A 42,909-nucleotide genomic window follows, 5' to 3' on the forward strand; every position below is an offset into this window, starting at 1 on the left:
GTGCACAGCCGTGAACAGCACCGCTGCCTCAGCGAGGCCTACGACAGGGCCACGTTCGCCCGCCTCGCGGAGACCGGCGTCACGGGCGGTTGGCGCTGTCTGGAGATCGGCTCGGGCGGTGGCAGCGTCGCCCGCTGGCTCGCCGAACGCGTCGCACCGGACGGCGAGGTCGTCGCCACCGACCTCAAACCACACCACATCACCGAACGGCCCGGCCTGGTCACCGTCCAGCACGATGTGGTCAACGACCCGCTTCCCGAGGCCGCGTTCGACCTCGTCGTCGCCCGTCTCGTGCTTCAGCACCTGCCCGAACGCCTCGCGGTCCTGGACAAACTGGTGCGGGCGCTCAGGCCGGGCGGCTGGCTGCAGATCGAGGAGTTCGACACCTCCTACGAACCGCCGCTGCTCGTCCCTGACGAGGAATCGGCCCGGCTTTACCGGACGTTCCTCGCCACCAAGTGCGCCGTCATGCGCGCCGGTGGCGGTGACCCCGAGTGGGGGCGACGCGCTCCGGCCGCGATGCGGGCCGCGGGTCTGGTCGACGTGGACCCCAGGCCCCGTGTCGAACTGCGCACCGCCGACTCGCCCGGTCTGTGGCTGCAGCTCCACCACACCCACCACCTGAGGGAGAAGCTGCTGGCCGCCGGCATGACGGAGGCACAACTCGACCGCGTCCGTGCGGTGATGAGCGACCCCTCCTTCCGTGCCGCCTCCAGCGTGATGTACTCGGTACAGGGCCGCAGGCCACCGGTGAACGGTGCCCCCGCCGACGGCGCGCGGTCCGGGAAAGTGATCCGATGACGCTCGCGGCACCGGTCCCCGCGCTCGCCGGCCCCCCCGTCGCCACCCAGGTCGCCACGCGCCTGCTCAGTCTGGTCGACGACCCCGACGTGCACACCGTCGCCTGCGACATCGACTGGGCCGGCCCCCTTGCGCTTGCGCTGTCCGAGGAACGAGCCGTGCAGGCCGCCTGCGGCATCATGCACGTTCACGGCCGGGCCCTCGGCCGCCCCACACCACTCGCCGTCGACTTCGCGTCCACCATCGCCGGTGTTCTGGCCGCCCAGGGCGTCAGCGCGGCCCTGATCGCACGCGCCCGGGGCGGCCGGGTGAGCGGCGTGCGCACCTCCGTGAGCCAGGCCGCGCTGCTCGCCCTCACCCAGTACCTCGCCGCCGCGACCGCGCCGGAAGAAGACACCGATCCCGGCGCGGAAGCCTTCCCCGGCGACTGCGCGTTCGTCTCCGCCGACGGCGTACGCGTCGAGTTGGAAGCCCTCGACGCCGGGCAGTGGCTCGGCTTCTGGCAGATCCTGGGTGCGCCTCGCGACGCCGTCCGGCGGGGTTGGCGGCCGTTCCAGGCGCGGTTCGGCACCGCCGTGTGCCCGCTGCCGGCCGCGCTGGCCGGGACCGTCCGCAGCGTTCCGTTGACTGTGCTGTGCGCGGCGGCGGAGTCCTCCGGGGCGAGCCTGCTGCCCGTACGGCAAGAGCCCGCGCAGCCTGCCGGGGTACGGCCGTGGACGCTCACGGCGCTGCCGGCGGCGGCGTCCGCCCTCCCCGGTGGCGGCGCCCCGAGTACCCGGCTGCCCCTCGCGGGGCTGCGCGTCGTGGAGTCGGCACGGCGTGTCCAGGGCCCCCTCGCCGGGCACGTACTGCGGCTGCTCGGCGCGGACGTCGTACGCATCGAGCCGCCCGGCGGTGAGCCGATGCGCGGCATCCCGCCCCTGGCGCGAGGCTGTTCGGCACGGTTCAGCGCCCTCAACGCCGGCAAGTCCGTCATCGAGATCGACATCACCACCGCACCGGGCCGACAGGCCGTGCGCGAAGCAGTCTCGGAAGCCGATGTCTTCCTGCACAACTGGGCGCCGGGCAAGGCAGCCCGGCTGGGCCTGGACGCCGACGACCTGAGCCGGGTACGGCCGGGGCTGGTGTACGCCTGGGCGTCCGGCTGGGGCACGGCGCTCGGCCCACGGCCTCCGGTGGGCACCGACTACCTGGTCCAGGCGCACTGCGGCCTCGCCGCCGCCATCCGGCCCGCGGACGAACCCCCCGCCCCCTCCCTGATGACCCTCACCGACGTCCTGGGCGGACTGGTCAGCGCGCAGGCCGTGCTCGCGGCGCTGCTGGCCCGTCTGCGCACCGGACAGGGCCGGCGTGCGGACTCCTCACTGCACTCCGCCGCCGCGACCGTCCCGCGCCGCCGGCAGCGCGCGCGGTGGGGCGTGCTCGACAGACCGTTGCCCACGTTCGACGGACACCTGTGGCTGGGTCCCGAGGCCCGCGCCCGCCCGGAGCGGATCGCCCGTGCACTGGGAGCCGGGTCGACGGCGAGCCCGGCCACGCTCCCTGCACTGGCACGCACCCGCCCCAGCGCCGAACTGCTCCCCCTGCTGACGGCGACCGGAACGACGGTGACACCGGTGTGCGCCAACCTCGCCGGTCTGGCCCGCGATCCGCGCTTCGCTCACGCGATCGGTACCGGCGCATACGCCTACCCGCACACTCCCTGGGAGTTCAGATGACGCGCGTGTGGACCTCGTCCGCCGGTGTCGAGATCCGGGACCTGGTACCCGCTGCGCTCCGCCGCTCCTGGGTTGCGCGGGGACACTGCCCGGACCGCGACCTCTACACGCTCTTCTCCGGCCATGTACGGGCCCACCCCACACGTACGGCCGTCATCGACTCGGCAGGCGCCATCGACTACGCCCGACTGGACGCCGACGTACGGCACATCGCCGCCCGACTGTCCGAGAGCGGCCTCGGCGCACGGGACATCATCGCCGTCCGGCTGCCCAACGGGCGCCGGGCGGTGGCGGCGGAACTGGCCGTGGCGGCACTCGGCGCCGTCGCCCTGCCCTATCCACCGGGGCACGGCAGCCGTGGCCCGGCAAGCCTCCTGGGCCGTTCCCGGGCCCGGGCAGTCATCGTCGAGCGGGCGTCGGACGCGCTGCCGGATGCCTGTCTTCCCCACCTCGACGCGGTGTTCAGCTGGGGCGAACCGGCGCACCCGGCCGGGCAGTCCCTCGCCGCCCCCGCACGGCAGCCCTTCGCACCAGAGCCGATCGACCCGGAGGCACCTGCGCGCATTCTGGTGTCCTCCGGCTCGGAGGCCGAGCCCAAGATGGTCGCCTACTCCCACAACGCGATGGCCGGCGGCCGCGCCAACTACGTGCGAGCCCTGGCCGGCGGGGACCCGGGCGCGATGCGCAACCTTGTCCTCGTTCCGCTCGCCTCCTCCTTCGGCTCTCTGGGTACCTCCGTGACGGTCGCCGCCCTGGGTGGCACGCTGCTCGTCCAGCACATGTTCGACCCGCACGAGGCCCTCCGGATGATCACCGAGCACCGGCCGACACACGTCTTCGGCGTGCCCACGATGCTGCGACGGCTCGTCGAACTGCCCCCGCGGCCCGACGAGGACCTGAGCGGGCTGCGGGCCGTGGTGTCCAGCGGAGCGGCACTGCCCGAGGCCACGGCCGCGGCCTGTGGACGGCGCTTCGGGCGTCGGGTCATCACCGTCTACGGCTCCTCCGACGGCGTCAATTGCCACACGGCCGCCACCGGGCTGTCCCCGGAGACGGGCACCGGCCTGCCCGACCCCGCCGTCGTGGACATCCGCATCAGCGCCCGTACCGGCGAAATTTGCGCACGCGGCCCGATGACGCCCCTGTGTCATGTGGCGACCCCGGACCTCGACGCGCGGTACCGCACCCCGGACGGCTGGGTCCGTACCGGCGACTTCGGCCGCCTGGACGTGCACGGCCGGCTCCATGTGCTCGGACGCCTCAAGCAGATCGTCGTACGCGGCGGCTACAACATCAGCCCCGCCGAGGTCGAACAGGCCCTTACCGCCCACCCGTGGGTGGCCGAAGTGGTCTGCGTCGGTGTACCGGACGACGAACTGGGTGAGCGCCTGTGCGCCTGCGTTCGCGAGGTGCCGGCAGCCATGCCGGTCACCCTGGAGGACCTCACCGGCTTCCTGGAGACCGAGTGCGGGCTGGAACGCCGCAAGCTGCCGGAACTGCTGCTGCGGGTGTCCGAGATGCCGCTCGGTCCCACTGGCAAGATCTGCCGCACCACACTCGCCCGGCTCGCACATGATCACCGCGCAGGAGACGCGGCCCTGCCGGCTCATGGCCGGTGACGGTGGGCAGGCACAGCCTCCCAGGCGTCGGACCAGCCGATGAGGTGGCTCCCCGACGGACACGGCGGCGGTCAGCGCGGCCTGGCGGTACATCCGCCGTAGGGGCGTTCGATCATGTGCAGGTCTCGGCCGAGGTCTCGCGGGAGCCGACGGCCGCGGGATCACCCCGCTGTACTCTCGGTCCAGCGCACGATGCCCTCGAAGGCGTCGAGTGTCTTCCGGCCATGTGGACCGAACCAACTGCAGCAGTCCTGACCGAGTCCGCCGCAAAGTTGCGCCGTACCACGCGCATGGCCTGGGCGACCCGTCAGCTCATCCAGCTCCATGCGTGCCGCGATGGCCTCCGGATGCGTGGACCGTGCTGGATCCGGTACTCCCCCGCAGGCTGCTCCTTCGTCCGGCTACGGAGCCCGGCTGCTCAGCGGCTTGCTGTCCCGGCTTGCTGTCCCGGCCCGCCGCTCGGCGGTGCTGGACGGCCTGGTCGCCGCCACCATGCTCACGATGGGCCGGCTGCCGCCGGCGGCGCCCGACCGCCCCGCGTTCCGCACCGCTTTGCGCTCGTCGAGCTCCATCGCACGCCGGGCGCGCATCATCGAAGGAGGGCAGACCATCGACGAGGAGTGGCGATGAGGTTGTCGTTCCTTGATCCCCTCTACGCGGAGCCGGGCCCGATCGCCTCCGTGTACCTGGACACCTCCCGGAACGTCGAGCACCCCGATCGGGCGATCGCTCTGCGCTGGGCGCGGCTGCGCGAGAGTCTGTCCCGTCAGGGCTCGGACCGGGCGCTGCTGAACGTACTGGAGAAGGTGGTCGGCGCCGACGCAGCGGTGCCGGGGGTACATGGTCAGGCCATCTTCGCCGCCCACGGAACGCTCGTCATGGACGGGGAGCTACCCAGGCCGCCCGAGCACGACTCCGCGTGCTACAGCACCCTGCCGGACGCGATGCCCCTGGTCACCCAGCACGTTCCGGAAATCCCCTACATGGCCGTGGTCGTCCACTACGGCGGTCTTCCGACCGCCGAGACCCACGGCTGGGTGACTCTGGAGGCGGAGACCGGCACCTGGCCCGCGTCCACCGTCACCCCGGGTGAGCGGCTGCACCGCAGGGTCGCGGTGGCGACCTGGCACCGCACCTCCCTCCAGCTCGGCCACCGGCTGGACGAACAGGCGCGGCGCGCCCACGTGGACGCCGTCGTCGTGGGCGGGGACGAGTGGGCGTGCAACGTACTGATCCGCCGCCTGCCGCACACCCTGCGGGACAAGGTCGTACGCGTGGGCGACCGGACCCCCACCGACACCGGACGCGCCCTGTTGGAGCCGCAGCTCGACGGTGTCTTCCGCGGCCGCATGGCCAAGCACGACCGGGAACTGGTGGACATCTTCATCGGCCGACGTGCCCTGGCCGGGCCCGTGACGGAGGGGCTGGCCGCCACCGTCGCCGCCCTCCAGCGCGGCCAGGTCGCAGCGCTGCTGCTGAACCGGCCGCCAGGGTCTTCGCTGCGGCTTTGGACGGGCTCCCAGCCCACTCAGCTCGCCCTGACCGAGGCGGAGCTGATGTCCTTCGGCGTGCGGGCCCCGCGCGAGGAACGCGCCGACGAGGCCCTCGTCCGGGCCCTCGTCGGCACCCGTGCCGAGCTGGTCGTCGTACCGGAGAGCGAGCTGAGGCTGTACGAGGGCGTGGGCGCCCTGCTGCGGTACACCGACCCGGGGACCCCGTCCTGACGCCGGCGCGCTGCGCCTCGCGGATCACGGGTCGCCCCTTGCGCCCGACCGCCCCGGATCGCGCCGCGTGCGGAACGTGCCGGCACTGGGCCGGAGCGGCAACGCGGCGGATGAGCGGCGGATGGGGCGCGTGGACAGGAGCGGGAACGGCGCGGAGGAGACGGACGTCTCGACCACCCCGCCCAAGGTCGGGACCGGATACGGCCGGCAGACCGCGCTGCCGGCCCGCTTGGCCGCGTACGTCGCCAGCGTCGAGGGCTGGCCCGACCTGGTCGACGAGGCCCGCCTGCGGCCGGCCGGGCAGGGCGTCGGCAATGCCGAGGTCGGACTCGGCGACGGAACCCTCGGGATGCCGACCCGTGCCCCGTACGACGCGGTCATCGTCCGCGCGGCCTTCCCGTGAGTGCCTGAGCCACTCGTGGATCAGCTCCGCACCGGTGGCCGGCTCGTCCAGCCGATCGGGCAGGGCGGGCGGGAGCGCGTCGAGCAGTACGAGCGGCGTGCCCGCGGCCTGGTGCACCACAGGACGGTCACCACGGCCCGGTTCGTCCGGCTGTAGGGCGCCCACGGCTACGACCAGCGGTGACGCGCTCAGCGCTGATAGGTCCCCACCAGGGTGGTCGTGCAGCGGCAGCGGCTCGGACCGGGCGTACAGCCGGAAGAAGTAGCGGTGCGGCCGGTGCCCCGTGGAGGCGTCGGCCCTCCCCAGCCCACGCGGCCGAAGCCGTTGGGCCACGGCAGGCCACCCTGGGGCTTCTGGCCCTCCGCCACCCGGTGGACCCCGGATCGATGCCGGCCACCAGCCGGTGCAGGAAGGTCGTTCCCTGCGCGTCCGGGTCCTCGGACAGGAACACCAGCTCCGTGGCCTTGTGGGACACCCCCGACCATGTCGAGGGCGGTGAGACGATCTCCCCTCCCCGCTGTGTCGACGGGGGATCACCGTTTTGTCGTCGAACGCGGTGCTGCTGAGTTCAATTCCGCCCATGCGCGCCGCCATACCCGCAACGACGGCACCGGCACCGGTCGGCACCCCAAGACCCCCGCTCGGCCGAGCCCACCCGGACCGCCTCCGGAAGCGGGGGTGAAGATGGCAGTGTGCCGACAAGGATCCTGCTCGAGAGCCGCCCTGGCGCGGGCAAGACGACCGCCCTCCGTCGGCTGGCCGCGCTGCTGCCCGCCCACGTGGCCACCGGCTTCACCACCGAGGAGATCCGGCAATCCGGCGCCCGCGTCGGTTTCGCCCTCGAGACCCTGGCAGGCCGGCGCGGGGTGCTCGCCCATGTCGACCTGCCCGGTCCGCCACGGGTAGGGAAATACGGCGTCGACCTGGGCGTCATGGAACGGCTGGCGCTGCCGTCGCTTCGGCCGCCAGCAACCGGAGAGGTTGCAGGGCGGCTGGTGCTCATCGACGAACTGGGGCGGATGGAACTGGCGTGCACGGCGTTCCGGCACGCGGTCGACGCGCTGTTCGCCGCAGAGGTCGACGTCGTCGCCACGGTCCACACGCACCGCGATCCGTTCACCGACGCCCTCAAGCGGCGCGCCGACATCGAGGTCGTCCAGCTCACTCAGGCAAACCGGGACCTCCTGCCGGGCGAGCTCGCGGCCCGGCTGCAGCAGCCCCGGACGCATGGAGGGCCCCCCTCTCACGGATGAGGGACCGGCCTCCGACCTGCTGAAAGCAGACTAGGGGAAACAAATGGCTTCCGCCAGCTACTCAAGGTGTTCCCCCCGAGCGCTCGTCAGCCCACAATACTTCCTTCGCAACCATCGACATCGGGATGGATGTGCCATTGATTTTCGGGCAGCTGTTGCTGAGTCACGGTGCCTGGATCCTGTGCCACGGTGACTGCGCTACACCATTTCCTGTAAAGATTTTCCCCGCTTCCTTGGGACCAGTTAATCCAGTTGTTAGGCGCGTTCGGGATGTAGACAATCTTCTGACAGTAGGTGACGGGATGCAGTTCGTTCCAGCCACTGTGCCCGCTGTCGTATACCCAACGCCCCTTGACGAGCAGGACGTCAGCAGCCTCATTGAAGACCGTGGATTTTGGTTCGGGGTGCAGCGGATGCAGCTCGACGAGCGTTGCGTTGACGTCCGTCGGACGCGCTTTGTCGGAGAGCGCGGTGGCGAATCCGGCGATGGTGATGACAGCAGCGATGATTCCCAGAATCAAGCAAGCAAGGGATCCGATTATAGAGATCGCACAGGCCGCCGAGGCAGCAAGAGCAAAAGGTAGGGCTGCCAGGCATCCTGATAAAGGTCCCAGATTCCGCTGCCTTCGAATTCAACGTGGAGTGCGCCTGGAACGTCCTCGTATCCGGTGAAATCGAAGCTGGACAGTGCAGGTTGTCGCGTGACGAGTCGACCTCGCAGTGGACTGTTCTCGGCATCCTGTTGTGTCACTCCGTCGAGGTTGGGCGCGAGGATGATATTCATGCTGAAGTCGGTATCGAAGACTTCCGGGAATGACTTCGCCTCGGGAGGTTCCACCGAGTGGAGAAATCCCACCGCGCACTCGATGTCGCCGACGCAGACAAGGCGGTCGTAGAGCCACCAACGGCAGTAGGCGACGACCAGCATCAGGGCAGCGGCCCCGACAGCTGGCGCGATAGCTCCACCCACCATGATCAGGGCAATGGCGATTGCCACACCGGCGAAACCCGCACCTCCTACGTACCACCCGAGACCGAGATGGGAACTGGGTGTGACGCACTTGGTGTATTGCTTGTATCTCATCTCGGGGCCTCCTGGTTGTGGGCCGACGACTGCCGTGTGCTTATGCCCCGCCCTGAACTACGAGCGTCACTCCGCCAGCGAGGCCGTGCTGTTGGAATGCGTGCACGTTGATGGGCTGCTGTCCTTCGAACTCTCCAGGCGCAGTGATGACGGCGGATACGTTGACTTCCTCGCCGGGCCGGAGGTGTGGCTCGGATGGCGCCAGAACGATTGACCACCCGACTGGAAGGGGGAATCGGGACCTATCGTGCCGCTCACGGATCCAATGCAGTTCAAGGCCCTGGCTCTTCACCTCGTCGCAGCGGCGCCGCTCAGGAATCTGGTAGGTGTCGATCTCGAACCAGTAATCAGCCTCCCTGTCCGTGTCGTTACGCAACCGGAATTCGAACTGCACAGGTGACTGTGCGGTACCGATCAGCACATTGCACTGCCCCAAAGTTGTTGTCAGGATTGGCATCGTCATCCCAGTCCAGGCGCACCTGGATGCAGAAGTGCCCGGTTGTGCGGGGAGTAGTCCATTCCATCGTCGCGAAGGCTGGACAGTTTGGACCGCCTTTTACCCCCAGATCAGTCTTGGTGTCTCCAATTCACGACGCCGTCGGAATCCGTGCTGAGCCGGTCGCGGGAGAAGCAGGCGAAGGTCTCATCCACCGTCGCATGCAGTCGGTCGGCGCCCAGGCGGGCGCAGTGGCCGAAGACGCAGGAGCAGCCCCGGCAGACGCTGCCGTCTTCCTCGGGTGGTCCGCAGGCCACGTCCGAATGCAGCAGCCCGGCCAATGACTGCCAGTGCGCGCCTTCGACGGCTCTGCGTAGGCGGGCGGTCATGGTGCTCGGGCTGGAGGACATTGGGACTTCTCCGGGTCGCGGGCGGGCGGCACCCCGGACGTGTTCACGGTCTGCGTGGTCTTGCTCCCTCCTGGACGGCGCCGGAGCCACGGTTCTCGGTCACCCATGACGGAATCGAGGCGAGTCGGCGCAGGGGCGGCCCCTGCCTCCCCATGAGTGAGATGCCTGCGAGGCGAGCCGCACCGGGCAGGTTGGAGAGCCGCAGGGCGGTGCGGCGGACCTGCAGGTGTCGTGGTGATTCGGGTACGAACCAGCGGGCCACGCGCCTGGCGGCGCGCTGCTTGTGCGTGATGACGGGTCGCCAGAGCTGTTCGTAGCCGTGCAGTGCGTTCTCGATGCGGGAGGTGTGGGCGAGTTGGTCGGCCAGGACGTATGCGGCGCCCATCGCCAGGGAGGCGCCTTGCGCGGCGAGGAGGGAGACCGCCTGGCAGGCGTCACCCACCAGGACGACCCGGCCGCGGCTCCAGGCCGGGAGGTTCGCCTGAGCGACGCGGTCGTAGTAAATGCGCTCTGACGGCGGGCAGTCGGCGAGCACTTGGGGCACGAGCCAGCCGAGCGTGCCGTACTCGTGGCGCAGCGCCGCCCGTACGTCGACGGGTAGGCGGGCGTCGGTGGCGCGGTGCACGGCGAACACGGCGACCGTGCCGTCGCGCAGCGCGTACAGGCCCATCTGCCGGCCGATGGTGTCGGTGAGGCAGAACCGGTCGCCCACTTCCGCGTGCACCTCGGGATCGTTGAAGGTGAACGCGGCGGTGTGGTAGCCGAGGTGGTGGACGTACCGCGTCTCCTCGCCGAAGACCAGGGCGCGCACGGTGGAGTGGATGCCGTCGGCACCGACGAGCAGGTCGGCGTCGATGCTGTCGCCGTCGGTGAGGGTGACGCGCACTCCGTCCGGTCTGGCGTCGACGCGGGCCGGGCCCACGCCGAAGCGCAGACGCACCGCGAGGGACAGCCGCTCCCGCAGGGCGAGTTCAAGGTCGGGCCGCATGATGCTCAGCAGGCGCCCGTTCAGGAAACGCGCGAAACGGTCGTAGCGGAGCCCGACCCGACACTCGCCGTGCTCGTCCACGAGGGCCGCCTCAGAAACCTGATAGCTCAGCTCCTCCAGGGAGAGCAGCACGCCCATGGCCTCGGCCGCATCGTATCCGGGCCCGAAGAAGTCGAGCATGTAACCGTCGGTGCGGGGTCTCGGCTCCTTCTCCAGGACGACGACGTCCCAGCCGAGCACGTTGTGCAGCCGGCCGGCCAGCGCGAGTCCCGCGATCCCGGCCCCACAGATGACGACCCTCATCGGCGTGCACCGCCTTTCTCCGACACTCCTTTTTTGCACTATGCAAGGCTCACGCGTCAAGAAGGCCCGTGGACTGTCAACACGCACCGGAGCGGACCGACGACCGGGTAAAGGCCGGCTGTCGTCGACACGGACGGCGAAGGCCGGGCAGAGGACATGCCGCACGCAGTGCTGGCTGACCGAACCAAGGAAAGCGCCGCCCGTGCGGGCGGTGAGCGGGCACCAGGGGTCGGCCAGTCCCGAGGGGCGGACAGGAGGCACGCACCCTTGACATCTTTTGCATAATGCAAAAGTAAGGAAGGGGAATCGATGAGTGGCATACGGGCCGCAACCGACAGCGAGCAAGGAGCCGACGCGACGGCAAGGAGCCACACGCCGCCGCCGGCGATCGCGGGTCTGCGGAACGCACCGTGGGGCGTCATGGCACTGGCCGTTGTGGTCGGCGCCGGAGCGGGCGCCGGCTCGGTCGTCTTCCGCTGGTGCATCAAGACCTTCACCCGCCTGTTGTCCGGCCACACCGACTACTCGGCCGCCCCTGGCGCGAGCAATCCGCACGTGCCGTGGCTGGGCCCGTACTTCGTGCTCCTCGCCCCGGTGATCGGCGGTCTGCTCTACGGGCCGCTCGTCAACCGATTCGCCAAGGAGGCCCGTGGGCACGGCGTGCCCGAGGTGATGCTGGCCGTCGCCCAGCGCGGCGGGCGGATCAGCCCCAAGGTCGCGGTCGTCAAGACGCTCGCCTCCGCCCTGACCATCGGCTCCGGCGGCTCGGTCGGTCGCGAGGGCCCGATCGTGCAGATCGGCTCGGCACTCGGCTCCACCCTCGGCCGCGTGACCAAGGCGACCGAGAACCGTACGAAGCTCCTGGTCGCCTGCGGCGCGGCAGGCGGCATCGCGGCCACCTTCAACGCGCCCCTGGCCGGTGTCTTCTTCGCCATGGAGCTGATCCTCGGCACCTTCTCGGCGGAGGCATTCGGTGCCACGGTGCTGGCCAGCGTCACCGCGAGCATCATCGGCCGCGCCTCCTTCGGCGACGTCGACTTCCTGAACCTGCCCGCCTTCCACGTCGACCACCTCGCCCAGTACGGCCTGTTCGCCCTGCTCGGCGTCGTCGCGGCCGTGGTCGGCATGGGCTTCGCCCGCTTCCTCTACCTGGTCGAGGACGCCTGCGACTGGCTCTGGCGCGGCCCGGAGTGGCTGCGCCCCGCGGTCGGCGGACTGACCCTCGGCATGGTGCTGCTGGCACTCCCCGAGATGTACGGTGTCGGCTACCCCGTGCTGGAGAGAGCCACGGAGGGCGGCTACGCGGTCGGCTTCCTGCTTCTGCTCCTGGCCGGCAAGATGCTCGCGACCAGCCTCACCATCGGCATCGGCGGCTCGGGCGGCGTCTTCGCGCCCAGCCTGTTCATCGGCGCGATGCTCGGGTCGACGTACGGCATCGGCGTCCACCAGCTGATACCAGGCACCGCCGGAGCGGTGGGCGCGTACGCCCTGATCGGCATGGGCGCCACCTTCGCCGGCGCGGCCCGGGCACCGATCACGGCCGTGGTCATCCTCTTCGAGCTGACCGGCGAGTACTCGATCATCCTGCCCCTGATGCTGGCCATCGTCCTGGCGACCGCCACCAGCCGCCTGCTCTCCCGCGACACCATCTACACCCTCAAGCTCCGTCGCCGGGGCATCGCCCTCGAAGGCCCCGCCCCCGGGGCACGGATCGGCACCCAGCACGTCGGCGCCGTCATGGAACCGCTGCCCTCCCTGCTACCCGCCACCACAGCGCTCGCGGACGCCGCAGACCTGCTGAGCCTCTCCGGCCACGGGGCGCTCCCAGTCGTCGACGAGAGTGGCCGGTACGTCGGCGTCGTCACCGCGCAGGCGGTGGCCGAGGCCCTCGCTGAACAGCCGGACGCGGCGCCTGCCACGGTCGAGCAGCTCACCCTGCACCCGCCGGCGCCCGTCACTCCGGAGCAGCCCCTCGCGCAGGCCCTGCACACCCTGGTGTCAGCTGCCGGAACCGGGGTGCCCGTCCTCGACACCGAACAGGGCGAGCCCGTCGGATGGCTCAGCCACCAGAGCGCCCTGCGCGCTGTCCACGCCACCGCCTGAGCGCGCTCCCTGAGGCCGCGGTCCACAACCGGAATCTCATGTGCACCGCGCAAAACCGGGGTCCGAAGAGCGCCGTGCCTACGATCGCCGTGGTGGCGACGATCCCCGCACAGACCGTGCTGCGCAGATGCGCCATGCGGTGCGACTTGGCAAGGTATGCAGGCTGACGCCTTCGGAGCATGGGCGTCACGCTCCCGCGCCCCTCCACACCTACCGAAAGTCCCGATCCACAACTCCCTTGCCCTTCGCAGAACCCGGGCCGTGCGGAGAAGGGCCGCCCGGACAGCATGTGTGCAGCCGACCCGGAAAGCGTCACACCTCGTGCGCTATCGCTCCGTCCACGATCCAGCCGAGCGGGTGCGGCTCCGGATCGTCCGCTCCGGGAGCCGGCGGCTCTCCACCCACCTCGTTGAAGGCATTGAGGGCCTCGACGAGTGCCAGCCGCTCGGTCGGGCGGAGCCGTTCGACGATGGCGGCGATCTCGGCGCGGCGCCGGGCGGTGACGTCCTCGACGGTGCGCCGGCCCTCCTCGGTCAGCTGCAGCAGAGTCTCACGACGGTTGGCGGGGTTGGTCTGCCGCTCCGCGAGCCCGGCGGCGATGAGCCGGTCGACCATGCGCATGGCGGTCGAGGGCGCCACCCTCAGCAGTTCGGCAAGCGCGACCAGCTTGGTCGTTCCCCGAGTGGACAGCACTACGAGCATCCGGAACTGGGCGAGGGTCACCCGCTCCTCCACAGCGGCGAGCGAACGGGCGGAGACTGCCACCAGCAGGCGGGACGCGGTCAGCACCGCCCGGGTGACCGCGTCGACATCATCCAAGGCGCCCGTGGGGTTCTCTCGCTCCGGCATAGGTCCTTTCTACCGTGCCGAAGTCACCGCGTTCTCATTCGATCCGAACAGGCTTTCCTTGTGAACGGCCGTGGCATCGGAGCAGGAGGGGACGGAACGAGCCGCCAAGATCCCAGGCTCAGGTGGCACCGTCCATGTACAGCAGCAGCTGATCACCGGGCGCGAAGCCCACACGACAGGGCTTCGGCCTTGCCCTGCACGTCATACACGATCACCCGGATACCGTGCGGCCAGGCCACATCCCGTACAGGTCGCCTCCGAAACGCGCCTCGCCACCGCCGAGGTGTACGGCACCGGCGCCTGAAGACGGCCCGCAGCCCGCGGCACAGGCCGCAGCATCACCCGCTGGTCCACCTCCGCGATCGACCGCACACTGGCCAGCTCCGCCTTCCTCGTGCGAGCGCATTGTGCAGCGGCCGCGATGGCTGCTGCGGTGGCCCCGGCGACCGACGCCATCGCGGTGAATCCCCGTCGTTGCTTGAACAGCCCGTCGCACAAACTGAGACCTCACGCACCAGCAGCCACACCGCACCCGTCAGCGCCGTACGCCGCCACCGGCAGCCATGACGACGACACGGAACCGGATGTCGGCCTGTGCACGGTCACGACGTCCTCCAACGGACCAGCAGCTGCTGAGAACCGCCTGGTTTCTTCCGCCCCAGAGGCTCACACCCTTAGACTGTGCAAGGGTTCTGGCGGCCGGTGCTTCCTGCCTCGGCGCTTTACCCAAGCACGGCCGAGAGCCGATGTGTCCGACTCTCCGGAAGGCGAAGATGCCCCGCAGACAGACCGCATCGGAGCGGCCTCGACTTCCCGTCGGCTGGCGACGCTTCGCCGCACGGCTGCCGATCGTCGTCTTCCGCACGGGGCTGGGATGGATCTTCGGCAGGCGACTCCTCCTGCTGCACCACACAGGCCGGGTCACCGGACTGGATCGCCGAGTGGTCCTGGAAGTGGTCGAGCATGAGCCCGCAAGCGGCAGCTGGACCGTCGCCTCCGGCTTCGGCACGAGGGCAGCCTGGTACCGCAACCTGCGCACACGGCCGAAGACCGTCATCCAGGTGGGCAACCGTCACCACGCCGTCACGGCGCAGTTCCTCGCCCCGGACGACGGCGCCGAGATCATGGCGCGCTACGCCCGCAGGCACCCCCGGACCGCACGCCGCCTGTGCGCGTTCATGGGCTTGCCGTCGGACGGCGGCGAAGCCGCGTTCCGGGAGGCCGGCAGGCTCATTCCGTTCGTGCGGCTGGGCATCGGCACTGGTACCCGGGCGCCATAACCCGTGCGAGAAGCGCACCGTCCGGGCCTTGCACCTGCGGGGAACACGAGAGGTCGCCGCAGGTCAGGGGGATGTGACCTCCTGGGAAGTCGCCACGCCGAGGTTCTGCCGGCTCACACGACGGGCGGCGCCGAAGCCTCGCTTGAGCAGGCAGCGTGGTCACCCGGGGGGCTCTGGGCCGTCGGCCTTCCCGAACTTGCGATGCCAGCGCCGGGCGTCCAGGTTATGCCACAACTCCCCGAGTTGGATCTGAGCCTGGGTGAGCCCGGTCTCCCCGGCCAGTTCCTTCGGGCCGATCCTCCCTCGGCGGGCCTCAACCGCACGACCGATCTTGCCTGCCCACAGCTCGGCATCCACGAACGGCCGCTGTTCGTACACGTCGACCAGCCCAGCCAAATGTTCGCGGGAACACGCGGTCAGCCACCGTGTCCCGTCCTTTTTCGGGTCATGACCATGAATCACCGATGAATCCGGCACCAGCGCATGGACCTCGGTCCGACCCGAGATCTTTGTCCCGCACAGACCACATAGCTCCGGCGGGACCTCACCCTCGCCCGATCCACCGTCATCGGCCATCTGTCCTTCCTACCTCTCCACCACGACGGCTGAGCGCTACGACGCTCTGACCTGGACAGACGAACCGCGGAGTTCGAAATGGACACCGCCCCCGTGGGCGACTTTCATCGAGCATGAGGTCTGCTGCTGCCGAAGGTGACGGTGGTGCCGTCGAGCAGAAGGACGCCTGCGGCGAACAGCGACCCTTTTTTACGGACCCACCAGCTTTGCCCTGTGCAAAGATGGTGTCAGAACCTCGACGGACGGACCACCTCCAGGAGGTCGGCCATGGACGCAGAGCACGCCCGTTGCGTCCCTTGCTCGTTTCTCTGCCTCGACTGCGGGCACGGCTGGGACAGTACGTACGACATCGACATGACGGTGGACGAACACGACCGGATCACCCCCGTCTACCACCTGGACGGCAGACAGTCCCCCCGCTGTCCCGCCTGCAAGAACCACGAGGTCCGCATCGTTCGGCAGAGGCGCGTTCCGTAGACACGTCCCCGGTGAGCCATGACGAGGGTGAAAGCGGCTCGTGCCGCCGCGCCCCCGGCAGAAGCGCCGGGAAGCAGCGAAGTCTGAACGCGAAGGCCACTGTGGTGGCATCGAAGAGCACGCCATCGTTCGTCGGCCATCGGCCGAGGTGGACGCTGTCGGACAGCCCGGTCAGCGGAGCCGACAGGAAGGCGGGGACGCGCGGGTAGGAGATCCACGGCAGCGTCGGCGGCGCGGTGCCGCAATCATCGGGTCGGTGGTGGTCGAATGTTCGGTGCGGGGAAGCGAAGATGAGGGGATGACCGCCAGCGCACGCGCCCAGTCGTTCGATCTAGCCACGGCCCAGTACGCGGCGAGCCGGCCTTCTTACCCAGCCGCGCTCTTCGACTCCATTGAGGAGTTCGCAGGCTGTCGCCTCGCGGGTTCTCGGGTTGCCGACGTCGGCGCCGGCACCGGAATCGCGACCGCGCTGTTGCGGGAGCGGGGTGCCGATGTGATCGCCGTCGAGCCGGGTGAGGCCATGGCTGGTGAGTTCCACCAGGCGCTCCCGGACGTGCCGGTCGTGAGGGGTGACGGTAACGCTCTGCCCCTGGCCGAGGCTTCCTCCGACCTGATCACGTATGCGCAGTCCTGGCAGTGGACCGACACCGGCCGGTCCGTCCCGGAGGCGTTGCGTGTCCTGCGAGCGGGCGGTGCGCTGGCGATCTGGTGGAACACCACGGCCTTCGACGTACCGTGGATCCGCGAGCAGCACGAGCGCATCGCGCGCCACTGCGGGGTGAAGCCAAGGTCTGCGGTGCGCCCTTCGGACAGCGACGCCATCCGGCTGGCGGGCCTGACAGGTCTGCGGGTTGCGCGCCGTCAAGTGCGCTGGAGCCGCACCGTCTCTCTGGACGTGCACCTCGCCAACATCGGCAGCCGCTCGGCATTCCTCGTCCTTGAAGAGGCCGCACGTCATGCGTTTTTCGCCGACGAGCGTGAGCGGCTCAGCAAGGATTTCTCCGACGAGAAGGTGGAAGAAACCTACGTCGTCGACCTCCTGGTGGCCCTGCGCCCCTGACCGAATCCGACGGCCGCACGCGACGTGCGTTCGGCATGTCGCTACCGGTGCTCGGGGTTCTCGTAGTCGCGGCGACAGCCGGCGTCCCACGCGGCGCGCTGGTTGCCGTAGGCGGGGATGCCACCGATGTCCTTCAGCGCCCGGGCCAGGTGGAGCTCCGGGCCGCCCGAGCCGGGGTCGAGATACGAGGGGCCCGGGCCCGCCTCGCCGATCCACCCGGCGTCCGCCTGGGGCGGGATCGTGTAGCCCAGGTGCTGCAGGCTGTAGAGGACGTTCATGGCGCAGTGCTTGACGCCGTCCTCGTTGCCGGTGACCAGGCAGCCGCCGACGCGGCCGTAATAGGCGTACTGTCCGGCTTCGTTGAGCAGGCTGGAGCAGGCATAGAGGCGTTCGATCACCTGCTTCATGACGGAGCTGTTGTCGCCCAGCCAGATGGGGCCGGCCAGCACGAGGATGTCGGCCGCCAGGACCTGCTGGTACAGGTCCGGCCAGGCGTCCGTCTGCCAGCCGTGCTCCCTCATGTCGGGCCACACCCCGGTGGCGATGTCGTGGTCCACCGCCCGTACGACGTCGACGTGCACTCCTTGGGCGTCCAGGATGTTGGTGCTGCGTTCGATCAGGCCCTTGGTGTTGCTCGTCTCCGGCGATCGTTTGAGGGTGCAGATGATCAGCAGGGCACGCAGGTCGTCGTACCGCGCCGGCGGTGCGTCGGTGTCAGGCGGCGTAGCGGTCACACGGTCCTCCCAGAGCTCTGCCGCCGACCACCTGCGCACGGCGACTCGTCCACTTCGCCCAGCCTGCGGGCCGACCCTGGCAGCCGCCACCACGACGCCTCCGAACGGCCGCTGCCCTCACTGCACCGCGCCCTCGACAGCGCGGGCGTCTCTGTGATCGCCTATCCCGTCGCCCACCCCGAGAACCTGCGCCTGACCGACCGCCGAGGCACCCTCAGTGACCCGTTCTGACCTGCCGGCCAAGGGAGCGAACGACGCCCGATCCGCCCGGACGGCATCCGGCGACGCCCCGCCGAGCGCGCGCCCGGCACCGATCACGGCCATCCTGGATCCAGCGGCGGGACGGGCGGTCTGGAAGCCCGGCCGGGACGACGACGAGACGGCGGCGCTATGGCGACCGACGTGACAGTGCGGCGTGTGATCCCGCTGCCACCCGAGCAGGTGGCGGCATACGCCATGGACTGGCGTCACGTCGCCGAGTGGACCCAGGGCATCCGCACAGCGGAACTGACCCGGCGGGCCGACAGCGGCGGGTTCGGGAGGGGCGCCGACGTGACCCGCACGGCGCACTTCCTGGGCTGGCTCTGTTTTCACGGGATTCGACAGCGCTTGTTCACGCCGTTGGGCGGCGTCCGACTGGTGCCCTGTTCGATGTTCATGAGGAGCGAAAGCACCCTCGGTGGACAGGCCGTCGGCCGGTGCCCACCCACCTCCCGTCCCGGGTCGAGGGCGCAGAAGATTCTCATTGCTGCGCCGAGGCGCGCTCGCTGCCTGTGAGGTTCAGCTGCGGGTGAGGATTGTGCAGATGTCGGCTTCGGTGCAGGTGCTGGGGTCGGTGTCGGCGGCCCGGTCGGCGAGGGCGAGCAGGGCGGTGCGGGTCTTTCGGAGGTCGGCGAGGCGCTGGTCGATGTCGGCGAGGTGGTGCTGGATGAGGTCGGCGACGTGGGTGCAGGGGGCCTGGCCGCTGTCGCGCAGGTCGAGGATGCCGCGGATCTCCGCGAGGGTGAGTCCGGCGGCCTGGGCATCGCGGATGAACCCGAGTCGGGAGGCGGTCTCGGTCGGGTAGTCGCGGTAGCCGCCGGGGGTGCGCGGTGGCGCGGTGAGCAGGCCGAACTGCTCGTAGAACCGGATGGTCTTGGCGGTCAGGCCGCTGGTGGCCGCGAGGTCGCCGATGCGCATGCTCCCAGGCTAACGCTTGACCTTCCAGTGCGCTGGAAGGTCTACGGTCGGTGACAGCAGACCTGGAAGGGAAGGAACGGCCTGATGCGGATCACGGTGTTGACGGTGCCGGACTGCCCGAATGCACCGGTGGTGCGGGAGCGGATCGAGGCCGCGCTCGCCGGCCGCCCGGTCCCGGTCGAGCTGGTCGAGGTGAGCGACCAGGAGCAGGCCGCGCGGAGGGGCATGACCGGCTCGCCGACCGTCCTGGTCGACGGCATCGACCCGTTCGCGGTGGCGGGGGCCGCGCCGAGTGTGTCATGTCGCCTGTATCGCGGCGCGGACGGCTCCGTCGACGGAGCCCCGAGCGTGGCGGACCTGCGCCGGGCCCTGGACTGGGCGGGCGCTGCGCCCGCCGCCGGGGACGGGCGCAGCGGCGACGTGGACTGGCTGGACCCGGTCGGACGCGGTGGGCGAGGTCGGCTCGCTCCGGCCGAGCGGGGGCTGCGCGCGGTGCAGCAGCAGGTGCTGCGGCATTTCGCCGCCACCGGCCACGCCCCGGAGGCCGGGGTACTGGAGCCCGTTGTGGGCCGGTTCGGGCGTGCTGCCGGCGAGGTGCTGGCCGAGCTGGCCGCGCAGGACTTCCTCACGCTGGACGACGAGGGCCGGATCCGGGCCGCCTACCCGTTCTCGGCGGTGCCGACCGCGCACCGCGTCACGGTCGCGGGCGGGACCCAGGTGTGGTCGATGTGCGCGATCGACGCGCTGGGCATCCCCGCCATGCTGGCCCAGGACGCGGTGATCACCTCCGCCGACCCGGTCACCGGCGAACCGGTCGCCGTCACCACGACCGGCGGACGGACGCGGTGGCAGCCGGAAAGCGCGGTGGTGTTCGTGGGTCGCCGCTGCTGCGCGGGACCGGCCGCCGACGTGTGCTGCGACGCGCTGAACTTCTTCACTGGCAGCGCCACCGCCCAACGGTGGGCCGCCGAGCACCCGGACGTCGTCGGCCAGATCCTGGACCGGGCCGACGCCGAGCAGCTTGGTGCGCAGATCTTCGGCCACCTGCTCGCCGACGACTGCTGCCCTCCCGCCCGAGCCAGGACCGCATCATGAAGCCCCCGCCAAAGCGCCCAACCGGGCCGGCGACCACCCGGACCACAGCTGCGGCCATCGCCAGGACGGACGCGGTGGCCGCCCTGGTCGTGTGCTGCGCCGGGCCAGGGCTGCTCGCCGCCGGGGTGCTGGGCGCGATCGGGGCCCTGCTCTCGAATCCCTGGATGATCGCCGCCGCGCTGCTGCTCGCCGCCGGCACGGTTGCCTGGCGGCTCCGCCGCCACCGGGCCTGCGATCGCAAGAACCACCCTCGACCCGGAGACCGGTGACGTCGGGCCTCGCGTTCCCGATCGTGGTCAGGCCGGCGAGGCAGTGGTGTCGGCGACGGCGAGGGCTTCCTCGCGGGTCGGATAGCCGCGGATGTCGATGATCAGTCCGTCGGCGAGGCGGAAGGTCTGGAACACCTGGTCGGGCCGCTCGCCGTCCGACCCCTGCCCGGGGCCGGTCAGGGCCAGGCCCAGGACGACGGGGCGCTCGCGCACCAAAGTCTCGGTCACCTGCGCGCGCACCCCGGCCGCCTGGGCGCGGCCGTACCAGGCCAGCACGTCGCCGCGGGAGTGGCAGGTCTGTGGCGTCTCGTCCTCGCCGCCCCAGCGCACCCACGGGTCCAACAGCGACGCGAACAGCACGGGGTCCCCCGCGGTGAACGCGGCACGCAACCGGGTGGCGACCTCGTGCGGTTCAGGCATCGTATGTTCTCCTTCTCCGCGGTCAGGCTGTCGCGGCCAGGGCCTGCTCCCGGGTGCGGTACTGGCGCATCCGCACGATCCTTCCCGCGCGCACCGTCACCAGCGTGGCCCGCGCAGCGTCGTCAGGACAGACCCGCTCCTGCGGTCGGGCCTGTCGAATCCCGTGAACAGTTCGAATCTCTGGTGTCCTACCACTGCTGCCCAAAGCCGTGAACAAGTGCTGTCCGTTCTCGTGAACAGAGCCAACGTCGAACTGGCCGGGTGGATCGACGAGGGCCGTGCCTTCGCGGCGAGTCTGCCACCCAAGTGACGGCGCCCGTCGATCCGTGCTGCGCGGTGTCACGCGGCCAGGACTCGGTATCGCTTCCCTGCAAGCGGGCGGTTCGGCGACTGCGCGAAGCAGAACCCGGGCATCCGTGAAATCGGCCGGGCTGTACGGTGTTTGGGTATCACACGGCGGCCGACCGGCCGATTGATGCCAAGGCCACGGTCACGGTGTTGCTCAGCGTTTTCGCATCGGCGCCCGCGCGTGAGCGCAGGTTGACGCCGTAGGCGAGCAGGGCAAGCAGGTCGGCCGCCGCGCCCGGATCGGTGCCGTCGGCCAACTGCCCCTCGGTCTGGGCCGTGACGAGTGCCGTGTACATCGCCTCTCGCAGCTCCCCGTGGTGCTGGTCGAGGATGGCACGTACGCGAGCGTCGCCGTTCTCCACACCGGCGTGCGCGTTGGAGACCAGGCAGCCCCAGCGGGCGTACTCGCCCGAACACCGGGCGTTGATCAGGCCGTCGAAGAACTCCGCGATGGCGGGCAGTCCCCGTTCGTCCTCCGCGAGCCGGCGGAACATCGGCTGGGACCGCTGTTCGAGATAGCGGCGCAGTGCGGCGAGGTGGAGCTCCTGCTTTCCGCCGAACGTTGCGTACAGGCTGGAGCGGTTGAGGCCGGTCGCGGCCACGATGTCCTGGACACCGGTTGTGGCCACGCCCTGCTGCCAGAACAGCCGCACCACCGTGTCCAGGGCCGCGTCCGGATCGAAGTGCTTGATGTCTGGCATGTGCCTCACCCGCCATCTTGAAATGATGATTCCAAGATACTCCGCACGGGCCGCTACGCCCGGCCGCATTTCTCCTGGCGCGCAGACATATCCTGGCGTTATCTTGGAACGACCGTTTCAAGTTTGGAGCGGGGCGTCAGCCTCGCACCGCCCATCAATCGGGAGGAAGGGCACACCATGACCAGCCTCAACGCCGAACTGCGCGCCTTCTACGAATCCCGCCAGCAGCACATCCCCGCCGAGGTACGGCAGGTCATGCAGCGGGCCGGCCGGGAACTGGCCGACTCCGAGCCGGCCGACCGCGCCCTCACCGTCGGTGACCAGGCCCCCCTCTTCCGCCTGCCCTCCGCGACCGGACAGACGGTGGCGCTGGACGACCTGCTCGCCGAGGGGCCGGTGGTACTGACCTTCTACCGCGGCGCCTGGTGCCCCTACTGCAACATCGCCCTGCGCGGCCTGCAGCAGCGCCACACCGACATCACCGCACGCGGCGCACGCCTCGTCGCCGTCTCGCCCCAGATCCCCGACGAGTCCCTGTCCCTCACCGAGAAGCACAGCCTGGCCTTCGACGTCCTCAGTGATGTCGGCTCCGACACGGCCAAGCAGTACGGCCTCGCCTTCGACCTGCCCGACGACCTCGCCACTGTCTACGACAAGCTCGGCTTCGACCTGCAGCGCGTGAACGACGGCCACCCGCGCACCCTGCCGCTGCCCGCCACTTACGTCATCGACCGCGATGGCGTCATCCGCTGGGCCTTCGTCAACACCGACTACACCACCCGCGCCGAACCGTCCGACATCATCGCTGCCCTGGACGCACTGAGCTGAGGCACAGTAAAGGTGCGGTTCGCTGTCCGAACCCCAGGCGGACAGCAAGGGCGGGTCATCGTCCACCATCGGACAGCAGGCGATGACTTGCACCGCGCAGTGGGTAATCGCGCATCCGACAAGCTGCCGTCAACAGCGAGCGCTTGGATGTCTCGCGCCGCCCTCAGCCGCTGCGAGTGGCCCACACTTCGGCGAAGGCACCCCGGTCCACCTGCTCGATCGTGAACCCGGCACCAGCGACAACGCGAGCAAAGTCTTCCGGATCCCAGACGGAGTACCAACGCCTGCCGTCGGGCTCGTCGAGCCAGCCCGTTTGCCCTTCGGACTTCAGGCACACGTACAGCCTGCCACCCCGTCGCAACAGCCGAGCGAACTGGTCCAAGACGACCACGGTCTCGTCCCTGAGGAGATGAACGAGGGACGCGGACGCCCAGATCCCGTCGAACATACCGGCGGGATACCGGCTCCCGATCCCGCGGAGATCACCCTCGGTGGTCGGCGCATGGGCATTGGCCATCGCGACGAACGCAGGATTGAGATCGATGCCGCGGGCGACGTGCCCGTGCTCGACGAACCGAGCCAGATCGCGCCCCGGACCGCACCCAGCATCCAGGATCAGCGACGGCGCCGGGAGCCAGCCCGCGAACCGCTCGACCGGTCGGCCATCTTCGCGATGTGCGCGGCCTCATAGTCAGCCGCGTGCTCCGTGTAAACGGCGACGGACTGAGCGGCCGGATCGAGCATCCGGTCCTTGTCCCGCGACGTCATGGTCCTCCGATCCCCACCAGCAAGCCGCCTTCCCCAGCGGCTGACCTCCGCCGATCACATACTGCCGGCTTCGCTGGTCCGGCAGCTGCGCACGACCGCAGTCGCTTGAGCGGGATCGGGACCCTGAGTGGTTCCGGGGGCAGCCGCTCCCCCCTTCTCCAAGTGCTCCTGCAATGGCGCCCTTCCGGCCAGCTCGCGCTTCCAGGCATCTCCTGCCTTTCAGCCACCCGGAGGAGCGCTCGCACCTCCGAGCCGACAGCGTGCGCATAGCGTGCCCATAAGACCGGTAAACCACGGTCAACAGCGGTGCGATCACGCGCCCTCGCACTCCACGCCAGAGCGCACAAGCCCAGGTCAGACTCTGTCCAACTCCCCAAGCGCCGTCGCTTCCCAAGCTGATGGCTCGGTGCCTGCCTTGACTCGATCGGTAGGCGCTGATCGGCTTGACCCATGGCCGTGGACCCGAGCGAGTACGACAAGGCAATGCCGATCGTGGCAGCCCACCTCGCAAAGATCGAGCGGGCGGTTACCCGGACCCGCGCCTCACATGCGGGACAGCCGTTCGCAGCGGTCCATCAGGCATTGGCCGAAGCGCTGCAAGACGAGGGCGCCCAACGCGTCGTGGCCCAGGTCGTTGAGGAGTTGGCGCGCCAGATCTCTGGGGCAGTTACCGGCCCCTCAGGAACTGTGGGGTGAGTGTCCAACTGCGTGACAACGCCCGCGCACAGCGGTGGACACCCACGGATGCACATGGACCGTCGCCGCAGGTGAGCAGTGCCCTGGCCCAAGGTCGAGCGCCTGCTCAAGTCACTTCGGGGCGAAGAGGCCGCACGTCCAAAGCCCGGCACCCGACCTGAGCCAGGAAGATGCAGCTCACGGGGTGATCCCGGGCAGGCCAAGGGGCATTGGGCGCGGTCGGGATTCGACCCTACAGTTCCGGAACATGCATCAACTGAGGAAGCTCAGCCGTACCTGACGGTTGGGATTATCCCTGTTCGTATCCGCCAACCTCCGTTGAGGCAACCCCGCTGCCACCGGCACGCCCGGCGGCAGCGGCCAACCTGTCGAGGATTGCCCGCTGCCTCTCCTGCCGTGTGGTGCGCAGGGGCGGGCGTGGTGCAGGGCCCGCCCCTGCGTTCGTCCGCGCCGGCAGGTCAGGGCAGGTGCCACACCTGGGTGGACAGCCCGTTGCAGTCGTAGAGCTGGACCTTGCTGAAGTCAGCCGTGGCGTTCTTGTCGATGTCGAGGCACTTGCCGGTGGTGCCCGGACCCGTGACGGCGGCCGCCGTGCGAACGGTGATGTCGCTCCAGGACGTGGTAGTGCCGCAGTCGCGCAGTGCGACGGAACCGTGGGAGAAGGCGCAGCCGCTCAGGCTGGGGCAGGCGGGGTTGCTCCAGGAGCCGGACGGCGCTCCCTGGACGGAGACGACGCAGCCGGAAAGAACCGCACAGCACATCCGTGGACCTACCTGACCGAGCACGTGGTACGCCCAGGGCGCGCCCCGTTGTGCGTGCGGTCGACCGACGTACTGTTTGCCTGACCAACGTTGTCAAAGGGGTGGGGATGCCTGAGTTCCAGGGCGAGTTGGTGCGTGCGCTGCCCGGCACGTTGCGGAGGCACTCGGCCCGGCTGGGAGGCAAGACCGCCTACCGCGATGCCCGTCGGTCCGTCACCTACCGGGAGCTCGAAGAACGCACGGGCCGGCTGGCCGGGCATCTCGCACGGCTCGGGGTTCGGCGCGGGGACCGCGTCGCCCTCGCCCTCGGCAATCGCGTGGAGCTGGTGGAGGCATGTCTCGGCGTCCTTCGCGCCGCGGCGGTAGGCGTGATGCTCAACCCCGGTGCTTCCGACGCGGAGTTGGCCCACTTCCTTGACGACAGCGGCGCGACCGTCGTCCTCACCGAGGAGGAACTGCTGCCACGCGTCACCCCGCTGGCATCCACCCGGCCCGGGACGCGAGTGGTCGCCGTCGGCCAGGGCGGCGTGCCGCACCATGCGCTCGGGTTCGAGGACCTGGTCGGCACGGATCCGGGCCGCCCACCCCGCGACGACCTCGGCCTCGACGACCCCGCCTGGATCCTGTACACCTCGGGCACCACCGGGGAGAGCAAGGGCGTCGTCTCCACACAGCGCTCCGCGCTCTGGTCGGTGGCGGCGGCCTACGTGCCGGCATACGGGCTGGCGGAGAGTGACCGGCTGCTGTGGCCCCTGCCGATGTTCCACTGCTACGCCCACTCGCTGTGCCTGCTCGGGGTGGTCTCGGTCGGTGCCAGCGCCTATCTGCTGGAGCGGGGCGGGAACGTCACCGAGGCGCTCACCACCGAGCCGTTCACCATGGTGGCCGGGGTCCCGGCCACCTACCGTCTGTTGCTGGACTCGCTGCGACGGACACCGGCCGCCGTGCCCTCCTCCCTGCGGGTGTGCGTCACAGCGGGCGCACCCTGTCCTCCCGAGCTGAAGGCCGAGGTCGCCGGCGTACTCGCCGCCCCGCTGCTCGACGGCTACGGCTCCACCGAGACCTGCGGCAAGATCGCCGTCAACCGGCTCGACGGGCCCCGCGACGACGACTCCAGCGGTCCTCCGCTGGAGGGGCTCACCGTCCGGCTGGCCGACCCGCACACCAGTGCCGAGCTCGGCGACGGGGACGAGGGGGAGATCTGGGTCCGCGGTCCCAGCCTGATGACCGGCTACCACAACCGTCCCGACGCCACGGCCGAGGTGTTCACCGACGGCTGGTACCGCACCGGAGACCTCGGCCGACGCCTGCCGCACGGCTCTCTCCGCGTCACCGGCCGGGTCAAGGAGCTGATCATCCGGGGCGGTCAGAACGTCAACCCGTCCGAGGTGGAGCAGGCGTTGCTCCTCTGCCCGGACATCACTGACGCTGCCGTGGTCGGCAGACCGCACGACGTCCTGGGCGAGGTACCGGTCGCCTTCGTCGTCCCGGGACCCGATGGCATCGACACGGCGCGGGCGCTCGAGGTCTGCCGGGAGCGGCTGTCCGGGTTCAAGGTGCCGGACGAGGTCTACGAGACCGAGTCCGTACCCCGCACCCCCTCCGGCAAGATCGTCCGGGCGGCGCTCGCCGAGCAGCTGGCGCAGCGGCTCGCGGCGGAGCGGCAGACCGCCTCGGCCGAACTCCGCGCGCGGCTGTCGGCGGTGCCCGACGCCGTCCTCGACCTGGTGCTCGAGCACACGGCGCGGACAGCCGACGTGCCCGCGCAGGACCTGGATCCCGACCGGCCGTTCACCGCGCTCGGGCTCACCTCGCTCGGCGGTGTGCTGCTGCGCGACCGGCTGGGCACCGCGGCCGGTCTCGATCTGCCCGCGACGCTCGTGTTCGACCACCCCACACCCGCCGCCGTGGCACGACTCGTGCACGACGCGCTGCGCGGCGAACACCGCGCCGTGGCGACCGGCACGTCCAGCGGCGGAACGGGCACCGAGCCCGGGGAGCCGATCGCCGTCGTATCCATGGCCTGCAGATATCCGGGCGGCGTGGAGTCCCCGGAGGATCTGTGGCGGCTACTCGCGGACGGCATCGACGCGACCTCCGACTTCCCCGCGGACCGCGGCTGGGACGTGGCCGGGCTGTACGACCCCGATCCCGACAGTCCCGGCACCTCCGTCACCCGCCGGGGCGGCTTCCTGCACCGGGCCGCCGAATTCGACGCCGCGTTCTTCGGCATGTCGCCCCGTGAGGCACTGGCCACCGATCCTCAGCAGCGGTTGCTGCTGGAGACCGGCTGGGAGCTCCTGGAGCGGGCGGGCCTCGACCCGTCGGGGCTGCGCGACAGCGACACCGGTGTGTTCGTCGGTGTCATGCACAGCGACTACGCGGGGCGTCTGCTGCACCAGGCGGGGCACGAGCTGGAGGCCCATCTCGCCCTCGGATCGGCGGGCAGCGTGGCCTCCGGCCGGATCGCGTACACCCTGGGCCTGCGCGGGCCGGCCGTGACCGTGGACACGGCGTGCTCGTCCTCGCTGGTGGCGATCCACTCGGCCGCGCGGGCCCTGCGCGGCGGCGAGTGTTCGCTGGCCGTCGCCGGCGGGGTGACCGTGATGGCCACGCCCGCGCCGTTCCTGGCGTTCAGCAGGTTGCGCGGACTGGCCCCGGACGGCCGGTGCAAGCCGTTCTCCGCGGCAGCGGACGGCACCGCCTGGGGCGAGGGCGTCGGCCTGGTACTGCTGGAGCGGCTGTCCGACGCACGGCGCAACGGGCATCCCGTGCTGGCCGTCCTGCGCGGTTCGGCTGTCAACTCCGACGGCGCCTCCAACGGTCTGACCGCGCCCAACGGGCCCGCTCAGCAACGGGTGATCCGGGCGGCACTCGCCGACGCGGGGCTGTCCCCGGCGGATGTCGACGCCGTCGAGGCCCACGGCACCGGCACCGCGCTCGGGGACCCGATCGAGGCACAGGCGCTGCTGGCCGCATACGGTCCGGACCGGCCCGCCCAACGCCCCCTGTGGCTGGGCTCGTTGAAGTCCAACCTCGGTCACACGCAGGCCGCGGCCGGAGTCGGCGGCGTCATCAAGACGGTCCTGGCGATGCGGCACGGCATCCTCCCGCGCACCCTGCACGCAGACGAGCCGTCGCCCCGGGTGGACTGGTCGTCGGGCAGCGTACGGCTGCTGACCGGACAGGAGGAGTGGCGGCCGGAGGCCGGGCGTCCCCGCCGGGCCGCCGTGTCGGCGTTCGGGATCGGCGGAACCAATGCGCACGTGATCCTGGAGGAGCCCGAGCCGGCGCGGGCCGCCGTGCAGACGCGCCGTGGCCGGGCGGCCACACCTCCGCTGCTGCTTTCCGGCGCGAGCCCGGCCGCCTTGCGCGCTCAGGCCGAACGGACCGCCGCCGCCCTGCGCGAGCGTCCCGGACTCGACCCGCTCGACGTGGCGTTCACCCACGCCACCGCCCGGGCCGCACTCCCCCACCGGTCCGCGCTCGCCGCCGACGACCGCGCGAGCCTGCTGAGTGCCCTGGACGCCCTGGCCGAGTCAGCCGGGCCGCACGCGGGCGCCGCCGGCCGACTCACCCTGCTGTTCACCGGCCAGGGTGCCCAACACACGGGTATGGGCCGGGAGTTGTACGTGGCCTTCCCGGTCTTCGCCGCCGCCTTCGACGCCCTGTGCGAGCGCTTCGACGCCCATCTGGACCGCCCGCTGCGCCCGGTGCTCTGGGAAGCCGACGAGGGCCGCTTGCTGGATCGTACGGACTTCGCCCAGGCCGCGCTGTTCGTCTTCGAAGTGGCCGCGTTCCGGCTGCTGGAGTCCTGGGGTGTGCGGCCGGACTTCCTGGCCGGGCACTCCGTCGGCGAACTGGCCGCGGCTCACGCGGCGGGCATCTTGTCCGAGCAGGACGCCGTGCACCTGGTCGCCGCCCGGGGACGGTTGATGCGGGAGCTGCCCGGGGGCGGCGCAATGGTGGCGCTGGACGCCACCGAGGCGGAGGTGGCACGCAGGCTCACCGACGGCGTCGGGATCGCGGCCGTGAACGGCCCGCGCGCGGTCGTCGTCTCCGGCGCAGAAGAGCCCGTCCTCGCGCTCGCGCATGAGTTCGCCGCGTGCGGACGCCGTACCACCCGACTTCGGGTCAGCCACGCCTTCCACTCCGCGCTGATGGAGCCCATGCTCGCCGAATTCGGCCGTGTCGCAGGAGAGTTGACCTACCACACGCCTCGCATACCGGTGCTCTCGGGCCTGACCGGCCGACCGGCTACCACCGATGAGCTGCTCTGCGCCCACTACTGGGTACGGCACGCCCGGGAATCCGTGCGCTTCGGGGACACCGTGCGGTGGCTGGCGGACGAGGGCCGGGTGACGGCCTTCGCCGAGATCGGTCCGGATACACAGCTCACGGCCCAGACCATGACGAACCTCGCCGGCTCCGGCGACGGCCTCCTGTGCACGGCCATCGCCCGCCGCCCCGCCGCCGGGCCCGAGCCGCGGACGCTGTTCGCCGCGCTGGGCCGGCTCCATGTTCACGGCCTGCCGGTGGACTGGCGGCGCGTGTACGCGGACAGCGGCGCCCGCCACGTCGCCCTGCCGACCTACCCCTTCCAACGGCAGCGCTACTGGCTGCCCGGCACCACCACCGACGCCGGCGCCGCTCACGGCCACCCGGTGCTCACCCAGTCGACCACCGTGCCGGGCACGGACCGCCTGCTGTGCGGTGGGCTGCTGTCCGGTGCGGCCCAGCCGTGGCTGCGTGACCATGTCGTCGCCGGACACACTCTCGTGCCCGGCGCCGCGTTCGCGGACATGGTGCTGCAAGCAGGCGACGCGTGCGGTCTCGACGTACTGGAGGACCTCGTCCTCCTGGCCCCGCTGCCGCTGCCCGCCGCCGACCGGGACCGGATCCAGGTCCAGGTGGTCGTGGGAGAACCGGACGGCACCGGTCGCCGTACCGCTGACGTGTACAGTCGGCCTGAGGACTCCGGCGCACTCGGCGCCTGGACCCACCACGCGAGCGGGCGGCTCGGCCCCGCCGTCGAGACCCGGGACCAAGCGGCGGCCGCGCCGGCCGCATGGCCGCCGCCGGACGCCACGGCCGTCGATCTCACCGGCGCCTACGAGCGGCTGGCCGCCGCCGGCCATGCGTACGGGCCGACGTTCCGGGGCGTCAAGGCCCTCTGGCGGCGCGGCGAGGAACTGTTCGCCGAGGTCGGCCCGGTGCCGGGGGCGGAGGCCCGGCGCCACGCCATCCATCCGGCGCTGCTCGACGCCGCCCTGCACGCCGCGCTGCTCATCGACCCGCCCGACGGCCAGGTCCGGATGCCGTTCGCCTGGCGAGGGATGGCGTTGTACGCCGGCGGGGCCACGGAGTTGCGCGTACGGATCAGGACGGCCGGTCCCGACACGGTCGGCGTGGACCTCGCCACACCCTCCGGTGCGCCGGTTGCCCTTCTGGAATCGCTGACCACGCGCCCGGTCCCGCACACGGGCGCCGCACCGGTCAGAGACCTGTACCGGCTGCGCTGGACGGGTCTGCCGGTCCCGGCGCAAGCAACCCGCCTGTCGGTGACGGACCCCGACGACCTGGGCCTGGCCGGGGTGCTCTCACCGGAGGGTGTGGCGGGCACGGGGGCGGCGTCCCGCGCCGAGGACGTACCGGAGGTCGGCGTGGCGGCCCGGGCGGCAGACGAACCGGATGTCGTCGTAGCCTCCCTGTCCACCGGCGCCCCCGAGGGCGAGGACCCCGCCGCCGCTGCGCAGGCGCTCGCGCTGCGGGCCTTGGAACTGGCGCGGACGCGACTCACCGGCTCCGGACGGCTGGTAGTGGTGACGCGGGGTGCCGCCGACGAGGCACCGGACCTGCCCGCGGCCACGGTCTGGGGACTGCTGCGGACCGCACAGGCGGAGTATCCCGGGCGCCTCACACTCGTGGACGTGAACGGCAGCCCCGAGTCGCTGCGGCTGGTGCCCGCTGCCGTGGCCACGGGCGAACCGCAACTGTCCATCCGTGAGGGCCGTTTCGGCGTCCCGCGGCTGACGGCCGCCGACCCGCCCGCAGCCGGGGCGTCGTTCGGCCGGGGCGCCGTCCTGATCACCGGGGGCACCGGGTCCCTGGGCGCACTGCTGGCCCGGCACCTGGTCGGCCGGCACGGGGTGCGGCGTCTGCTGCTCGTCAGCAGGCGTGGACCGGGGGCGCCCGGTGCGCCGGCCCTGCGGGCCGAACTGGAGCGGACGGGCGCACAGGTGGACCTGGTGGCCTGCGACACCGCCGAGCGCACCCAACTGAAGGAGCTGATCAAGGAGTTCGGGCCCGACCTCACCGCCGTGGTGCACACGGCCGGAGTCCTGGACGACGGTGTGCTGGAGGCGCTGACGCCCGAACGACTGGCCGCCGTCCTGAGGCCGAAGGTCGACGCGGCCTGGCACCTCCACGAGCTGACGAAGGACCTGCCCCTGACGCACTTCGTCCTGTTCTCCTCGGCAGCCGGTCTGCTGGGCAACCCAGGCCAGGCCAACTACGCCGCGGCGAACTCCTTCCTGGACGCGCTCGCCGCGCACCGCGCCGCGCTCGGCCTGCCCGCCCTGTCGCTGCTCTGGGGACCGTGGGCCGACGCGGACGGCATGGCGGCCCGCACCGGCCGGGTCCACGGCGGTGCGGTACGCCCGGTCTCCCCGGAACAGGCCCTGGCGTTCTTCGACGCCGCGCTGGCCGGCGCCGAGCCGGTTCTGGCGCCGCTGCCGCTGGACCGTACGCCCGGAGCGCTCGCCGCCGGAACACCCGTACCACCGCCGCTGCGCGGGCTACTGCGTCCGGCCCGGCCCACGGCGTCGTCCGATCCGGCCGGGGACGACGCCCCGGGCGGAACCGAGGGCGCCTGGCGTGACCGGCTGGCTGGTCTGCCCGTCTCCGAGCGGATGACGACGCTTCAGGAGCTGATCCGCGCCGAGGCCGCCGTGGTGCTCGGTCACACGGACGCGAGCGCCGTCGACCGCGGCTTTCTCGAACTAGGCCTCGACTCGCTGATGAGCGTGCTGCTGCGCAACCGGGTGAGCCTGCTGGCCGGGGTGCCACTGGCGGCCACCGTCGTGTACGACAGGCCGAGCGTGGAGGAGCTCGCCGCCCATGTGTACGAGGAGTTGAGCGATGCCCTCCCCGAACGGGCGCCGGACGGGCCGGACAGGGACGTGCCCGCCGCGGCACAGCCCATCGGCGGCCCCGCCTCCTCGCCGCTCGTTGCGCCTCCGGCACCGGCTGTGGCGAGTGCAGCCACTTCACAGGCCCCGCGCCCATTCCCCTCGCCCGCCCGGCGCGCTACGCGCGACCCTCGCGCCGGTCAGTCCCTGCCGACCCTCTACCGGAAGGTCTGCGAGACGGGCGAGGTGGTCTCGGCCATGCACCTGCTGGTGACCGCCTCCCTCGGTGCGCCCTCCTTCGGCAGCGACGACGCCGGCCGGCACGAGCTGCCGCCGCTGCGCCCGGCCACCGGCGCGGGCGGCCCGGCGCTCGTCTGTGTCCCGGGCTTCGCCCCCAACCTGGGGCGGCCCTGGCACGCGGGGCTCGCCGCCTGCTTCGACGGTGAGCGGGACGTGTTCGAGCTGCGGCACCCCGGTGTCGACGACGGGGACGCCGTGGCCAGGGATCTGGAGACACTGGCCGGGCTGCACGCGGCCACGGTGCGGCGTCACCTTGGCGGCCGCCCGTACGTCGTCGTGGGCCACTCCATGGGCGGTACGGTGGCGCACGCGGTCACCGAACGGCTGGCGGCCGACGGCGATCCGCCGGCCGGGCTTGTTCTGGTGGACACCTACCACATCACGCCGGCCCGGGAAGCCGAACCCTGGTTGCTGGCCCTGCCCGCGCGGATGCCTCTGGCCATGGGCGAGCGGTTCGACGGCGCGGTGGACGACCTGACGCTGCTGTCGCTGGGCGCGTACACCCGGATGTTCCGCGGCTGGCGGCCACAGCCGACGGGCGTGCCCATCCTGTTCGTACGGGCCACACAGCCGTTGCCGGACATGCCGGAGCGGTGGCGGTCCGTCTGGCCGGGTGCCCATGACACGGCGGACGTCCCCGGCAGCCATCTGAGCATGCTCGAGGAAGACGCGCGCACGACGGCCGCGGCGGTACGCGACTGGATCGGAGCACTCGGCTCGACGGCCGACTGACTGACGCCTGCCGCGATGCCGCCGTGTTACGTCCCCGCAGCCCGGCGCACCGCCCGTACTGCCGCCGCTCGAGCCGGAGGCGGCCGAGGCTGTGGCGCCCTGCCGCCCGCCCGTGGCGTCACGCCCGTTGACGGCGGAGGAGGCAGAGAAGACCGCCCGCGTGTTCAAGACGCTGAGCGATCCGGTGCGGCTGCGGTTGTTCTCAGCGGTGGCGTCGCACGAGTGACCGCCTCGAAACTACCCGAGGAACGACAGACGCACCTGACGGTTGGCATTGTCCCGGTTCGTATCCGCCAACCTCCGTTGAGGCAACCCTCAGCGTAGTGACCGATCCCGTAATCCGGCACGCGTCGTGGCTGACGTTCGCCTGATGGCTGTCGCATCATCGGGGTCGGCAACGCGCCGCTACGGCAGTGCCAGGGCTACACAGTGTCGGTCGCTGCGGCGCTCGGGGCCTGCGTGCCCATGCTGCCGAACCGAACGCCCTTGGCCTCCTTACCGACAGCGCTCAGCACGATGACCATGGCCAAGGCGGGAGCTACGGTCCACGCCATCGCCGCCGGATAACCGTGATGCCCGGCGAGTGACTCCTGGACCGGCAGGTTGAGGGCCGCGATCAGGTTGCCGAGCTGGTAGGTGACGCCCGGGTAGAAGCCCCGGATCGCATCCGGGCTCACCTCGGTCAGGTGCGCCGGGATGACGCCCCAGGCTCCCTGTACACACACCTGCATCAGGAAGGAAGAGACCATCAGCCAGCCCACAGTGGTGGACAGCACGAAGAAGGGCACCACGACCAGCCCCGCAGCCGCGGCGATCATGATCGTACGACGGCGGCCCAGCCTCTCGGAGTAGGCGCCGAGCAGCACGCCTCCGATGATGGCCCCGAGGTTGTAGACCACAGCGATGGCGATCGACGTGTCCGCGGTCAGCCCCAGACCCTTCTTCACGAAGGTCGGGTAGATGTCCTGGGTGCCGTGCGACATCCAGTTGAAGGCGGTCATCAGCGCCACCAGGTACACGAAGCGCCGCAGCACCGTCGGGTTCTTGAACACCTGGTAGGCGGGGGTGCGGTTGAGCCGGACGCTCTTCTCCCACACCTCGCTCTCCCCCACCCGGGTGCGCACCCACAGCGCGACCAGCGCGGGCACCAGGCTGAAAGCGAACAGCCCACGCCACCCGAAGGCAGGCTCGATGACGAAGAATGCCACCGCGGCGAGGAGGTAGCCCAACGAGTAGCCGCTCTGCAGCAAGCCCGACCAGAAGCCGCGCCTGGCAGCGGGGATCTTCTCCATGGCCAGCGCCGCGCCCAGGCCCCACTCGCCGCCCATTCCAATGCCGTACAGCAGGCGCAGCACCAGCAGCACGGTGTAGTTCGGCGCGAAGGCGCAGGCGAACCCGACCACCGAGTAGAAGAGCACGTCGGTCATGAGCGGGAGACGGCGACCCCGGCGGTCCGCCCACACACCGAAAAGCAAGGCACCGACCGGCCGCATGACCAAGGTGGCAGTCGTGAGGAAGGCCATGTCGGTGAGGGAGACATGGAAGTCGTCGGCTATCTCGCTGTAGACGAGTACCACCAGGAAGTAGTCGAAGGCGTCCATCGCCCAGCCCAAGTAGGCGGCGACGAAGGCATTGCGCTGGTCCTTGGTGAGACCCGCTGCCTGCTCTCGGACGGTCCTCAGCATGCCGGCCCTCCCACGGTCCGCAGGTGAAGGTTGGGTTCGATCAGCCAAGCGGACATCGCAAGGGCAAGCAAAGTCCGGGCTCACAATTACACAGAACCGCCGCCCAGTTCACAGACCGCCCTCCGGCGTGGCAGAAGGTCACTCGCCTGTGGGTGGACCCAAACGCGCCCTACGAGTGGGTGATGCCGGAGGATGAGATGGTCACCGCGGGCGCGAGAAGCCGACTCTTCAGCAGACGCGTCGCAAGGGCCCGTCGGCATTCACCATTCGAAGGTCTTCCACTCCTGTTGAGGGACGCGGCCTTCGAGCGGTCGTCTCGCATTCCAGGGCGGATTCCGGCACCCGCTCGGTGAGCATCTGCCGAACCAGCCCTCGGCCGTGCCCCTACACCTCCCCAGGGGCAAGGGCACGTTTCGGTATCCCCGGGCACACCCCCAGGTCATGCCGACCGGACGGTACTAGCCTCTGCGCACAACTTCCCCGTCCGGACACAGAGACCCCGGAGTCCGGTCCACCCAGCCGAACAGTGCTCGTGCCCGCCGCACCGCAGGGCGTGCACTGTCCGCACCCACCGCACCGGGCCCCGAGCCCGACCCCAGGAGCCGCCGCATGATTGTGCTGGTGGCCACCCCGGCACTGATCCGGGACTTCTCTCCACAGCTCGGCCGAGCCACCGCGATGGGCTACTGGACCATGGGCCCGGTCATCGGGAGCCCGGTCGTCACCGTCGTCACCAGCAGCACCCTCCCCGGCGCATCCGCACCCCCGGTTCACCGCATGGGCGGCCGGGAAGATCACGGTTCCGGGCCGTCCCACGCTCGACTGTGCCCTCGCCCGACGCGGTGAACGTGGCCCTCTCCTGCGCCCATGACACCGTTGCGGTCCCCTGTCTCGGCCCCCTCGGCTTGCCCCCGTGGCCGTCAAAGGGCGTTACGGGTTCTGCGGGACGGGTTCCTGCTGCGCAGCGAGGCACAGCTCGTCCCGGGCCGGCCCCAGCCCCAGTCACCGGCCCTGCAGGCTTCGGACGGCGCGCTCGATCTCGGCAACCCGGACGGCGAGCCCGGCGGCGTCGGCGTCCGCGCAGCGACGCAGCAGCACTTCGGTTCTGTTGAGCAGCTCAGCGGCCTGCCCGAGGCGGTCTTCGGACGGTGCCGAGTCGGTCCACAGCCGCCGCAGTTCCCCTGCCTGCTGGGCGAGACGGCGGTTCTTGCGGTGGAGTTCCAGGAAGACATCGACCTTCGTGCGCAACACCCAGGGGTCGATGGGTTTGGTCAGGAAGTCGGCGACGCCGATCGCGTATCCCCGGTAGGCGAAGTCGGAGTCGGCATCGGTTCCCGTCAGCAGGATGATGGGGACGTCCTTGGTCTGGTCGAGGCGCTTGATGTTCGCTGCGGTCTCAAAGCCGTCCATGCCTGGCATCAGGACATCGAGCAGGACGACGGCGAAGTTCTGCCGCAGCATCGCCTTCAACGCTTCTTCGCCGGAGCGGGCCCGCGTGATCTGCTGGTCGAGCGGGCCCAGGACGGCCTCCAGCGCGACCAGGTTCTCCTCCATGTCGTCGACGATCAGGATGCCGCCTTTGTCGGACGCGCCGGAGCTCATGCCGTCCCCTGTTCCGATGAGCCTGTGCCCTTGCCTCCTGATGAGCCTGTGTCCTCGCCATTGCCGGCGGTGTCTGCACTCCCGCCGTCCGTCTCCGTCCCTTCCTCGGTGGTGTCCGCCCGGCCGGCCGGATCGAGCAGGCCGCAGATGGAGGACAGCAGATCGTCGACGTCCACGGGCTTGGGTACGTAGTCGTCGGCACCGCTGTCCAGCGCCTTCTCGCGGTCGCCCGGCATGGCCTTGGCGGTCAGCGCGATGATGGGGAGTGAGGCGAGGCGTGGTGTGTTCCTGATGGCCCGGATGGTCTCGTAGCCGTCCATCTCCGGCATCATCACGTCCATCAGGACCAGCGACACGTCAGGGTTGCTTTGCAGGGTCTCCAGGCCTTCCCGGCCGTTCTCCGCGTACTTGACCGTCATGCCGACGCGGCCCAGCACATGGGTGAGCGCGAAGACGTTACGGATGTCGTCGTCGACGATGAGGATGCAGCGCCCGGCCAGCACGCGGCGGGCCCGTCCGGACTGCCAGTCGTCCAGCCGCGTGAGCTGCGGCCAGCCGTCGTCGTGGCCCTCGGGGCTGTGCCGGCGTGCGGCTCTGACAAGGTCCTCCCTGCCGCCGAACACGCTGCTCTGCGCGTCATCGGTGGAGTCCGGCAGGGCCCCGTCCGGCATGGGGGGTGCGGTCGGTACGACGGCTTCGGCGGCCTGGAGGCCGGAAGGGGCGGGCACGGGGGCGACACCCTTGTAGCGCAAGGGAAGGTAGAGGGTGAAGCATGACCCGACGCCGACTTCGCTCTCGGCTACGATCCGGCCGCCGAGCATTCCGGCGATCTCCCGGCTGATGGACAGGCCGAGCCCGGTGCCGCCGTACTTGCGGCTGGTGGTGCCGTCGGACTGCTGGAACGCCTCGAAAATCACGGACAGTTTCTCCGGGGGTATGCCTATCCCGGTGTCCGTCACGGAGAACGCGATGACGGCGTGCGCCTCGCGCAGCGTCTCCTCGGTGAACTCCACTCCTGACGCCTGCTCGACCTTCAGCTTGACACCGCCCGACGAGGTGAACTTGAGAGCGTTGGAGAGCAGATTTCGCAGGATCTGCTGGACGCGCTGCTCGTCGGAGAACAGTTCGCGCGACACGTCCTCGTCGATGGCTATCTCGAAGGACAGACCGCGGTCGATGGCGAGCGGCCGGAAGGTCGCATCGACATAGTCGAGCAGCTTCATCATCGGCAACGTCCGCGGCCGTACGTCCATCCGGCCCGCCTCGATCTTCGACAGGTCGAGGATGTCGTTGATCAGCTGGAGCAGGTCGGATCCGGAACGGTGGATGGTGGTGGCGAAGTGCACCTCCTGGGCGGACAGCCGGTTGTCGGGGTTGTCGGCGAGCAGCCGGGCCAGGATGAGCAGCGAGTTGAGGGGCGTGCGCAGCTCGTGCGACATGTTGGCCAGGAATTCCGACTTGTACTGCGAAGCCGTCGCCAGCAGGGCGGCCTTTTCCTCCAGCGCCGCGTTGGAACGCTGGAGTTCGTTCGAACGCTGGCGCAACTCGGTAGTGAGCCGCTGGGATTCGGAGAGCAGCGACTCGGTACGTGCGTTGGCGATGATGGTGTTGATGGAGACACCGATGGTGTTGACGAACTGGTCGATGAAGGCGAGGTGAACCTCGCTGAACCCACTGAACGACGCCAACTCAATGACTCCGAGTACCTGGTCCTCATAGAGGATCGGCAGGATGACGACGCTTGCCGGAGGGGCGGCACCCAGCCCGGAGTTGATGGTGATGTAGTCCCGCGGGACGTCGTTGATGAGGATGCGTTTCTGTTCCAGGGCCGCCTGGGCTATCAGGCCGCGGCCGCAGGTCCCCGACCCCGGCAGCGGCTGGCCGTCCTCCGGGGCGGTGCCGTATCCGGCGATGAGTTTGAGGCCTTCTCCCGGCCGGGCGCCGGGAGCGGCGAGGAAGAAGGCGCCGAACTGCGCGTTGACCAGCGGAGTGAGCTCGCGCAGGATCAGATCTGCGACCTCGACCAGGTCACGGTGACCCTGCATGAGGGAGGCGATGCGCGCCAGGTTGGACTCCAGCCAGTCCTTCGCGCGCGTGGTCTCCCGCAGGTTGGTCACCATGAAGTTGACGTTGTTCTTCAGCTCGGCGACCTCGCCCTGTGCCTCGACCGAGACCGAACCGGTCAGGTCACCCTGGGCAACGGCGGACGCCACCTCGGCGATGGCCCGCACCTGCGTGGTCAGGTTCAGGGCGAGTTCGTTGACGCTGGTGGTCAGCCGCTTCCACGTGCCGTACACCCCCTCGACCCGTGCCTGGCCGCCCAGTTGCCCCTCGCTGCCGACCTCGCGGGCGACGCGGGTCACCTCGGAGGAGAACGAGGAGAGGGTGTCTACCATCGTGTTGATGGTGGTCTTCAGCTCCAGGATCTCGCCCCGGGCGTCCACGTCGATCTTCTTCGACAGATCGCCCTGGGCGACGGCGGTGGCGACCTGGGCGATGTTGCGCACCTGAGACGTCAGGTTGTATGCCATGAAGTTGACGTTCTCCGTCAGGTCCTTCCATACCCCCGACACACCCGGCACCTGAGCCCGGCCGCCCAGCTGTCCCTCGGTGCCGACCTCGCGCGCCACCCGCGTGACCTCGTCGGCGAACGCCCGTAGCTGCTCGACCATGGTGTTGACGGTGTCCTTCAGCTGCAGGATCTCGCCGCGGGCGTCCACCGTGATCTTCTTCGACAGATCGCCGTCGGCCACCGCGGTGGTGACCTGGGCGATGTTGCGCACCTGCGAGGTCAGGTTCAGGGCCATGAAGTTGACGTTCTCCGTCAGGTCCTTCCACACCCCCGACACCCCGCGGACCTGCGCCTGGCCGCCCAGGTTCCCTTCGGTGCCGACCTCACGGGCCACCCGGGTCACCTCGCCCGCGAACTCCGACAGCCGGTCCACCATCGTGTTGATCGTCGACTTCAGCTCCAGGATCTCGCCCTTGGCCTCGACGTCGATCTTCTTCGACAGATCACCCTGGGCGACGGCGGTGGCGACCTGGGCGATGTTGCGCACCTGCGAGGTCAGGTTGTCCGCCATGAAGTTGACGTTGTCCGTCAGGTCCTTCCACACCCCGGACACCCCGCGGACGTGTGCCCGGCCGCCCAGCTCACCCTCGGTGCCGACCTCACGGGCCACCCGCGTGACCTCGTCGGCGAACGCGGACAGTTGGTCGACCATCGTGTTCACGGTGCTCTTCAGCTGGAGGATCTCGCCGCGGGCGTCCACCGTGATCTTCTGCGAGAGGTCGCCGTTGGCCACTGCCGTGGTGACCTGGGCGATGTTGCGCACCTGCGAGGTCAGATTGGACGCCATGAAGTTGACATTGTCCGTCAGGTCCTTCCACACCCCGGACACCCCGCGGACCTGCGCCCGGCCGCCCAGCTCACCCTCGGTGCCGACCTCACGGGCCACCCGCGTGACCTCGTCGGCGAACGCCCGGAGCTGGTCGACCATCGTGTTCACGGTCAGCTTCAGCTCCAGCAGCTCGCCCGTGGCCTCGACCGTCACCTGCTGGGTGAGGTCCCCGCGGGCGACCGCAGTGGTCACCACGGCAATGTCCCGCACCTGAGCCGTGAGCCGTGACGCCATGGTGTTGACGGCCTCGGTCACATCGCGCCAGTCACCGGACAGCCCCTGCACCTTCGCCCGGCCGCCGAGGCGGCCCTCGGTGCCGACCTCACGGGCGATCCTGGTCAGCTCTCCGGTGAACAACGACAGCTGGTCCACGGTGCGGTTCACACCGCTGCCCATGCGGCGCAGGTCACCGCGCAGCTCACGGCTGCCGTCATGCAGGTCGACGCGCTGTGTCAGATCGCCGGCAGCGATCGCGTCCAACACCCGTGTGGCGTTCGAGACCGGGCCTGCCAACGCGTCCACCAGCTGGTTCGCCGCATCCACACTCGTCGTCCACGCCCCCTGGCCGGGACTCGCCGCGAGCCGCTCGTCCAGCCTTCCGTGACGCAGTACCTCGCGCCGTACCCGCTGCAATTCTGTGGACAGGTGAGCATCCCGGGTCACGAGCTGATTGAAGACCCCGGCCATTTCGCCGACCAGACCCTCGCCGGCGATATTCGCACGTACGGTGAAATCACCGTCACACAACGCATGCATCGACGCCAGCAGGGAGCGCAGGCCGGCCGCACTCACTTTCTCCTCGCCCGCCGGGGCATCGGGCTGAAGTGCAGATTCGCCGGAGCACCGGGCCGCGGGGTCGGACGCTCTCTCCACGCCCTCCGCAAGGGCGGAATCAGCTCGAATCGGATCAGAAGTCATCTAATCATCTCTTATGTGATCACTGCTGAAACTCAAGCCTGTCATAATATTGCATGTAAGTGGCCGAATTGCCCAAATCCTGAGAAATTGTCCCTGTGGTAGCGCCGTCACCAGTGCCGGAGAAGCGGAACGAGTCCGTCTCGCGCATCACGCTGCCCGGGAGCGTGCACGCTCCCGCCGCGGCGCGCGATTTCATCCGCGCAGCGCTTTCCACGCCCGCCGCAACGGCGGTCATCGGGCCCCGTACCGCGGGTGACCGGCTCGCCGAGGACGCCGTGCTCCTGGTGAACGAGCTGGTCACCAATGCCTTCTTGCACGCCGGCACGCCCGTGGAGGTCACGTGCCGCATTGAGACCGACGATCCGGGTGTCGTCATCGAGGTGGCGGACCACCATCCGGCCAGCGCGGTGTACAGCGTGCCGGACACACCGCGCCGCGGCCGGGGACTCCAGTTGATCGGCATGCTGGCCGAGTCCTGGGGGGTGACGTACCAGCGCACCCGCAAGATCGTCTGGCTGCGGCTGAACGCCACCACGTACCGGGACGAGCGGGACGCCGTCCCCGTCGGCACCCTGGGCGGCGAGCTGCGCCTTGCCGAGGCCCTCGCCCCGGCCCGGTCGCGGGAGCGCCGCCCCCGGACCACCGCCGAGTGGGTCGACCACGGTGGCGCCTCCTTCCTCGCGGAAGCCAGTGAGCTCCTGGCCGGGCAGCTCGACGAGCACATGGTCGCCGCACTCGCGGGCCAGCTGCTGGTGCCCCGGCTCGCCGACTGGTGCGCCGTGTGGCTCAGAACCGACAGCGGCAGGTTGCGGCTGTCCCGTGTGTGGCACACCGACGAGCGCCGGATCGACGCGCTGCGCGTCGCACTGGAGAGCCGTCCTCCGCCGGCCGGACCCGACCGCGCCGGCACCCCCTGGCCCGGCCCGTCGGCTGTCGAAACGGCCGCCTGCTCGACGCTGGCCTTCCCACTCATCACCCATGGTCACGACCACGGAGTGCTGCTGCTCGGCCGTACGGACGCGGCGCGGCCGACCGAGAGCGTGGTGTGGCTCCTGGAGGACATGGCACGACGAGTGGCCCAGGCCGTGGCCACGGCCCGGCAGTACACCCGGCAGGCGTCCATCAGCCTTGCACTCCAGCGACGACAGTTGCCACCGTCCCTGGCCCGGATACCCTGCGTCGACACCGCTATCGTCTACGAGCCGCACGGCGAGGGTCTGACCGTGGGCGGTGACTTCTACGATCTGTTCCCGATGGGTGAGAGGCGCTGGTGCTTCCTGCTCGGCGATGTGTGCGGCAGCGACCCGGAGGCCATGTCCATCACCGGCCTGGCCCGCCATCTGGTCCGGCTGCTGGCCCGCGAGGGCCACGGTGTGGAGTCGGTGCTCACCCGGCTCAACGAGGCGCTGGTGGAGGAGGATGCCGAGGCGGCGGCGGTTGGTGGCGAGCAGGCGATGCCGCGCTTCCTGAGCCTGCTGTACGGAGAGTTGGAACCCTGGTCGGCCACCGGCGGAGCGCGCTGCAGGCTGGCGAGCGCCGGTCACCCTCCACCGCTTCGGCTGACCACCGACGGTTCCGTGGTTCCGGCGGCTTCCCCCCAGATCCTGCTGGGTATAGACCAGGACCACAAGTTCCACGCGGACACCTTCGCCCTCGCACCCGGTGAGACACTGCTGTGTGTCACCGATGGCGTGACCGAACGACGCTGCGGCAAGCGGCTGTTGGACGACGACGACGGCCTGGCCGGCATCCTGCACGAGTGTCTTGGCCTGGGCGCCCAGGCCGTAGCCGAACGGATCAGGCGGGCGACCCACGACTTCAGCACCGAGCCGATGGAGGACGACGTAGCCATCCTCGTGCTCGAGGCGGTGCCGATCGCCGGGACGGATCCTCTGCACGCTCGTTGCCCGGCCGCCCCACCCTGACGGGGCGACGTCCCGTGCCGCGCCGTACACACGCACGGCCGCTACACAGAGGCCTTCTCTCCGCTTCCGCGTCTCGAGGGCTTCTGTACCCCGCAGTTGGCCGCCCCGAAGGAGCCGGTCCCCTCCGCTCCGGCCCGCCGCACCGTGCCCAGCCCCCCTGGCCCACTCCAACAATTCGCTGTATCCGGCCGCGGTGGCCGGGAACACCTCGATGCCGGACACTTCCCCTACAGGGAGAATCGCACAGGCAGTGGATCACCCTGTCGCGCTCTCCGGGTACCGTCGGGGTATGAGTCATCCGCACCCCGAGCTGAAAGCCGCCCCGCCCCTTCC

Annotated in this window: 33 protein-coding genes and 3 pseudogenes (1 of these 36 only partly in view); 19 read left to right on the forward strand and 17 right to left on the reverse strand. The window is 70.3% G+C overall.

The features are described 5' to 3' along the window. From ACWGJ5_RS28445 to ACWGJ5_RS28470, 6 genes and pseudogenes are all read left to right on the forward strand, one after another. Positions 1–801, forward strand: the 3' portion of a protein-coding gene (locus ACWGJ5_RS28445; protein ID WP_453312499.1) for a class I SAM-dependent methyltransferase. It extends 51 nt beyond the left edge of the window; only the last 801 of its 852 coding nucleotides appear in the window; its start codon lies off the left edge, out of view; its stop codon occupies positions 799–801. Further along, positions 798–2,519: a CoA transferase gene (locus tag ACWGJ5_RS28450; RefSeq protein ID WP_453312500.1), complete on the forward strand. Its 1,722-nt coding sequence runs from the start codon at positions 798–800 to the stop codon at positions 2,517–2,519. Before ACWGJ5_RS28445 ends, ACWGJ5_RS28450 begins: the two co-directional genes overlap by 4 nt. Then, the gene (locus ACWGJ5_RS28455) at positions 2,516–4,138 is read left to right on the forward strand and encodes a class I adenylate-forming enzyme family protein (protein ID WP_453312501.1); all 1,623 of its coding nucleotides are present in this window, start codon (positions 2,516–2,518) and stop codon (positions 4,136–4,138) included. Before ACWGJ5_RS28450 ends, ACWGJ5_RS28455 begins: the two co-directional genes overlap by 4 nt. 351 nt (positions 4,139–4,489) lie before the next feature. Next, complete coding sequence (locus ACWGJ5_RS28460) at positions 4,490–4,768, forward strand: hypothetical protein (RefSeq protein WP_453312502.1); 279 nt, start codon at positions 4,490–4,492, stop codon at positions 4,766–4,768. Further along, the gene (locus ACWGJ5_RS28465; RefSeq protein WP_453312503.1) at positions 4,765–5,862 is read left to right on the forward strand and encodes a baeRF2 domain-containing protein; all 1,098 of its coding nucleotides are present in this window, start codon (positions 4,765–4,767) and stop codon (positions 5,860–5,862) included. Before ACWGJ5_RS28460 ends, ACWGJ5_RS28465 begins: the two co-directional genes overlap by 4 nt. 130 nt (positions 5,863–5,992) lie before the next feature. Further along, positions 5,993–6,421, forward strand: a pseudogene (locus ACWGJ5_RS28470) (protein-L-isoaspartate O-methyltransferase family protein). On the opposite strand, the gene ACWGJ5_RS28475 reads toward ACWGJ5_RS28470, so the two are convergent. Beyond that, complete coding sequence (locus ACWGJ5_RS28475) at positions 6,393–6,740, reverse strand: hypothetical protein (protein WP_453312504.1); 348 nt, start codon at positions 6,738–6,740, stop codon at positions 6,393–6,395. The pseudogene ACWGJ5_RS28470 and the gene ACWGJ5_RS28475 overlap by 29 nt on opposite strands. Positions 6,741–6,957: 217 nt before the next feature. Between ACWGJ5_RS28475 and ACWGJ5_RS28480 the strand changes: the two genes are divergently transcribed. Then, on the forward strand, positions 6,958–7,518 hold the full coding sequence (locus tag ACWGJ5_RS28480; RefSeq protein WP_453312505.1) for a nucleoside-triphosphatase: 561 nt from the start codon (positions 6,958–6,960) through the stop codon (positions 7,516–7,518). 86 nt (positions 7,519–7,604) lie between these two features. Here ACWGJ5_RS28480 and ACWGJ5_RS28485 read toward each other — a convergent pair whose 3' ends face one another. The 4 genes from ACWGJ5_RS28485 to ACWGJ5_RS28500 form a co-directional block, all read right to left on the reverse strand. Continuing rightward, complete coding sequence (locus tag ACWGJ5_RS28485) at positions 7,605–8,039, reverse strand: hypothetical protein (RefSeq protein WP_453312506.1); 435 nt, start codon at positions 8,037–8,039, stop codon at positions 7,605–7,607. 17 nt (positions 8,040–8,056) lie between these two features. Beyond that, positions 8,057–8,602, reverse strand: a complete 546-nt coding sequence (locus ACWGJ5_RS28490; RefSeq protein WP_453312507.1) for a hypothetical protein — start codon at positions 8,600–8,602, stop codon at positions 8,057–8,059. Between the two features lie 40 nt (positions 8,603–8,642). Next, the gene (locus ACWGJ5_RS28495) at positions 8,643–9,065 is read right to left on the reverse strand and encodes a hypothetical protein (protein WP_453312508.1); all 423 of its coding nucleotides are present in this window, start codon (positions 9,063–9,065) and stop codon (positions 8,643–8,645) included. Positions 9,066–9,491: 426 nt separating this feature from the next. Beyond that, positions 9,492–10,739 carry an FAD-dependent monooxygenase gene (locus ACWGJ5_RS28500; RefSeq protein WP_453312509.1) on the reverse strand — a complete coding sequence of 416 codons (1,248 nt, stop codon included), beginning with the start codon at positions 10,737–10,739 and terminating at the stop codon, positions 9,492–9,494. 420 nt (positions 10,740–11,159) lie between these two features. Here ACWGJ5_RS28500 and ACWGJ5_RS28505 point away from each other — a divergent pair, with 420 nt between their 5' ends. Continuing rightward, positions 11,160–12,842: a chloride channel protein gene (locus ACWGJ5_RS28505; protein ID WP_453312535.1), complete on the forward strand. Its 1,683-nt coding sequence runs from the start codon at positions 11,160–11,162 to the stop codon at positions 12,840–12,842. A gap of 312 nt (positions 12,843–13,154) precedes the next feature. Here ACWGJ5_RS28505 and ACWGJ5_RS28510 read toward each other — a convergent pair whose 3' ends face one another. Together ACWGJ5_RS28510 and ACWGJ5_RS28515 are read right to left on the reverse strand one after the other, a co-directional pair. Beyond that, complete coding sequence (locus ACWGJ5_RS28510) at positions 13,155–13,691, reverse strand: MarR family winged helix-turn-helix transcriptional regulator (protein WP_453312510.1); 537 nt, start codon at positions 13,689–13,691, stop codon at positions 13,155–13,157. A gap of 179 nt (positions 13,692–13,870) precedes the next feature. Continuing rightward, positions 13,871–14,245: pseudogene (locus tag ACWGJ5_RS28515) on the reverse strand (hypothetical protein); the annotation flags it as partial. A gap of 219 nt (positions 14,246–14,464) precedes the next feature. On the opposite strand from ACWGJ5_RS28515, the gene ACWGJ5_RS28520 reads away from it, so the two are divergent. Next, positions 14,465–14,971, forward strand: coding sequence for a nitroreductase family deazaflavin-dependent oxidoreductase (locus ACWGJ5_RS28520; protein ID WP_453312511.1), 507 nt, complete (start codon positions 14,465–14,467; stop codon positions 14,969–14,971). 159 nt (positions 14,972–15,130) lie between these two features. On the opposite strand, the gene ACWGJ5_RS28525 is transcribed toward ACWGJ5_RS28520, so the two are convergent. Beyond that, positions 15,131–15,547, reverse strand: a complete 417-nt coding sequence (locus ACWGJ5_RS28525) for a hypothetical protein (RefSeq protein ID WP_453312512.1) — start codon at positions 15,545–15,547, stop codon at positions 15,131–15,133. A gap of 267 nt (positions 15,548–15,814) precedes the next feature. Between ACWGJ5_RS28525 and ACWGJ5_RS28530 the strand changes: the two genes are divergently transcribed. Both ACWGJ5_RS28530 and ACWGJ5_RS28535 read left to right on the forward strand, forming a co-directional pair. Further along, positions 15,815–16,024 carry a hypothetical protein gene (locus ACWGJ5_RS28530; RefSeq protein ID WP_453312513.1) on the forward strand — a complete coding sequence of 70 codons (210 nt, stop codon included), beginning with the start codon at positions 15,815–15,817 and terminating at the stop codon, positions 16,022–16,024. Positions 16,025–16,322: 298 nt separating this feature from the next. Further along, positions 16,323–17,084 (forward strand): class I SAM-dependent methyltransferase, encoded by a 762-nt coding sequence (locus ACWGJ5_RS28535; RefSeq protein WP_453312514.1) that lies wholly within the window; start codon positions 16,323–16,325, stop codon positions 17,082–17,084. Between the two features lie 41 nt (positions 17,085–17,125). Here the strand turns inward: ACWGJ5_RS28535 and ACWGJ5_RS28540 are convergent, their stop codons facing one another. Continuing rightward, on the reverse strand, positions 17,126–17,818 hold the full coding sequence (locus ACWGJ5_RS28540) for a flavodoxin family protein (RefSeq protein ID WP_453312515.1): 693 nt from the start codon (positions 17,816–17,818) through the stop codon (positions 17,126–17,128). Positions 17,819–18,274: 456 nt separating this feature from the next. Here ACWGJ5_RS28540 and ACWGJ5_RS28545 point away from each other — a divergent pair, with 456 nt between their 5' ends. Beyond that, complete coding sequence (locus tag ACWGJ5_RS28545) at positions 18,275–18,595, forward strand: hypothetical protein (protein ID WP_453312536.1); 321 nt, start codon at positions 18,275–18,277, stop codon at positions 18,593–18,595. Between the two features lie 3 nt (positions 18,596–18,598). Here the strand turns inward: ACWGJ5_RS28545 and ACWGJ5_RS28550 are convergent, their stop codons facing one another. Beyond that, a complete protein-coding gene (locus tag ACWGJ5_RS28550; RefSeq protein ID WP_453312516.1) occupies positions 18,599–18,997 on the reverse strand; it encodes a heavy metal-responsive transcriptional regulator in 399 nt (132 codons plus the stop codon). 84 nt (positions 18,998–19,081) lie between these two features. On the opposite strand from ACWGJ5_RS28550, the gene merB reads away from it, so the two are divergent. Together merB and ACWGJ5_RS28560 are read left to right on the forward strand one after the other, a co-directional pair. Then, entirely contained in the window at positions 19,082–20,092 is a 1,011-nt protein-coding gene (gene merB, locus ACWGJ5_RS28555; RefSeq protein ID WP_453312517.1) for an organomercurial lyase, read from the forward strand. Continuing rightward, a complete protein-coding gene (locus ACWGJ5_RS28560) occupies positions 20,089–20,361 on the forward strand; it encodes a mercury transporter (protein WP_453312518.1) in 273 nt (90 codons plus the stop codon). The genes merB and ACWGJ5_RS28560 overlap by 4 nt, the downstream gene beginning before the upstream one ends. 27 nt (positions 20,362–20,388) lie before the next feature. On the opposite strand, the gene ACWGJ5_RS28565 is transcribed toward ACWGJ5_RS28560, so the two are convergent. Together ACWGJ5_RS28565 and ACWGJ5_RS28570 are read right to left on the reverse strand one after the other, a co-directional pair. Further along, positions 20,389–20,781, reverse strand: coding sequence for a nuclear transport factor 2 family protein (locus tag ACWGJ5_RS28565; RefSeq protein ID WP_453312519.1), 393 nt, complete (start codon positions 20,779–20,781; stop codon positions 20,389–20,391). Between the two features lie 449 nt (positions 20,782–21,230). Then, complete coding sequence (locus ACWGJ5_RS28570) at positions 21,231–21,830, reverse strand: TetR/AcrR family transcriptional regulator (protein WP_453312520.1); 600 nt, start codon at positions 21,828–21,830, stop codon at positions 21,231–21,233. Positions 21,831–22,007: 177 nt separating this feature from the next. Here ACWGJ5_RS28570 and ACWGJ5_RS28575 point away from each other — a divergent pair, with 177 nt between their 5' ends. After that, positions 22,008–22,658, forward strand: a complete 651-nt coding sequence (locus tag ACWGJ5_RS28575) for a peroxiredoxin-like family protein (protein WP_453312521.1) — start codon at positions 22,008–22,010, stop codon at positions 22,656–22,658. A gap of 163 nt (positions 22,659–22,821) precedes the next feature. Here the strand turns inward: ACWGJ5_RS28575 and ACWGJ5_RS28580 are convergent, their stop codons facing one another. Together ACWGJ5_RS28580 and ACWGJ5_RS28585 are read right to left on the reverse strand one after the other, a co-directional pair. Then, positions 22,822–23,277 carry a class I SAM-dependent methyltransferase gene (locus ACWGJ5_RS28580; protein ID WP_453312537.1) on the reverse strand — a complete coding sequence of 152 codons (456 nt, stop codon included), beginning with the start codon at positions 23,275–23,277 and terminating at the stop codon, positions 22,822–22,824. Between the two features lie 1,303 nt (positions 23,278–24,580). Further along, positions 24,581–24,883 carry a hypothetical protein gene (locus ACWGJ5_RS28585; RefSeq protein ID WP_453312522.1) on the reverse strand — a complete coding sequence of 101 codons (303 nt, stop codon included), beginning with the start codon at positions 24,881–24,883 and terminating at the stop codon, positions 24,581–24,583. Positions 24,884–24,990: 107 nt separating this feature from the next. Here ACWGJ5_RS28585 and ACWGJ5_RS28590 point away from each other — a divergent pair, with 107 nt between their 5' ends. After that, positions 24,991–33,045, forward strand: coding sequence for an alpha/beta fold hydrolase (locus ACWGJ5_RS28590; protein ID WP_453312523.1), 8,055 nt, complete (start codon positions 24,991–24,993; stop codon positions 33,043–33,045). Positions 33,046–33,052: 7 nt separating this feature from the next. After that, positions 33,053–33,268, forward strand: a pseudogene (locus ACWGJ5_RS28595) (hypothetical protein); the annotation flags it as partial. Between the two features lie 199 nt (positions 33,269–33,467). On the opposite strand, the gene ACWGJ5_RS28600 reads toward ACWGJ5_RS28595, so the two are convergent. Beyond that, on the reverse strand, positions 33,468–34,730 hold the full coding sequence (locus ACWGJ5_RS28600) for an MFS transporter (protein ID WP_453312524.1): 1,263 nt from the start codon (positions 34,728–34,730) through the stop codon (positions 33,468–33,470). A 609-nt stretch (positions 34,731–35,339) separates the two neighbouring features. Between ACWGJ5_RS28600 and ACWGJ5_RS28605 the strand changes: the two genes are divergently transcribed. Beyond that, positions 35,340–35,576: a hypothetical protein gene (locus ACWGJ5_RS28605; RefSeq protein WP_453312525.1), complete on the forward strand. Its 237-nt coding sequence runs from the start codon at positions 35,340–35,342 to the stop codon at positions 35,574–35,576. A gap of 156 nt (positions 35,577–35,732) precedes the next feature. Here the strand turns inward: ACWGJ5_RS28605 and ACWGJ5_RS28610 are convergent, their stop codons facing one another. Further along, entirely contained in the window at positions 35,733–36,332 is a 600-nt protein-coding gene (locus ACWGJ5_RS28610; RefSeq protein WP_453312526.1) for a response regulator, read from the reverse strand. Beyond that, a complete protein-coding gene (locus tag ACWGJ5_RS28615) occupies positions 36,329–40,489 on the reverse strand; it encodes a HAMP domain-containing protein (RefSeq protein ID WP_453312538.1) in 4,161 nt (1,386 codons plus the stop codon). Before ACWGJ5_RS28615 ends, ACWGJ5_RS28610 begins: the two co-directional genes overlap by 4 nt. 275 nt (positions 40,490–40,764) lie before the next feature. On the opposite strand from ACWGJ5_RS28615, the gene ACWGJ5_RS28620 reads away from it, so the two are divergent. Further along, the gene (locus ACWGJ5_RS28620; protein ID WP_453312527.1) at positions 40,765–42,576 is read left to right on the forward strand and encodes a SpoIIE family protein phosphatase; all 1,812 of its coding nucleotides are present in this window, start codon (positions 40,765–40,767) and stop codon (positions 42,574–42,576) included. The last annotated feature ends 333 nt before the right edge of the window (positions 42,577–42,909 follow it).

The sequence above is a fragment of the Streptomyces sp. NPDC054783 genome, assembly GCF_053611725.1.

Bases quoted from the DNA above. Each gene is read 5' to 3' on its own strand.
- ACWGJ5_RS28450 (WP_453312500.1), top strand. From the start codon at position 798: ATGACGCTCGCGGCACCGGTCCCCGCGCTCGCCGGCCCCCCCGTCGCC.
- ACWGJ5_RS28455 (WP_453312501.1), top strand. From the start codon at position 2,516: ATGACGCGCGTGTGGACCTCGTCCGCCGGTGTCGAGATCCGGGACCTG.
- ACWGJ5_RS28465 (WP_453312503.1), top strand. From the start codon at position 4,765: ATGAGGTTGTCGTTCCTTGATCCCCTCTACGCGGAGCCGGGCCCGATC.
- ACWGJ5_RS28490 (WP_453312507.1), bottom strand. From the start codon at position 8,602: ATGAGATACAAGCAATACACCAAGTGCGTCACACCCAGTTCCCATCTC.
- ACWGJ5_RS28495 (WP_453312508.1), bottom strand. From the start codon at position 9,065: ATGACGATGCCAATCCTGACAACAACTTTGGGGCAGTGCAATGTGCTG.
- ACWGJ5_RS28500 (WP_453312509.1), bottom strand. From the start codon at position 10,739: ATGAGGGTCGTCATCTGTGGGGCCGGGATCGCGGGACTCGCGCTGGCC.
- ACWGJ5_RS28505 (WP_453312535.1), top strand. From the start codon at position 11,160: ATGGCACTGGCCGTTGTGGTCGGCGCCGGAGCGGGCGCCGGCTCGGTC.
- ACWGJ5_RS28510 (WP_453312510.1), bottom strand. From the start codon at position 13,691: ATGCCGGAGCGAGAGAACCCCACGGGCGCCTTGGATGATGTCGACGCG.
- ACWGJ5_RS28520 (WP_453312511.1), top strand. From the start codon at position 14,465: ATGCCCCGCAGACAGACCGCATCGGAGCGGCCTCGACTTCCCGTCGGC.
- ACWGJ5_RS28525 (WP_453312512.1), bottom strand. From the start codon at position 15,547: ATGGCCGATGACGGTGGATCGGGCGAGGGTGAGGTCCCGCCGGAGCTA.
- ACWGJ5_RS28530 (WP_453312513.1), top strand. From the start codon at position 15,815: ATGGACGCAGAGCACGCCCGTTGCGTCCCTTGCTCGTTTCTCTGCCTC.
- ACWGJ5_RS28535 (WP_453312514.1), top strand. From the start codon at position 16,323: ATGACCGCCAGCGCACGCGCCCAGTCGTTCGATCTAGCCACGGCCCAG.
- ACWGJ5_RS28545 (WP_453312536.1), top strand. From the start codon at position 18,275: ATGGACTGGCGTCACGTCGCCGAGTGGACCCAGGGCATCCGCACAGCG.
- ACWGJ5_RS28550 (WP_453312516.1), bottom strand. From the start codon at position 18,997: ATGCGCATCGGCGACCTCGCGGCCACCAGCGGCCTGACCGCCAAGACC.
- merB (WP_453312517.1), top strand. From the start codon at position 19,082: ATGCGGATCACGGTGTTGACGGTGCCGGACTGCCCGAATGCACCGGTG.
- ACWGJ5_RS28560 (WP_453312518.1), top strand. From the start codon at position 20,089: ATGAAGCCCCCGCCAAAGCGCCCAACCGGGCCGGCGACCACCCGGACC.
- ACWGJ5_RS28565 (WP_453312519.1), bottom strand. From the start codon at position 20,781: ATGCCTGAACCGCACGAGGTCGCCACCCGGTTGCGTGCCGCGTTCACC.
- ACWGJ5_RS28570 (WP_453312520.1), bottom strand. From the start codon at position 21,830: ATGCCAGACATCAAGCACTTCGATCCGGACGCGGCCCTGGACACGGTG.
- ACWGJ5_RS28575 (WP_453312521.1), top strand. From the start codon at position 22,008: ATGACCAGCCTCAACGCCGAACTGCGCGCCTTCTACGAATCCCGCCAG.
- ACWGJ5_RS28585 (WP_453312522.1), bottom strand. From the start codon at position 24,883: ATGTGCTGTGCGGTTCTTTCCGGCTGCGTCGTCTCCGTCCAGGGAGCG.
- ACWGJ5_RS28590 (WP_453312523.1), top strand. From the start codon at position 24,991: ATGCCTGAGTTCCAGGGCGAGTTGGTGCGTGCGCTGCCCGGCACGTTG.
- ACWGJ5_RS28600 (WP_453312524.1), bottom strand. From the start codon at position 34,730: ATGCTGAGGACCGTCCGAGAGCAGGCAGCGGGTCTCACCAAGGACCAG.
- ACWGJ5_RS28605 (WP_453312525.1), top strand. From the start codon at position 35,340: ATGATTGTGCTGGTGGCCACCCCGGCACTGATCCGGGACTTCTCTCCA.
- ACWGJ5_RS28610 (WP_453312526.1), bottom strand. From the start codon at position 36,332: ATGAGCTCCGGCGCGTCCGACAAAGGCGGCATCCTGATCGTCGACGAC.
- ACWGJ5_RS28615 (WP_453312538.1), bottom strand. From the start codon at position 40,489: ATGCATGCGTTGTGTGACGGTGATTTCACCGTACGTGCGAATATCGCC.